A 57,671-nucleotide genomic window follows, 5' to 3' on the forward strand; every position below is an offset into this window, starting at 1 on the left:
GTTTGTGCGCTTTCTGGTATTCCTGGTGGTCTTTTTTTCAATTCTCCTTAGCTCCACAGAACGAGGAAGCGGGCCACCCGGTGAGGGTGGCCCGCTTCCTCGTGTTCGGCATGTCCGCCGGGGTGCCCGCCGCCCCTTCGCGGGGTCGGCGGGCGGGCGCGTGCTCAACTCCGGCCGCTGCCCAGGGCCTTGCGGTTGCTGCTCGGCAGCGCGGGCCGGGACGGTGGCTCCGGCGCCCCCGCGGTCGCCACCTGCTCGATCCGCATCGCCAGCGCCGGGCAGCGGCGTACGGCCCGCTGCGCGCGGCCCCGCATATGCGTCGGAACCACGGCGTCCGCGACCGACGGGAAGCCGTCCGGGTTCAGCCGGATCAGCTCCGGGACGATGTCCGCGCAGAGGCCGTGCCCCTGGCAGAGGGTCCAGTCGATGAAGATCTTCTCCCCGCTGGGGATGGACTCCTCGGCCTCCTCGTAGCCCGGCAGCGGAAGCGGCAGCACACCGGTCGTGGGGCGTCCGCAGCCGCCGTGCAGGACATGCGCGGCGAGGTCGTCCGTGAAGGCGGAGAGGGTCGAGGAGAAGAAGCGGGCGCTGCCGTCCGGGTGCTTGCACGCGCCCCGGCCCTTCACCGCCTGCGTCACCTCGCGCAGCGCCTCCAGGGCCGCGGGGCCGCCGCCGTTGATGACGTCTGCCAGCCCGCCCGCGGCGGCCGGCAGGCCCAGCTTGCAGGGCCCGCACTGGCCGGCGGTCTCCGCCGCCAGCCAGTTCGCCACCCGCAGGGACTCGCCGAGCGGGCAGGTCTCCGGGCCGATCGGCAGGATCGCCCCGGCCCCCAGGGCGCCCCCCACGGACGCCAGGGAGGCCTTGGAGACCACCGCCTCGTGCACGGCCGCGGAGTCGATCCAGTTGCCGTGGTAGCCGCCGGTCAGCACCCCCTGGGGGAGCGGCGGCGCGCCCGCGAGCTGGAGGACGTAGCGCAGCGGGACACCGGTCGGGACCTCGACGACCATCGGCCGCGCGACCGCCCCGGAGATCGTCAGCATCACCGTGCCCGGCTCGGAGTCCAGGCCGGTGTGCGCGTAGCGCCGGGAGCCGACCCGGGCGGCGACGGCGAGCTGGGCGAAGGTCTCGGCGTTCGACAGCAGGGTCGGCGCGCCGCCGACGCCGGACTCGGCGGCGCGCACCCGGCGGCCGGGCGGCAGCGCGGGCCCGCCGTTGACCGCGCGGATCACGGAGGACGCCTCGCCGGAGACCATCCGCTCCGGGGTGCGCACCACACGCGCCCGCAACTGCTGGCCCCGGCGGTCGGAGAGCCCGCGCTCGGCGAGGGCCGCGCGCATGGAGATCTCGGTGGAGTTCCGCGTCACCGCGACCACCAGGGTGCGCGCGCCGAGCGCCTCGGCGGCCAGCAGCGCGCCGTCCAGGATCAGGTGCGGCGCCCGGTTGAGAAGGACGGTGTCCTTGCGGCAGGCGGGTTCCCCCTCGCTGCCGTTGACCACGACGACCGGCCGGACACCGCGCCGGATCGCCGACTTGGCGACCGCGCGCAGCTTCTTGCCGAACGGGAAGCCCGCCCCGCCCCGGCCGGTCAGGGATATCTCCTCGGCGAGCTGGGCGAGCCGCTCGCCGCTGACCGGCTCCAGCGGCCCGTGGACCTTCAGATGCATCTGGAGGTCGAGCCGCTCGACCAGGTCGAAACCCTGCGTCAGTTGCGGGAGGCCGACGACGCGGACCTCGGGGACGTCAGGGAGGGGGGCGTTCACGGTCGTTCTCCTGCGGGTGCGTTCCAGGGCTCCCCGGCCGGCGGCTGGTAGAGCGGTCCCGGCATGGCCGCCGTGTCGTCGACGGCCCCGGCCTCCGGGGCGGCGGGGTACGGGGAGTTGGGGTCGTAGGCGGGGCCGCCGCCGGGCTGGTACGGGGGCTGGGTGTCGGCGGCGGGGTTGTAGGGCGGGTAGCCGCCCGTGTCGCCGAGGTCGCCGGGCGTGCCGTAGGGGGCGAAGCCGTAGGCGGGCGGCGCGTCGTAGGACGGGGGAGCGTCGAAGAGCGGCGGGGGCGGGGTGTCGTACGGCGGGGCCTCGGGCCGCTGGGCCTGCGCGGGGGGCGGCGGGGACGGGGTGGGCCAGGAGCCCGGCGGCGGGCCGGATTCCGTGACCACGGGTATCTCCTCGGTCATCGGAACCCGCTCCGCGAGCGGGGCGGACGGGTCCCCGGCCAGCGACACCGCGCGGTACGCGGCAGCCATCCCCGGCGCCCGGCCGCCGCCCGGCAGCACGGAGGGGTCGGCCTCCGGAGGCGGGGGCACCTCGTAGAGCTGCGGCGAGGGCGCGGCGAGCCGGGGCGGCTGCGTGCGGCCGCCGCCCAGCGGAGGGGCCTCGTCCGCGTAGGGGCGCTGCTGGGGGATGCCGCCGCCCGGCGGGTCCCCACCCGGCCGGTCCATGCGGTCCATACGGTCCATGCCAGCGGGTACGCGCCCGCGGCGCCCAGCGTTCATCCCGGCCGCGGCGTTCATGCCGGCCGCCGTGCCCATGCCGGACGTGCCGGGGAGCGGGGAGAGGGCCATGTCGCGCTGCGCCTGCTCCTCCGCGGACGGCGGCCGGACGGCGCCGCCGCCGGTCAGGGCCAGGATCCGGCCGGCGATCTGGCGCTGCATCGGCCGGGGCAGCAGCCGTACCGCCACGGCGGCGGCGACTCCGGCGAGGGCCAGGCAGTACATCGCGACGACCCAGCCGGCGGCGGGGCGACCCGCGTAGAGTCCGTGCACCAGCGCGAAGCACCAGGCCGGATAGGCCAGCATATGGAGCGGCCGCCAGCGGCCGGCGACCTTGCTGTTGCCGGCGAGCGCGCTGCGCAGGGCGCCCGTGGTGGCCGCGACGACCATCAGCAGGCCGGCCAGCGAGCCGAAGCCGATCAGCGCCGAGGTGCCGGTGACCCCCAGGCTGAACGGGATCAGGGCGCCGACGAGCGCGACGTGCCCGAGCGAGACCTTCACGGTGGCGTGCAGCAGCAGGAAGCCGAGCGAGGCCACCGCCGTGGTCCGGTGGATGCCCTGGGCGAGCAGCCGGTGCCGCGGGGCGAGCAGCACCCGGTCGGTGGCGAGCAGCCCCCAGGCGACGGAGGCGGTCAGCGACACCAGGGACAGGACCCCGGTGGTGAAGTCGAGCGCGGCGCGGAAACCGTCGCTGCCGAGGACGGCCAGCAACGGGATGAGGACGAGTGCGGCCGCGTAGAGGCCGCCCTGGACGGGGCGGCTGAGTCCTGGCCCGGGGCCCGGCGACAAACGCTGTTTGAGACGAGGGTTCATGGGGCGACTCCGAATGGTGCGGGAAAGCGGTCCCGTTGACGCACTCTAGGTCGACCCATACCGCGTGGTAGCGGGTTTCGGCGTTATCTGAGGTGAAGGAGCGCCAACTGACCCGGGGGTTGCCCTGGATCCGGCCGATACGCGGAGTAAGGCCGTCCGCAGGGATCGGCCGGGTGCGGGCGGGGTGGGACGCGGCCCCGGCACAAGGCGTATGCGGCCCGTTCTCCGGCTGCGGTACCCTGACGCCATGCGTGCCGTACGCCTTCTGCTTAGCGAGCCGCGCTGACCACTCCCGACGGATGACGGAAAACGTCGGAACCAGCGCGGCGTCCCCTCCTGTGCGAGGGGATTTTTCATTTCACCGGATCACCGGACCACCGGCCGGAGCGGATGAATCGCGGCAGCCGGCAGAGACGATCGATGGAGCTTTCAAGGATCATGAGCGAGACGAACTCCGCTGCCGAGGCGGCAGCCCCGCATCGTTACACGGCCGCCATGGCGGCCGACATCGAGGCACGCTGGCAGGACTTCTGGGACGCGGACGGCACCTACGAGGCGCCCAACCCGAGCGGCGACCTGGCCGGGGACCCGGCCGTCGCGGCCCGGCCCGAGAAGTTCATCATGGACATGTTCCCGTACCCCTCGGGCGCGGGACTGCACGTCGGCCACCCCCTGGGCTACATCGCCACCGACGTCTTCGCCCGCCACCAGCGGATGACCGGCCACAACGTCCTGCACACCCTGGGATTCGACGCCTTCGGCCTGCCCGCCGAGCAGTACGCGGTGCAGACCGGCACCCACCCCCGGGTCTCCACCGAGGCCAACATCGTCAATATGAAGGCGCAGCTGCGCCGACTGGGCCTGGGCCACGACAAGCGCCGCTCCTTCGCCACGATCGACCCGGACTACTACCGCTGGACCCAGTGGATCTTCCTGCAGATCTTCAACTCCTGGTACGACACGGAGGCGGAGAAGGCCCGGCCGATCGCCGAGCTGGTCGCGCAGTTCGAGGACGGCTCCCGCGAGGTGCCCGGCGGGCGCGCCTGGGCCGAGCTGACCGCCGGTGAGCGCGCCGACGTCCTGGGCGAGTACCGCCTGGCGTACGCCTCCGACGCGCCCGTCAACTGGTGCCCGGGCCTGGGCACCGTGCTGGCGAACGAGGAGGTCACCGCCGACGGCCGCTCCGAGCGCGGCAACTTCCCCGTCTTCAAGGCGAAGCTGCGCCAGTGGAACATGCGCATCACCGCCTACGCGGACCGCCTGCTGGACGACCTGGACGCGCTGGACTGGCCCGAGGCCATCAAGCTGCAGCAGCGCAACTGGATCGGCCGCTCCGAGGGCGCCCGCGTCGACTTCCCCGTCGACGGCCGCCCGGACACGGCGATCACCGTCTTCACCACCCGCCCCGACACCCTGTTCGGCGCCACCTACATGGTGCTGGCCCCCGAGCACGGCCTGATCGACTCGATCCTGCCCGCCGCGTGGCCCGAGGGCGTCCCCGAGGCGTGGACCGGCGGCGCCGCGACCCCGGCCGAGGCCGTCGCCGCGTACCGCAAGCAGGCGCAGACCAAGTCCGACGTCGAGCGGCAGACCGAGCACAAGGACAAGACCGGCGTCTTCTCCGGCGCCCACGCGGTCAACCCGGTCACCGGCGAGCGTGTGCCCGTCTTCGTCGCCGACTACGTGCTGATGGGCTACGGCACCGGCGCGATCATGGCCGTCCCCGGACAGGACGAGCGGGACTGGGAGTTCGCCGAGGCATTCGGCCTGCCCGTGGTCCGCACCGTGCGGCCGCCCGAGGGCTGGGAGGGCGAGGCGTACACCGGCCAGGGCCCGGCGATCAACTCCGCCAACGACGAGATCTCGCTGAACGGCCTGGACGTGGCCGAGGCCAAGAGCCGCATCATCGAGTGGCTGGTCGCCAGGGGCGTCGGCGAGGGCACCATCAACTTCCGCCTGCGCGACTGGCTGTTCAGCCGCCAGCGCTACTGGGGCGAGCCCTTCCCGATCGTCTACGACGAGGACGGCATCGCCCACCCGCTGCCCGAGTCGATGCTGCCGCTGGAACTGCCCGAGGTCGACGACTACTCGCCGCGCACCTTCGAGCCGGACGACGCGGACACCCAGCCGGAGACGCCCCTGTCCCGCGACGAGGACTGGGTCAACGTCACCCTGGACCTGGGCGACGGGCCGAGGAAGTACCGCCGCGAGACCAACACCATGCCCAACTGGGCCGGTTCCTGCTGGTACGAGCTGCGCTACCTGGACCCGCACAACAGCGAGAAGCTGGTCGACCCCGAGACCGAGCGCTACTGGATGGGTCCGCGGGACGGCAAGCCGCACGGCGGCGTCGACCTGTACGTCGGCGGCGCCGAGCACGCCGTGCTGCACCTGCTGTACGCGCGCTTCTGGTCCAAGGTCCTCTTCGACCTGGGGCACGTCTCCTCCGCCGAGCCGTTCCACAAGCTGTACAACCAGGGCATGATCCAGGCGTACGTGTACCGGGACAGCCGCGGCTTCCCGGTGGCGGCGGCCGAGGTCGAGGAGCGGGACGGCGCGTTCTACTTCGAGGGCGAGCCGGTCAGGCGCGAGCTGGGCAAGATGGGCAAGTCCCTGAAGAACGCGGTCACGCCCGACGAGATCTGCGCCGAGTACGGCGCCGACACCCTGCGCCTGTACGAGATGGCGATGGGCCCGCTGGACGTCTCCCGCCCCTGGGACACCCGCGCGGTCGTCGGCCAGTACCGGCTGCTCCAGCGGCTGTGGCGCAACATCGTCGACGAGTCGACCGGCGAGGTCACCGTCGTCGACACCGAGCCGGACGAGGCCACCCTGCGCGCCCTGCACAAGGCGATCGACGGGGCCGGCCAGGACCTGGCCGCGATGCGGTTCAACACGGCGATCGCGAAGATCACCGAGCTGAACAACCACCTGACCAAGGGCGGCGCCCCGCTGCCCCGGTCGGTCGCCGAGCGCCTGGTGCTGCTGATCGCGCCGCTGGCCCCGCACATCGCGGAGGAGCTGTGGCACCGGCTGGGCCACACCGGCTCCGTGGTGCACGCGGACTTCCCGGTCGCCGACCCGGCGTACGTGGTCGACGAGACCGTGACCTGCGTCGTCCAGATCAAGGGCAAGATCAAGGCCCGCCTGGAGGTGCCGCCGTCGATCACGGACGAGGAGCTGGAGAAGCTGGCACTGGGTGACGAGGCGGTGGTGGCGGCGCTGGGCGGCGCCGGTATCCGCAAGGTGATCGTCAGGGCGCCGAAGCTGGTCAACATCGTGCCGGCGTAGGTTCCGGCGGGGGTTCGGGTCGGGGGCGCGCGGGCGGTCGGCGCGGCCACGGCCGGGGCGCGGGGGTCAACACGGCGCCCGCGCAACGGGCCAGGAGAGTGCCCCGAGACACCCCTTAAGGGCAGGTTGGGGGTTCCGCTGGAACCCTCGGCCTGCCCTTTCCGTTTACCGTGGGAGGAGAACAGCCGCGGGACTCCGTTGCGGGCGCCGCGGCGGGACCGTATTCGACGCCGGAGGGGCCCATGGAGAGTGTCATCGTGATTCTGGCGGTGCTCTTCCTCGCCATGGTGGCCCTCGGGGTCTACGCGGGCGTGAAGGCGGTGGGCGCCGCGAAGCGCGGGGTCGAGCGCACGGTGAACCAGGCCCGCCGCACGGTCGAGGACACCACCCTGCGCGCCCGCACCTACGGGCAGCCCGGCCCGGCGGGCGAGCTGGCCCGGTTGCGGCTGTCCCTGCGCACTTCGATGCGCGCCACCCAGGACGCGCTGGAGGCGGGCGTGGCGGAGGACGCCTCGCTGTCGGAGTCGCTGGACCTCTTCCGCCGCCTCAGCGCGCACGGACACGAACTCGACGCCGACCTCAAGCGCCTGGAGCGCGAACCCGACCGCGCGAAGGTCGCCTCGCTCCTGCCCGAGCTGCGCGAGCGCACCGAGCGGGTCACCCACTCCGCGGACGCGCTCCGCTGGGCCGCCCGGGACCGCGCGCAGCGCTTCGCCGCCGACGACCTGGACTCGCTGAGCGCGCAGATCGACATGGAGGCGGGCGCGCTGCGCCACTGGTCGCAGGAGGGGACGCAGGCGGACGCGGCCCCGGCGCAGGGCGCCGGGCGCACGGCGTCCTGGCCCGCTGCGGGGGCGGCCGGCGGGGCAGCGGGCGGGCCCGCGCGGTCCGCGGAGAGCGGTGAGGGGCCCGCCGAGGGGCAGCCCCAGGCGATCACGGCGCCCGACCCGCGGCTGAACACCTACTCCTGGCAGAAGTCCCCGCGTCCCGAGACCACGAACTGAGCCGAGGCCACGAACTGAGCCGCGACCGCCGGCCGAGCGGGGACCGCTTGCTGACCCGGGCCCGCGCGCCGAACGGGGATCGCGGGTTGAGCGGGGTGCCCGGCGGGGGCGGAGAGGGCCCTGGGCTGCCGTCCGGCGCGCCCGGAGGGTAACCTCCCGCTCATGTCCCGCCATGTCGCGATCGTCACCGATTCCACGGCCTACCTGCCGGCCCCGGCGATGGAGCGGCACGGCATCACCGCGGTGCCGCTGACTGTCGTCCTCGGCGACCAGGCGCTGGAGGAGGGCACCGAGATCTCGTCGCGCTCGCTGGCCGCGGCCCTCCAGAAGCGCCGCCCGGTGACCACCTCACGCCCGAGCCCGGAGACCTTCGCCCGCGCGTACCGCGCGAAGGCCGAGGCCGGGGCGAGCGCGATCGTCTCCCTGCACCTGTCGTCGGAGTTCTCCGGCACCTACGACGCCGCCGTCCTCGCGGCGAAGGACGCGCCCGTGCCGGTCCGTGTCGTGGACACCGGTATGGTCGCCATGGCCCTCGGGTTCTGCGCCCTGGCGGCGGCCGAGGTGGCCGAGGCGGGCGGCTCGCTGGACGAGGCGGTCGCGGCGGCGGAGAAGCGCGCCGAGGGCACCTCCGCCTACTTCTACGTCGACACCCTGGACTTCCTGCGGCGCGGCGGCCGGATCGGGGCGGCGCAGGCCCTGCTGGGGTCGGCGCTCGCGGTGAAACCGCTCCTGACCCTGGAGGACGGCCGGATCGGGCCGCTGGAACGCGTGCGCACCGCCTCGCGGGCCATCGCGCGGCTGGAGGAGATCGCGGCGGAGCGGGCGGGGACCGCGCCGGTGGACATCGCGGTACACCACCTGGCGGCCCCGGACCGGGCGGCGGTGCTCGCCGACCGGCTGCGGGACCGGGTCATCGGCCTGGCGGACCTGCATGTGAGCGAGGTGGGCGCGGTGATCGGCGCGCACACCGGGCCGGGACTGCTCGCGGTCGTGGTCTCCTCGCGTTGAGGCGTTGAGGCGTTGAGGCGTTGAGGCGTTGAGGTGCCTGAGGGGCTGGGCGGGCGGGCGGTTCGTTCACTCGTGTGAGTGGCCGGGATATCCACAAGGGCCTGGTTATCCACGGGATTTGACGCAGCTCAGCGGGGTTCGGGGGCGCTCCTTAGCGTTCTCGGCATGACCTTTCGCAGCTCTTTCGCAACCAGTGGTCCCGGCCGTCCGCACGCCTCCGACGGCCGTGCCCGTCACCGCCAAGGGCGCCTCGCCCCGCTGCGCAGGCCGACCGGCCGCCATCGCGCGGGCGCGGGCGGCGGCGGACCGGGCCTCGCGGCGGTCCCGGGGCGGGGCACGCCGTCGGATGAACTCGGCCCGGGCGGGCCTTTCGCGGGCTGGCCGCGCGGGGCCTCCCTGGGCATCGCCAACGACGATCCGGAAGGCGGCGGGGACGGGGTGCGTGGGGGCGGTGGGCGTGCGCGGAGCGCGTCGCAGGTGTCGGCTGGTCCGCGCCTCGGCCGGGCCGCCGCGCCGCCCGTGACCGCCTCGCGCCGCCGTGCCGAGGCGCTGTTCACGCCTTCGGCGGGCGGGGTGGCGCCGGTCTCGGGCGCAGGGCCCTCCGGGCCGCCGTCGTCCGTTCCTCGCCGGGGCGGGGCACATCCGGCGGAGGGGCGCGTCCCGGTGGACGAGCCACCACAGCCCGGCCTGCCCGAGCCGCCGGGCGGGGCCGGCCTGCCCGATGGTCCCCCTGCGCCGGGTGTGCCCGACGCAGCGGGCGCGGGGGCCGATAGTGGGCGGATCGCCTTGGGCGCGGCGGCGGGTCCGGGCGGGGGCTCGCGGTGGGCCGCGTTGCGGGAGCGGCTGCCGCTCTGGGTGCAGCTCCGCTGCGGGCTCGAACCGCGCACCCTCGCGGCGCTGGCCGTGGTCCTCGTGGCCGCCGGGCTCTTCGCCGTCCAGCACTTCTGGTCCGGCCGCCCGCAACCGGTGGCCGCGCCGGAGGTGGTCCGGCAGGGCGAGGTCCGGGCGCCGGACGGGGACCGCCCCGCCGACCCGCCCGGCGGGGCCCTCCCGGGGGCCGTCACCGCCGCGCCCTCGGCGCGGATCGTCGTGGACGTGAGCGGCAAGGTGCGCAAGCCGGGTGTGCTGCGGCTGCCCGCAGGGTCGCGGGTGGACGACGCCCTGGAGGCCGCCGGGGGAGTGGAGCGCGGCGCGGATCTGGCCGGGCTCAACCGGGCTCGCGTCTTGAACGACGGCGAACAGGTGGTGGTCGGACTGCCGATGGCCGTCGCCGCAGGACCTGGGGCCGGGGCTGCCCCGGGAGGCGGGGGCTCCGCTCCGGTCAGTCTGAACACCGCCACCGCCGAGCAGTTGGAGACACTGCCGGGCGTCGGCCCCGTGCTCGCCCAGCACATCATCGACCACCGCACCCGCAACGGCGGCTTCCGCTCGGTCGAGGAGCTGCGTGACGTCAACGGGATCGGCGAACGGCGGTTCGCCGATCTGCAGAGCAAGGTGCGGCCATGAACCGGGCCGTCCCGGGGGCCGCGCTGCGGCCGCCGCCCGCCGTCACCGGCGCTCGCCGCGCGGACGACGGTCCGCACCCGCCCCGGTGGGGCGGGGAGGGCCCGGCCGACCTCCGGCTCGTACCGCTCGCCCTCGCGGCCTGGGGCGCGGCCGCCCTGGCCCTCGGAGCATCGGGCCGGGCGACCGCGGTAGGGGTGGTCGTCTCCGTGTCGGCGGCCGGTGCGCTGCTGCTCGCGGGGTGCGCGGGCGGCGGCCACCGGGCCGGGCGGGACGCGCCTGCCCGAGCCCTGCGAGACCCCGGTGCCGGACCCCGGCTGCGGGCCACGGCCGTCGCGGGCGTCCTGCTGTGCGCCGCCGCCGGTGCGACCGTCGCGGGCCTGCATATGGCGGACCTGCGGCGCGGCCCGCTGCCGGAACTGGCCCGCCAGGGCGCGGTCGTCACCGCCGAGGTGGCGGTGCGTTCCGACCCGCGCCCGCTCCTGCCCAAGGCCGTCGGCGACCGCACGGCACCGGAGACGATCGTCTTCGACGCGGAGGCGGTTCATGTCCGGGGGCCGCACGGCGAGACCACCGGCCTCCGCACACCGGTGCTGGTCCTGGTCGCGGCCGCCGGGCGGGACAGCGACTGGCGGAGTCTGCTGCCCTCGACCCGCCTGCGGCTGTCCGGGAGCCTCGCGCCCCCGAAGCGTCCGGACGACCGCTTCGCCGCCGTGCTGCGGGTCCGGGCGGGATCGGGCCCACGGGTCACCGGCCCGCCGACCACTGCCCAGCGCTTCGCCGGGGACCTGCGCGCCGGTCTGCGCGAGGCGACCGACGAACTGCCGCCGGACGCCCGGGCTCTGCTCCCCGGGCTGGTCGTCGGCGACACCTCCCGGATGCCCGCCGACCTCCAGGAGGCGTTCGAAGCGACGGACCTGACCCACCTCACCGCCGTCAGCGGCAGCAACCTCACGATCGTGCTCCTGCTGCTCATCGGTCCGCCCGGGCGGGCGCTGCTCGCCGAACGAGGGGGTCTGGCAGCGCGCCTGGGCATCACCCTGCGGAACACGGCGCTCCTCGGCGGCGGTCTGGTGCTGGCGTTCGTCGTGGTCTGCCGCCCCGAGCCGAGCGTGCTGCGGGCGGCCGCCTGCGGGCTCGTCACGCTGCTCGCCATCGCCACCGGGCGCCGCCGGTCCCTGCTGCCCGCCCTGGCGGCGGCCGTCCTGCTGCTGGTGCTCTACGACCCCTGGCTCGCGCGCAGTTACGGCTTTCTGCTCTCCGTGCTGGCGACCGGTGCCCTGCTGACGCTGGCGCCTCGCTGGAGTGCCCCCCTCCAGAGCCGAGGCGTCCCGCCGCGGATCGCGGAGGCCCTGGCCGCTGCCGCCGCCGCGCAGGCGGTCTGCGGACCCGTGGTCGCGGTGTTCGCGGCCCGGGTCAGCCTGGTGGCCATCCCGTGCAACCTGGCCGCGGAGCTCGCCGTCGCACCCGCCACCGTCCTCGGGTTCGCCGCGCTGGCCGCCGCACCCGTGGCCATGCCCGTCGCGGCGGTGATCGCCTGGTGCGCCGGGTGGCCCGCGGGCTGGATCGCCGCCGTCGCGCGGACCGGGGCGGAGCTGCCCGGTGCGGGGTTGCACTGGCCCGGCGGCTGGGTCGGGGGGCTTTTGCTCGCGGTCGTCACCCTCACGGTCGTCGCCGTCGTCCGGCGGCTGCCACGGCATCCGCTGGCCGGGGCGGTCTGCGTCCTGCTGCTCCTGCTGGTGGTCGCCCGCCCGGCACCGCTCACCCGGGTCGTCACGGGCTGGCCGCCGCCCGACTGGGACTACGTGATGTGCGATGTCGGGCAGGGAGACAGCACGGTCGTCTCGGTGGGGGAGGGCACGGCCGTGGTCGTCGACGCGGGGCCGGACCCGGAGCCGGCCGACCGCTGCCTGAGTGAACTGGGCGTGACCAGCGTGCCCCTGCTGGTTGTGACCCACTTCCACGCCGACCATGTCGCCGGTCTTCCCGGCGTGCTCGACGGGCGGAGCGTGGGCGCGATCCAGACCACGCACCTGGAGGAACCCGCCGCACAGGCCGAGTTCGTCGACCGGACCGCGGCCCGGGCCGGGGTGGAGGTGGTCCGGGCCGCCCCCGGTGAGCGCCGGCGGGCCGGGGGCGTCGAGTGGGAGGTCCTGTGGCCGGATCACCGGCCCGGGGCGGTGGCCGGCGGCGCGAACGACGCCAGTGTGACGCTGCTGGTCCGTGTCGACGACGGCCCGACGCTGCTGCTCCTGGGCGACCTGGAGCCGCCCGCGCAGCAGGCACTGCTGCGGGCCCGCCCGGTGCTGCCCCGGGTGGATGTGCTCAAGGTGGCCCACCACGGCTCGGCCCACCAGCACGCGGCGCTCGCCGCAGTGGTCCGGCCGAGGCTGGCGCTCGTGAGCTGCGGCCGGGACAACCCGTACGGGCACCCCTCGCCGCGCACGGTCGGGCTGCTGAGGTCGCTGGGCGCCCTCGTCCTGCGGACCGACCGCGACGGCTCGATCGCCGTGACCGGCACGGGCTCCCGGCTGCGCGCGGTCACGAGCCGCGGGCCGCCGCGCGGGGAGGGCCCGTGACCGGCCGCCGCCGGCCCGGGTGCGCGTTTCCCGCGAGCGCCGCCGGCCCGGGTGCGCGCGCCTTTGGCGGGGGCCGCCGCTCCTGGCCCCGGGTGCATGCCTCCGAGCGGGGCCGCTGGTTGCGGCCGGCGTGCAGCCCCCGGCGAGGCGAGCCAGCGGCCGTGCGGTACCGAAACACGGCCGACCGTCGGAGGAGGCGGTCTCCGCCGCACGACCCAGGACGGTCCCGGATGGCGCCCCGCGGGTCCGCCTCGGAAGACTGTCCGCATGGGAACCATCGAGGAACGGCGGGGCCGGGCGGACGGGTTGTCCGCGGAGGCCGTCGACGCCTATCTGCGGCGTATCGGAGCCGCCCGGCCGGAGCGCGCGGACGGCGCCGCCCTGCGGGAGCTCCAGGTACGGCACCTGCTGTCCGTGCCCTTCGAGAATCTGTCGGTGCACCGGCGTGAGGAGGTGGTGCTGGAGGAGGAACGGCTCGTCGCGAAGATCGTCGAGCGGCACCGGGGCGGCTTCTGCTACGAACTCAACGGCGCCTTCGCCGCGTTGCTGCGGGCGCTGGGCTTCGGGGTCACCCTCCACCAGGCCCGGGTGTTCGGCAGGGACGGCGCTCTCGGTGTCCCGTACGACCATCTGGCGCTCCGGGTGGAGACGGCGGACGGTACGGGGCCGTGGCTGGCGGACGTGGGGTTCGGCGACCACAGCCGGTGGCCGCTGCTGCTGGACGCTAGGTCGGACCAGGAGGACCCGGCCGGGGTGTTCCGGGTGGTGGACGGTCCGGGGCACGGGGACCTCGATCTGCTCCGGGGTGGGGTGCCGCAGTTCCGGCTGGACACCAGGCCGCGGGCGCTCGCCGAGTTCGAGGTCGGCAGCTGGTACCACCGCACCTGCCCCGCCTCGCACTTCACCGCCTCGCTGGTCTGCTCGCGGCTCACCGAGGAGGGCCGGATCACCCTGTCGGGGCGGAAGCTGGTGACGACCGTGCGCGGGGAGCGCTCGGAGCGTCTTCTGGAGAGCGACCGGGAGGTGCTGGACGCCTACCGCGAGCACTTCGGGCTGGAACCGGGCACGGTGCCGGAGGTCGCGGAGTTCGCCCTGACCGGGCCGGTGGCCGTCTGACCGGGCACGGCACAATGCGGGGGTGAGCGAAGTGAGACATGTGCTGGTGCTGCCCGACCGCGACGCCGCCGAGGAGGTCGCCGAGTCCCTCGGCGACCGCTTCGGGGTGGCCGAGGAGCCCCAGTTGGTGCGGGACGCCCTCGCGGGGGAGGACGACGCCGAGGACGCGCAGTGGCTGGTGGTCGTCGAGGACCCGGACGGCCGGCTGGACGCGCTCGCGCTGGACGAGTTCGTCGCGGGCTGGGACGGGTGGCGCGAGGCGCCCTGACCGCGCCCAGGGGCGCCGGGCCGGGCACCGGTCCCTGACCCTGCCCCCTACGCCCGGGCGCCCCCGGGCTGTCGGTGGCGCGTGGGATGCTTACCGCGATGGCCAGGAACAGTTCGACCGACGACCCGCTCGCCCCCGTGACCCTCGCCGTGGGCCAGGAGGACCTGCTGCTGGACCGCGCGGTCCAGCAGGTGGTCGCCGCCGCCCGGGCGGCCGACGCCGACACGGATGTGCGCGACCTCACCGCCGACCAGGTGCAGCCCGGCACCCTCGACGAGTTGACCAGCCCCTCGCTCTTCGCCGAGCGCAAGGTCGTGATCGTCCGCAACGCGCAGGACCTCTCCGCCGACACGATCAAGGACGTGAAGGCGTATCTCGGCGCCCCGGCCGAGGAGATCACCCTCGTGCTGCTGCACCCGGGCGGCGCGAAGGGGAAGGGCGTCCTCGACGCGGCCCGCAAGGCCGGAGCGCGTGAGGTCGCCTGCCCGAAGACCACCAAGCCCGCCGAGCGGCTGACCTTCGTGCGCCAGGAGTTCAGGTCCCTCGGCCGGTCCGCGACCCCCGAGGCCTGCCAGGCCCTGGTGGACGCGATCGGCAGCGATCTGCGGGAGCTCGCCTCCGCCGTGTCCCAGCTCACGGCGGATGTGGAGGGCACCATCGACGAGGCCGTGGTCGCGCGCTACTACACGGGCCGCGCCGAGGCGTCGAGCTTCACCATCGCGGACCGGGCGGTGGAGGGCAGGGCGGCGGAGGCGCTGGAGGCGCTGCGCTGGTCCCTGTCCACGGGCGTCGCCCCGGTCCTGATCACCAGCGCGCTGGCGCAGGGCGTGCGGGCGATCGGGAAGCTGCTGACCGCGCGCGGGGGCCGCCCCGCCGACCTCGCCCGTGAGCTGGGCATGCCGCCCTGGAAGATCGACCGCGTCCGCCAGCAGATGCGCGGCTGGACCCCGGAGGGCGTCGCCGTCGCCCTGCGCGCGGTCGCCGAGGCCGACGCGGGCGTGAAGGGCGGGGGCGACGACCCGGAGTACGCCTTGGAGAAGGCGGTCGTCACCATCGCCCGCGCCGCCCGCCCCCGTCGCGCCTGACCCACCGGACCGGGCCCCGGCCGGGGCCGTCGCGCCTGAGGGGCACGTCCGGCCCCTCGCCCGGCCCGGTCCCACCGCGCCCGGCCCGGTCCCACCGCGCCCGGCCCGCCTGCCCGGCGCACGGGAGCGGGGCGGCAATGACAAGGGCCCCGGTGACCGTCCTGGGGAAGGACGGCCATCGGGGCCCTGTCTCATGCTCGGTGCGCCGCACCCGCGTGGCGAACGCAGGCCGCGTGCGGCGCGGAGGGTGCTGTCCGGGAGCGGAAGAGAGGGCCCGCTGGGTCCCCGACAGCGATCAGTTCAGATGCGGTGCTCAGCCCTGGAGGGAGGCAACCTTGGAAGCCAGCGCCGACTTCTTGTTGGCGGCGGCGTTCTTGTGGATGACACCCTTGGAGACGGCCTTGTCGAGCTGACGGGAAGCGGCACGGGCCGCCACGGTCGCCTTCTCGGCGTCGCCGGCGGCGACGGCCTCGCGGGCCTTGCGGATCGCGGTCTTGAGCGACGACTTGACGGCCTTGTTGCGCAGGCGCGCCTTCTCGTTCGTCTTGTTCCGCTTGATCTGGGACTTGATGTTCGCCACGAAAAGAGCCTTCTCAGGTTCGATGATCTGTGATCTTGAGGTTGCGTCCCGCACATGAGAGGGCACGAGACACAGCTCGTCAGGCTACCAGCAGGCACTCGGGTGGCCCAAACCGGGCGCAGTCCCGCGCGCATGGGACCATAGGAGCCTGCGTATCGATCCGACACCGTCCCGAGGCGAGCCTCACCGACCCGGCGTCTGCTAAAGAATCAGGACCCTGCGTGCCCGCGACTCCTCCCTCCGTGCCCGAGCCGAGCCGTACCGACCCGGCGCTGATCCGCAACTTCTGCATCATCGCGCACATCGACCACGGCAAGTCCACGCTTGCCGACCGGATGCTCCAGCTCACCGGTGTCGTCGAACAGCGGCAGATGCGCGCGCAGTACCTCGACCGGATGGACATCGAGCGCGAGCGCGGCATCACGATCAAGTCCCAGGCCGTCCGCCTGCCGTGGAGCCCCACCGAGGGCGAGGGCCAGGGCCGGACGCACATCCTCAACATGATCGACACCCCCGGCCACGTGGACTTCACCTATGAGGTGTCCCGGTCCCTGGCCGCCTGCGAGGGCACGATCCTGCTGGTCGACGCCGCCCAGGGCATCGAGGCGCAGACGCTCGCCAACCTCTATCTCGCGATGGAGAACGACCTGGCGATCGTCCCCGTCCTCAACAAGATCGACCTGCCGGCCGCCCAGCCGGAGAAGTTCGCCGAGGAACTGGCCAACCTGGTCGGCTGCGACCCCGACGACGTGCTGCGGGTCTCCGCGAAGACCGGCGTCGGCGTCGAGGCGCTGCTCGACCGGGTCGTCCGGGAGGTCCCGGCCCCCGTGGGCGTGGCCGACGCCCCGGCCCGCGCCATGATCTTCGACTCGGTCTACGACTCGTACCGCGGTGTCGTGACCTACGTCCGGGTCGTCGACGGCAAGCTCGGCAAGCGCGAGCGCATCCGGATGATGTCGACCGGCGCCACCCACGAGCTGCTGGAGATCGGCACCAACTCGCCCGAGATGCTCCCGGCCGACGGCCTGGGCGTCGGCGAGGTGGGCTATCTGATCACCGGTGTGAAGGACGTCCGCCAGTCCAAGGTCGGCGACACGATCACCCAGCTCACCAAGGGCGCCACCGAGGCCCTCGGCGGCTACAAGGACCCGAAGCCCATGGTCTTCTCGGGCCTCTACCCGCTGGACGGCTCGGACTACCCGGAGCTGCGCGACGCCCTGGACAAGCTGCTCCTCAACGACGCCGCCCTGGTCTACGAGCCGGAGACCTCCGCGGCCCTCGGCTTCGGCTTCCGCGTCGGCTTCCTCGGCCTGCTCCACCTGGACGTCATCCGGGAGCGCCTGGAGCGGGAGTTCGGCCTCGACCTGATCGCGACCGCCCCGAACGTGGTCTACCGGGTGGTCATGGAGGACGGCAGCGAGCACACCGTCACCAACCCGAGCGAGTTCCCCGAGGGCAAGATCGACGAGGTGTACGAGCCGGTCGTGCGCGCCACGATCCTCGCGCCCAGCGAGTTCATCGGTTCGATCATGGAGCTGTGCCAGAACCGGCGCGGCACCCTGCTCGGCATGGACTACCTCTCCGAGGACCGCGTCGAGATCCGCTACACCCTCCCCCTCGCGGAGATCGTCTTCGACTTCTTCGACCAGCTGAAGTCCAAGACCCGCGGCTACGCCTCGCTCGACTACGAGCCCACCGGCGAGCAGTCGTCCAGCCTGGTCAAGGTCGACATCCTGCTGCACGGCGACAAGGTCGACGCCTTCTCCGCGATCACCCACAAGGACCAGGCGTACGCCTATGGTGTGCGGCTCGTCGCCAAGCTGCGCGAGCTGATCCCGCGGCAGGCCTTCGAGGTGCCCGTCCAGGCGGCCATCGGCTCGCGGGTCATCGCCCGCGAGACCATCCGCGCCATCCGCAAGGACGTCCTCGCCAAGTGCTACGGCGGCGACATCTCCCGTAAGCGGAAGCTGCTGGAGAAGCAGAAGGAGGGCAAGAAGCGGATGAAGATGGTCGGCTCCGTGGAGGTCCCGCAGGAGGCGTTCATCGCGGTGCTCTCCAGCGACGAGAGCGGCAAGCCGAAGAAGTAGCGCCCACCCCCGGCCCGAAAAGGCCACGGCCCGGCCCGGCTCCGGCCGCCCCCGCCATGGCCCGGCCCGCAGCCGGCTCGCCCCGGCCGGCCCGGCTCCGGTCGCCCCCGCCCCGGCCGCCCGCGCCGCCCCCGCAGAAGCGCCCGTCCACCCCGGACGGGCGCTTCTCGGCCATCCGGCCCCCCGCCGCTCTCATCAAAAGTGCGCATGGCCATGGCAAAGATTCAGTACTCCGAAGGGCGTAGCCGCGCTCCGTTCGTTATGAAGCGGCGCCCCGCAGGCACTTACGCGCCGATCGAACGGGCTCTACCCTGATCACGGCTCGATGGTTACTCGCCAGTTAAACAACCAGCCAGTCGTGCAACGCTGCCCGCAGGCCCGGAGGACGTCGTGAGCGAAACCCAGACCCAGATCGAGAACCGGCCGCCCTCGGTGGCGACCCTCTTCGCCGAGCGGGTGGCGGCGACACCCGACAGCGAGGCATACCGCTACCCGGTACCGCCCGCCTCGGGAACCGGGCCGGACGACTGGAAGTCGCTGAGCTGGGCCCAGGCCGCCGAGCGCGTGTACGGCATCGCGGCCGGACTGATCGACCTCGGGATCAACGCCGAGGACCGGGTCGCCCTCGCCTCCGCCACCCGGGTCGAGTGGATCCTCGCCGACCTCGGCGTGATGTGCGCGGGCGGCGCGACCACCACGGTCTACCCGTCCACCAACGCCGAGGAGTCGGCCTACATCCTCTCCGACTCCGAGAGCCGGGTGCTCATCGCGGAGGACGCGACCCAGCTCGCCAAGGCCCGTGAGCGCCGCGCCGAGCTGCCCGCCCTCGCGCACGTCGTCGTGATCGACGCGGACGGCGTCGAGGCCGACCCCGCCGACCCCGAGGGCTGGGTGCTGAGCCTCGCCGAGCTGGAGGCCCGCGGCGCCGCGTACCTGGAGAAGCACCCCGAGGCGGTCAAGGAGCGGGTCGCGGCCATCACCGCCGACCAGCTCGCCACCCTCATCTACACCTCCGGCACCACCGGCCGCCCCAAGGGCGTGCGCCTGCCGCACGACAACTGGTCCTACATGGCGAAGGCCATCGCCTCCACCGGCCTGGTCACCCAGGACGACGTGCAGTACCTGTGGCTGCCGCTCGCCCATGTCTTCGGCAAGGTGCTGACCTCCGGCCAGATCGAGGTCGGCCATGTCACGGCGGTCGACGGCCGGGTCGACAAGATCATCGAGAACCTGCCGGTCGTCCAGCCGACCTATATGGCCGCCGTGCCCCGCATCTTCGAGAAGGTCTACAACGGTGTCGCCGCCAAGGCCCGCGCGGGCGGTGGCGCCAAGTACAAGATCTTCCAGTGGGCCGCCGGCGTGGCCCGCGAGTACGCCAAGGTCACCCAGGACAACTTCCAGCGCACCGGCAACGCCACCGCGCCCTTCGGCCTGACCACCAAGCACAAGGTCGCCGACGCCCTCGTCTACTCCAAGCTCCGCGAGGCCTTCGGCGGCCGGCTGCGCGCCGCCGTCTCCGGCTCCGCCGCGCTCGCCCCCGAGATCGGCTTCTTCTTCGCCGGCGCGGGCATCCACATCCTGGAGGGCTACGGCCTCACCGAGTCCAGCGCCGCCTCCTTCGTCAACCCGGGCGAGGCGTACCGCACCGGCACCGTCGGCAAGCCGGTGCCCGGCTGCGAGGTGCGCATCGCGGACGACGGCGAGATCCTGCTCCGCGGCCCCGGCATCATGGAGGGCTACCACAAGCTCCCCGAGAAGACGGCCGAGGTCCTGGAGCCGGACGGCTGGTTCCACACCGGTGACATCGGCGAGCTGTCCGCCGACGGCTACCTGCGCATCACCGACCGCAAGAAGGACCTGATCAAGACCTCCGGCGGCAAGTACATCGCGCCCGCCGAGGTCGAGGGCCAGTTCAAGGCCGTCTGCCCGTTCGTCTCCAACATCCTGGTGCACGGCGCGGACCGGAACTTCTGCACCGCGCTGATCGCCCTGGACGAGGCCGCCATCCTCGGCTGGGCCGGGGAGAACGGCCTCGGCGGCAAGAGCTACGCGGAGGTCGTCGCGGCCCCGCAGACCGAGCAGCTCATCGACGGCTACGTGCAGCGGCTCAACGAGGGCCTCCAGCGCTGGCAGACCATCAAGAAGTTCCGCCTGCTGCCGCGCGACCTGGACATCGAGCACGGTGAGCTGACGCCGAGCCTCAAGCTGAAGCGCCCGGTCGTGGAGAAGGAGTACAAGCACCTGATCGACGACATGTACGCGGGGACCCGCGAGGGCTGACCGCGCCGGGACGCCCCCGGGAAGGCACGACACGCCGCACGCCCCATGACACGGGGCGTGCGGCGTCGTCGTGCACCGGCCGCGCGACCAGCCACAATACGAAAGACCTCGCCCAGTTCGGTGACTCCGCGCACATGTGCGGGATCGTTCTGTCACCCTGTCGGTGTCATAAGCGGCGCACACAGCACCGACCAGGAGCCGCAGGTGGGGTCCATTCCGTTGCAGCGAGACACCGGCAACCGCACGGCACCCACGGCACCGGGATGGTCCGATCCCGGCGCCGACGGGGTGCGCGTCAGCCTGCCCGGGAGCCTGCTGGCCCCCGGCGCCGCCCGCCGTCTGGTGCGCGCCGCCGTGGCCGACTGGGTCGACGTCGGGCTCCTCGACGCCTGCGCCTGCCGGGTCGCCGGGGCGGACGGCTGCCCCGTCGGCGTCCCCTGCCCCGAGCGCCTCGCGGACGACGCGGCGCTCGTCGCCGGCGAGCTCGTCACCAACGCGGTCGTGCACGCGGGGACCGCCGCCGAACTGAGGTGCCGCTACGCCGAGGCCCGGGACGAGGAGTGCGCGGCCCTCGTCGTGGAGGTGTCCGACCACCACCCGGACCGGCCCGTGCACAGCCACCCGCACGGCTCCGAGCAGTCCGGCACCCCGGACTACGGGCGCGGTCTGCATCTGGTGGCCGCCCTCGCCGACTGCTGGGGGATCAGCTACCGGGCCGCCGTCAAGACGGTCTGGGCCCGGGTACCGCTCGACGGGCGCGGTATCCGTCCGAGGCCCGACGCCGACCACGCCGCGCACCAGGCCCTCGCCCTCGCCGGGGACGTCGTCCCCGACACCCCGCCCGGCCGGGACGAGTGGGACTGGCTGGCGCGCGGCGGCGCGGCGTCCTTCCTCGCGGAGGCGTCCGATCTGCTGGCCGGACAGCTGGACGAGGACCTGGTCGCGGCGCTGGCCGGGCAGATGCTGGTGCCCCGGCTCGCCGACTGGTGCGCCGTGTGGCTGGACGCGGAGACGGGCCACCACGGGCCCGCGGCCGGCGGGCGGGCGGCGCCCGCGCCCCGGCTCTCGGGCGTCTGGCACCGGGACGAGGCGGCGGTCCAGCCGCTGCGGGCGGTGCTGGCGGCGCGGCCGCCCCTCGCCCCGGAACCGGGCGGGGCCGGGCCCCTGCCGTTCCCGTGGCCCACCCCGGCCCCCGACACGGCGCCCGCGCCCGCCGGGCCGGCCGGGTCCCGTGCGGACGCGGCCCACACCCCCGGCGCGGACGAGCCCGCCTCCCGGGCGTCCCGCCCGGGCGTGGCCGGCGCGGACGGGGTTCACGCGCTCGGCGGAGACGTGCCCCCCGCCCCCGGCCCGGACAGGCTCGGCGCGCCCGCCCCCGGCGTCAACGGTGCCCACGACCCCGGCGCGCCCGCCGCCCCCGCGCCCGGCGCCGCGCTCGCGTACCGGCTGGCCGTCGGGACGCGCGGGCTCGGGGTCCTCGTCGTCGGGCGGGAGGGCGGGAGCCGGCTCCCCGACGAGGTCACCGCGCTCGTCGAGGACTTCACGCGCCGGGTCGCCCTCGCGGTCAGCGCCGCCCGGGAGTACACCCGCCAGGCCACCATCAGCCGGGTCCTCCAGCGCGGTCTGCTGCCCAGCAAGGTCGGCCGCATCCCCGGTGTGGAGACCTGCCTCGTCTACGAGCCGAGCGGGGACGGCGTGGTCGGCGGCGACTTCTACGACGTGTTCCAGGCCGGGACCGGCGGGCGCTGGTGCTTCGTCCTCGGGGACGTCCAGGGCAGCGGCCCGGAGGCCGCCGTCGTCACCGGCCTCGCCCGCCCCTGGCTGCGCCTCCTCGCCCGGGAGGGCTACCAGGTCGGACAGGTCCTCGACCGGCTCAACGGGCTCCTCCTCGACGACGCCGTGGAGGCCGCCGAGGCCGCCGCGCTGTACGCCACCGGCGGCCACGGCGCGGGGCTGCCCGACGACCGGCACTCCTCCCGCTTCCTCTCCCTGCTGCACGGCGAGGTGGTGCCCGCGCCCGACGGCTCCGGTGTGCGCTGCACCCTCGCCAGCGCCGGGCACCCCCTGCCGCTGCTCCTGCGGCCGGACGGGACGGTGACGGTCGTCGGCGAACCGCAGGTGCTGCTCGGGGTCGTGGAGGACGTGGCGTACGAGAGCTCGACCTTCGACCTGCGGCCCGGCGAGACGCTGCTGTGCGTCACGGACGGAGTGACCGAGCGCCGCTCGGGGCCCCGGATGTTTGACGACGGCGACGGCCTCGCGGCGGTCCTCGCCCAGTGCGCGGGCCTGCCCGCCCAGGGCGTCGCGGACCGGATCCGCTCGGCGGTCCACGCCTTCGCGCAGACCCCGCCCGGGGACGACCTGGCCCTGCTGGTCCTCCAGGCGGCCACCCCCGAGTAGCCCCCGGGGCGGTGCCCGGCGTCCGTCCCGGCCACCGCCCCGGGTGACGGACAATGGAGCAATGCCTTCCGTACTGCCCGACGGCGAGCCCGTGCCCGACGACGGCCGGCTGCCCGCCTCCGCGCTCCACGGCGCGGGCGAGCGGCCGCTCGCCTTCTATCTGCACGTGCCCTACTGCGCGACCCGCTGCGGGTACTGCGACTTCAACACCTACACCGCCACCGAGCTGCGCGGCTCCGGCGGTGTCCTCGCCTCCCGGGACAACTACGCGGAGACCCTCGCCGACGAGGTCCGCCTCGCCCGCAAGGTGCTGGGCGACGACCCGCGGGCGGTGCGGACCGTCTTCGTCGGCGGCGGCACCCCGACTCTGCTCGCCGCGGACGACCTGGTGCGGATGCTGGACGTGGTCCGCCAGGAGTTCTCCCTCGCCGAGGACGCCGAGATCACCACCGAGGCCAACCCCGAGTCCGTCGACCCGGCCTATCTGGCCGCGCTGCGGGCGGGCGGCTTCAACCGGATCTCCTTCGGGATGCAGAGCGCTCGGCAGCACGTCCTCAAGGTCCTCGACCGCACCCACACCCCCGGCCGCCCCGAGGCCTGCGTCGCCGAGGCCCGGGCCGCGGGCTTCGAGCACGTCAACCTCGACCTGATCTACGGCACCCCCGGCGAGAGCGACGAGGACTGGCGGGCCACCCTGGACGCGGCGATCGGCGCGGGCCCCGACCATGTCTCGGCGTACGCGCTGATCGTGGAGGAGGGCACCCAGCTCGCCCGCCGCATCCGGCGCGGCGAGGTCCCGATGACCGACGACGATGTGCACGCCGACCGCTACCTCATCGCGGACGAACTCCTCGGCGCGGCGGGCTACGACTGGTACGAGGTCTCCAACTGGGCCACCACCGAGGCCGCCCGCTGCCTCCACAACGAGCTGTACTGGCGCGGCGCCGACTGGTGGGGCGCGGGCCCCGGCGCGCACAGCCATGTCGGCGGTGTGCGCTGGTGGAACGTGAAGCACCCCGGCGCGTACGCCGCCGCCCTGGCCGAGGGCCGCTCGCCGGGCGCGGGCCGCGAACTCCTCTCCGAGGAGGACCGGCGGGTGGAGCGCGTCCTGCTGGAACTGCGCCTGCGTGAGGGCGTCCCCCTGGACCTCCTGCGCGAGGCGGGCCGGGCCGCCGCCGCCCGCGCCCTCGCGGACGGCCTCCTCGACCCCGGCCCCTACGCCGAGGGCCGCGCCGCCCTCACCCTCCGCGGCCGCCTCCTCGCGGACGCGGTCGTCCGCGACCTGGTGGACTGACCGCCCTCCCTGAAAAGGGGAGCACGGGGTCAGGGGCGGAGGCCGGTCCGGGCGAGGGCGACCGCGCTGAGGTCCGCGATGACCTCCGGGTCGCCCCGGCGCCAGGCGTCGGCGAAACCGCCGGGCGGGACCGGCAGCCCGGCGAGGGCGGCCGGGGGCCCGGTCAGGGCGCGCAGGGCCAGCAGGTCGGCGCCGCCCGGGGCGTCGGCGAGACGGCGGACGATCGCGCTGCGGCGGATCCAGAGCAGACGCGGCGGGAGCCACAGCAGCAGGATCAGCAGCACCGGGACGACGATCAGCACCGCGGTCGTCACATCGGCGACCTGGGTGACGGTCTCCTGGAAGGACGCCCCGGCGTCCGCGAACCCGGCACTCGCGTCGGCGGCGGACCGCAGGGGTCTCTCCAGGACGCCGCCGACGAAGGGGACGTCCGAGGCGGCGTCCCCGGCGTTGCCGAGTTCCTCGGCGAGGCCGTCGCCGGAGTCCTCGACCTTCCGTCCCGGCTCGGCCAGCCGCAGGATCGTGTCGCGGACGAGCAGGGCCGCCCACACCGTGAGGGCGATCAGGGCCAGTGCGGTCAGGTCCACCAGCAGCTGGCGGTTCCGGCGCGCGGGGGTCTGTGCGTAGAGGCGCAACGGAGGGCTCCCGTTCGGGTCGGAAGGAGCGTGGCCCGCCGCGTCGCCGCGCCGGGCCCGGTCCGGCCTCAGACGTAGACGAGCAGGTAGTCGCAGGTGCTGGTGCCGTCGTGGAGCGAGGTGTCGCTGCTGAGGACGTAGAAGCTGCCGGCGAAGGCGCCCGCCGCCGTGGTCTTCGGGACGACGACCAGCGTCTGGTCCGCCATGTCCAGCCCGAACCGCACCACCACGTTCCGGTACAGCAGGGTGAAGAGGTTCTGGTCGAGGCTGTTGAGGCGGAGCACCCGGTAGGTGCGGTCCCCGGCGCCCGGCGGCCCGGAGACTGCGGCCTGGAACTGCGGGTCGCCCCACTGCGCGGGCGTGGGGGCCACCCGGCCGGTCGCCTCCAGTTCCTGGAGCCGCCGCTGGGCGCTCGGCCGGATACCGGCCATATGGATATGCAGCTGGTTCAGTCGGCGCGCGGCCCGCGAATTGATGCCCAGCCCGATGTTCGCGTACTGCACGGGGACACTGCCGCCGCTCCGCGCGTTCTCCCAGGCTTCGTGCCAGTAATGCGGAGCATCGCTGGTGACGATGAACGGGCATTCGATACCCGTCACCCGGCAGCTCGGCAGCAGCAGGTAATTGTGCGTCGAAACCGGCTGGCCGTGCAGAATCACGTAGTTCGGTGTGACCTTGAGGCAGTCGGGCCGCTGCTGGGGCGGCGGCGGGGCGATGCCCTGGGTGCAGTAACGGACGTCGTACCAGAGCGGGTCGTTGTCGGCGGGGCTGCCGCACAGGGCCTGCATATGCGCGGGCGGACACGGGTTCTGGCCTCCGCCGGGCGGGGGCGGGTCCGTGGGGCACGGACAGGGACAGGGTGCCGGTTTCCCGGGCCCGGCCGCCGCGGCCGCGCCGCCGGAGCCGGCCAGCAGGGCCGCGGCGCCGAACGCGCCGGAAAGCGCCACGAATTGGCGCCGGGGGACGTCCCGCTGCTTGTCGAGGTCGTTCATGCGTGAGCTCCGTCGGTCGAATGGGGGTGTTCGACTGCTGGCCACGGGCGAGAGAGAAGGGTCCCGCCCGCACGTTCTCTCGCCTGTCCGCTCACAAAGTAGAGGGTGTGAATCCCTTTTCCTAAGAGGTGAATGACGGGACGTCAGGAATGCGGCTCCTCCGGGGCCGTCACGAAGTCGATCAGCTCCTCGACGCGGCCCAGGAGTTCCGGTTCCAGATCCTTGTAGCTGCGGACGCGGGAGAGGATGTGCTGCCAGGCCGCGCCCGTGTTCTCCGGCCAGCCGAGGGCGCGGCAGACGCCCGTCTTCCAGTCCTGGCCGCGCGGGACGGCGGGCCAGGCGGGGATGCCGACGGAGGCGGGCTTCACCGCCTCCCAGACGTCGATGTAGGGGTGGCCCACCACCAGGACGTGCGGGTCCCTCACCGAGGCCGCGATCCGGGACTCCTTGGAGCCCGCGACCAGATGGTCCACCAGGACGCCCAGGCGGGCGTCCGGCCCGGGGCCGAACCCGGCGACGATCGCGGGGAGGTCGTCGACGCCCTCCAGGTACTCCACGACCACGCCCTCGATGCGCAGGTCGTCGCCCCAGACGCGTTCCACCAGCTCGGCGTCGTGGCGGCCCTCGACGTAGATACGGCCCGCGCGGGCGACCCGGGCGCGGGCGCCGGGGACCGCGACGGAGCCGGAGGCGGTCCGCGTGGGGCGGGCCGGGCCGGCGGCGGGGCGGACCAGGGTGACGGCCTTCCCCTCCAGCAGGAAGCCGCGCGGCTCCATCGGGAAGACCCGGTGCTTGCCGAACCGGTCCTCCAGGGTGACCGTGCCCGCCTCGCAGCGGATCACCGCCCCGCAGAAGCCCGTGCCCACCTCCTCCACGACCAGGCCGGGCTCCGCGGGGACCTCGGGGACGGGGGCCGAACGCTTCCAAGGCGGCGTCAGATCAGGGCTGTAGCTGCGCATTCGCCCGACAATACGGCCGGGCGCCCTACGACACGCCGAAGCGCGCGGCCAGCTCCTCGCGCTGCCGGCGCACGAACGCGGCGTCCACCACGGCCCCGTGGCCCGGTACGTACAGCGCGTCCTCGCCGCCCAGGGCGAGCAGCCGGTCGAGGGCGGCGGGCCAGCGGGAGGCGATGGCGTCGGGGCCCGCCTGCGGCTCCCCGGACTCCTCGACCAGGTCGCCGCAGAAGACGACCTCCCGCTCACCGGGCACCAGCAGCGCCAGGTCGTGGCCGCTGTGGCCGGGGCCCACATTGGCGAGCAGCACCTGCCGGCCGCCCAGGTCGAGGGTGCACTCCCCGGTGACCGTGTGCCCGGGCAGCACCAGGGCGCCGACTGCCTCGGCCGCCTCCTCGGGCGGGACGCCCTGGCGCACCGCGTCCGCGCGGAGCGCGTCCCGCTCCCGGGCCATCAGGGCGTCCGCGCCCACCGCCGCGTGCACGGCGGCCCCGGGGAAGGCCGGGGTGCCGAGGACATGATCGAAGTGGGGGTGGCTCAGTGCGATGTGCGTCACGTGCGGCACGGGCGCGGCGGGGGAGTCCGGGGCCTCGCCGAGCAGGGCCGCGACCTGGGCGCGCAGCGCCGCCCCCTCGCGGAGCGAGGAGCCCGTGTCGTAGAGCAGTGCCGCGTCCCGCCCGACGACCAGGCCGACGGTCGCGTCCCAGACCGGGAGTCTGCGCCGCCCCACCCCGTCCGCCAGCCGCTCCCAGCCCGCCGCTTCCCAGGCGATGTCCCGTGCCGCGCCGATACCCGTAGCCATGCCCCGACGCTATCCGTCCCGCGCACCGGCGGGTGCGGGGGCGGGCGGTGTGACGAGTCGCGCGCCGCCGCCCTTGCTAGGGGTGTACCCGGCAGCCGTACACTGGCCGGGGCACCGCTGGCACTCGGACGCAACGAGTGCCAGCCGACCCGGAGGCGCCCCGGAGACGGCCCGGACGGCACGCGGACGCCCCCGGGAAGCCGGGAAGCACGACGAACGAACCTCGGACCCCGAGGCCGCCACGAACCACCGCTGGAGGTGCGCGATGCTCAGCGAACGCAGGCTGGAGGTGCTGCGCGCCATCGTCCAGGACTACGTGGGCACCGAGGAGCCGGTCGGCTCCAAGGCGCTGACCGAGCGGCACCGGCTCGGTGTCTCCCCGGCCACCGTGCGCAACGACATGGCGGTGCTGGAGGAGGAGGGCTTCATCGCCCAGCCCCACACCAGCGCCGGCCGCATCCCCACGGACAAGGGCTACCGCCTCTTCGTCGACAAGCTCGCCGGGGTGAAGCCGCTGTCCGCGCCCGAGCGCCGGGCCATCCAGAACTTCCTCGACGGCGCGGTCGACCTCGACGACGTCGTCGGCCGCACGGTGCGGCTGCTCGCGCAGCTCACCCGGCAGGTCGCGGTCGTGCAGTACCCCTCGCTGACCCGGTCCACCGTCCGGCACGTGGAGCTGCTGTCCCTGGCGCCCGCCCGGCTGATGCTGGTGCTGATCACCGACACCGGCCGGGTCGAGCAGCGGATGGTCGACTGCCCGGCCCCGTTCGGCGAGAGCGCGCTCGCGGACCTGCGCGCCCGGCTCAACAGCCGTGTGGTGGGCCGCCGTTTCGCGGATGTGCCGCAGCTCGTGCAGGATCTGCCGGAGTCCTTCGAGGCGGAGGACCGCGGCACGGTCTCCACGGTGCTGGCGACGCTGCTGGAGACCCTGGTCGAGGAGACCGAGGAGCGGCTGATGATCGGCGGCACCGCCAATCTGACCCGCTTCGGACACGACTTCCCCCTGACGATCAGGCCGGTGCTGGAGGCGCTGGAGGAGCACGTGGTGCTGCTCAAGCTCCTCGGCGAGGCCCCGGAATCGGGCGTGACCGTGAGAATCGGGCATGAGAATGCCCACGAGGGACTGAACTCCACGTCCGTCGTCTCGGTCGGTTACGGTTCGGGCGGCGAAGCAGTCGCCAAACTCGGCGTGGTCGGACCGACCCGCATGGACTACCCCGGAACGATGGGAGCGGTACGCGCAGTGGCACGTTACGTCGGACAGATCCTGGCGGAGTCGTAAGTGGCCACGGACTACTACGCCGTACTCGGCGTACGCCGCGACGCATCGCAGGACGAGATCAAGAAGGCGTTCCGCCGTCTCGCCCGTGAGCTCCACCCGGACGTGAACCCGGACCCGAAGACGCAGGAGCGCTTCAAGGAGATCAACGCCGCGTACGAGGTGCTCTCGGACCCGCAGAAGAAGCAGGTCTACGACCTCGGCGGGGACCCGCTCTCCCAGGCCGGGGGCCCCGGTGCGGGCGGCTTCGGCGCGGGCGGTTTCGGGAACTTCTCCGACATCATGGACGCCTTCTTCGGCACGGCCTCGCAGCGCGGACCGCGCTCGCGCACCCGCCGGGGGCAGGACGCCATGATCCGTCTGGAGGTCGAGCTCAACGAGGCGGCCTTCGGCACCACCAAGGACATCCAGGTCGACACGGCGGTCGTCTGCAACGGCTGCTCCGGCGAGGGCGCGGCCCCCGGCACCTCGGCGCAGACCTGCGACATGTGCCGCGGGCGCGGCGAGGTCTCGCAGGTGACGCGGTCGTTCCTGGGCCAGGTCATGACCTCCCGGCCCTGCCCGCAGTGCCAGGGCTTCGGCACGGTCGTGCCGACCCCGTGCCCGGAGTGCGCGGGCGACGGGCGGGTCCGCTCCCGCCGCACGCTGACGGTGAAGATCCCGGCGGGCGTCGACAACGGCACCCGCATCCAGCTCGCGGGTGAGGGCGAGGTCGGCCCGGGCGGCGGCCCGGCCGGCGACCTGTACGTGGAGATCCACGAGCTGCCTCACCCGGTCTTCCAGCGGCGCGGCGACGACCTGCACTGCACGGTCACCATCCCGATGACGGCGGCGGCCCTGGGCACCAAGTGCCCGCTGGAGACCCTCGACGGCCTGGAGGAGGTCGACATCCGGCCGGGCACCCAGTCCGGCCAGTCGATCCCGCTGCACGGGCGCGGCATCACGCACCTGCGCGGCGGCGGCCGGGGCGACCTGATCGTGCACGTCGAGGTCATGACCCCGTCCAAGCTCGACCCGGAGCAGGAGCGCCTCCTGCGCGACCTGGCGAAGCTCCGCGGCGAGGAACGCCCGCAGGGCCAGTTCCAGCCGGGCCAGCAGGGCCTCTTCTCCCGCCTCAAGGACGCGTTCAACGGGCGCTAGCCCGTACGCCTCTCCGGGCCCGGAGAGGTACCCGTCTTGATGAGCCGCCCCCGCCGACCGGCGGGGGCGGCTCATCGCTGCGCGGCGGGCGCAGGCGCCCGCCTTCCCGCCCGCGCCGCGCGGGGCCCGGGGCCCGGACCGGGCTGTCGCCGGGACTCCCCGCCCGGCCCCGGCCGATTGCCTTCCTGGCGCAGGAGCGCCCGCCGCTCCTCGGCGGCGCGGGCCCGGGGCCGGCCGATCCGGGGTCGGCCGGCTTCCCCGCCCCCGCCACCCCTCGGCGGCGACGCGTGCGCCGGGCGGGCCGGGCACGGGCAGGCGCAGCCGCGACGGCGCGCGGACGAGCCGGCTTCCCCGCACGGAGCCGCCCCCCGCCACAAGCCGGGGCGGCTCTGCGCTGCGCGGGCGGCCCGCGCAGCTCCGCAGCGGACGAGCCCGGCGCCGGCTCGGCAGTCGGGGACGGGGTCGGCCACCCGGCTCCCGCCGACGGCGGGGCGGCTCATCGCCGCGCGGGCATGAGCCGGCCCACCCGCCCCGCGTACCGCGGCCCCGGTCGCGGCGGCGGGGGCACGAGCCCGCCTTCCCCTTCGCGCAGCGCGCCGAGGCACGGGACGGGCCCGGTCCCCGCAGGCCCGGGGCAGCCCGGTCGCGGCGGGCGGGGCGCACGCGCCGGGGCACGGGACGGGCCCGGCTCCTGTCGGCCAGGCCACGCCGACCCGGTCCCCGCGGGCCCCGGCCCGTGTACGGGGCACGCCCCGTGCGGGCGCGCCGCGCCCGCGTGGGACGATGGCCCGCATGTCCTCCGCGTTCACCGAACTCTGCCGGTATCCGATCGTGCAGGCCCCGATGGCGGGCGGGGCGTCCTGCCCCGGGCTTGCCGCCGCTGTGGCCGAGGCCGGGGGGCTCGGGTTTCTCGCCGCCGGGTACAAGAGCGCGGACGGGATGCGCCAGGAGATCGCCGGGCTGCGGGACCTCACCTCCCGGCCCTTCGGGGTGAACCTCTTCCTGCCGCAGCCCGGCGCCGCCGACCAGGCTGCCGTGAGTGTGTACCGGCAGCAGCTCGCCGGGGAGTCCGCCTGGTACGAGACCGCCCTCGGCGACCCGGACGCGGGCCGGGACGACGCCTACGCGGCCAAGCTGGCGCTGCTGCTCGACGACCCGGTGCCCGTGGTCTCGTTCACCTTCGGCTGCCCGTCCGGCGACGACCTCGCCGCCCTCGCCGGGGTGGGCACCACCACGGTCGTCACCGTGACCACGCCCGAGGAGGCCATGGCCGCCCAGTGGGCGGGGGCCGACGCCGTGTGCGTGCAGGGCGTGGAGGCGGGTGGCCACCAGGGCACCCACCGCGACGACCCGGACGCGGACGGGCACGGGCTCGGTCTGCTCTCCCTCGTCCAGCTGGTCCGCGAGGCCGTCGACGTGCCGATCGTCGCCGCCGGCGGCCTGATGCGCGGGTCCCAGATCGCCGCCGTGCTCGCCGCCGGGGCGAGCGCCGCCCAGCTCGGCACCGCCTTCCTGATGTGCCCGGAGTCCGGCGCCAACGCCCTCCACAAGGAGGCGATGACCAACCCCCTGTTCCACCGGACCGAGTTGACCCGGGCCTTCTCCGGGCGGCCCGCCCGCGGCCTGGTGAACCGGTTCATGCGCGAGCACGGCCGGTACGCCCCGGCCGCCTACCCCGAGGTGCACCACCTCACCAGCCCGCTGCGCAAGGCCGCCGCGGCGGCCGGGGACCCGCAGGGGATGGCCCTGTGGGCCGGGCAGGGCCACCGGCTCGCCCGCGACCTGCCCGCCGGGCGCCTGGTGGAGGTCCTCGCCGCCGAACTCGACGCGGCCGGCGCCGCCCTCGTCCCCGGCGGTGCCCGGTGACCGCGGCCGTCTTCGTCACCGACAGCCTCGACGGCGTCGCCCCGGGCTCCGTCGTCGTCCTGGACGGGCCGGAGGGCCGGCACGCCGTGTCGGTGCGGCGGCTCGCGCCGGGTGAGGAGGTCGTGCTCACGGACGGCCTCGGACGCGGCGCGGCCGGCACCGTGCTGGCCACCGAGGGCAAGGACCGGCTCACCGTGGAGGTGCGGGAGTGCCCCGTCGAGCCCGAGCCCGCGCCCCGGATCACCGTGGTGCAGGCGCTGCCCAAGGGCGACCGCGGCGAACTCGCCGTGGAGACCATGACGGAGACCGGGGTGGACGCCGTGGTGCCGTGGGCGGCGGCGCGGTGCATCACCCAGTGGAAGGGCGAGCGCGGCGCCAAGTCCCTGGCCAAATGGCGCTCCACGGCCCGCGAGGCGGGCAAGCAGGCCCGCCGGCTGCGCTTCCCCGAGGTCGCCGGGGCGGCGACGACCAAGCAGGTGGCCGCCCTGCTGGCGGCGGCCGACTTCGCCGCCGTGCTGCACGAGGAGGGCTCGGAACCGCTGGCGACCGCCGAACTCCCCGCGTCCGGCTCGATCGTGCTGGTCGTCGGCCCCGAAGGGGGCGTCGCTCCCCAGGAGTTGGACCTCTTCGCCGAGGCCGGCGCCCGCCCCTACCGGCTGGGCCGCACCGTGCTGCGCACCTCGACCGCCGGCACGGCGGCGACGGCCCTGCTGCTGGGGCGCACCGGCCGCTGGTCCTGACCACCCGGCCGGCGCGCCCCCGCGCGGGTCAGCACATCTTGTAGTCGACCCGGGTCGAGTTGTACGAGCAGGTGTCCGCCGTGGACCCGTTCGCCTTCTTCAGCGTCGCCGTGTCCTTGTCGTTGTTCCACACGTACGCGGCGCGGTTCTGGTAGCGCGTGGCCGCGGTGTCCTTGCCCTTGCCGGTGCGCACCGTGACGGTCTTGCCCTTGCCCAGGCTGTAGTTGCCGAAGGTGTACTTGTGGTTCGCCTTGTCCACCAGCACCCAGCCCTTGAGGTTCACCGCCCGGGAGGTGGTGTTGCGGATCTGGACGTACTCGGCGTTGAGGCTGGCGTTGGTGCGCCGGTCGGTGCCGGGGCTGTCGTAGTAGATCTTGTGGAGGTGGACCGAGCCGGCGGCGTGGGCCGGGGCGGGCAGGGCGACGAGACCGGCGAAGGCCGCCACCGTGGCGGCGGCGGCCGTCGTGCGGATACGGAGCATCAACGTTCCTTTGCGATGAGAGAACGCCGGGCACCCCCCAAGACTTCGGGCCCGGCGTAGCGCAGATAATAGGCAGATATGGCGGCATGAGGGTCGTTTACCGAAAACCCGGAAATCCGAGGAGTGGGAAATCCGAAGAGCCGGAGATCGTAAGGTCCTTGCGCGCCCGGGACCCGGACCGGGCCCGCACCCCGTCCCGCGCCCGCCCGGGCGCCCCCCGCCGCAGAACTGGCCGCAACCGCCCTTCTCCCGCGTGCCCGCCGGTGGGACCCTGCCCTCCATGAACGTGCTCAGAGGCGCGGCGGGCCCCGCCGTGTGCGCACTGGTGGCCGTCGGCGCGACGGCCTGCGAACCCGCGGGCGGCGGACTCAGCGCCTCCGCCGTGGCGTTCACCACCGACCGCACCGCGACCAGCACCCTGGAACGGCTGACCTTCGAGGTCGCCTGGCTCACCTGCACCGCCGAGACGGACGGGCAGACCGCCGCCGCCACCGCCTCGCCCGGCACCGGCCGGGCCCGCGTCGACTGCGAGGGGGAGACCGAATCCGGCCAGGACATCACCCTGGACGGAACGGTCACCGAGGAGCGCGACGGGACGTGCGTCCGCGGGGACATGACCGCCCGCATCGACCGGAAGGTGGTCTTCGAGGCCACCATGCTCGGCGACTGCTCGGCCGCCGCCTCCCCGAGCGCCCGCCCCACCCGGACCGCCCCCGGCGACGGCGGCTCCCGGCCGGGCCCTGAGCCCACCGTGACGGTGACGGTCACCGAGACCGTCACCGTCACCGCCGTTCCGGCCAAGTGATCCAAAGCCCTCCGCACGGCAGCCCGCCGCACCTAGGGTGAGCAGGGTGACGCACCCTGCCTACCTCCGGTTTCCGCATCTGCACGGCGAGTTGATCGCCTTCACGGCCGAGGACGACGTCTGGGTCGCCCCGCTCGACGGCGGCCGTGCGTGGCGCGTCAGCGCCGACAACATGCCCGTGAACCACCCCCGCTTCTCGCCCGACGGCACCCGCATCGCCTGGACCTCCACCCGCGACGGCGCCCCCGAGGTCCATGTCGCCCCCGTCGACGGCGGCCCGGCCGACCGGCTGACCCACTGGGGCAGCCACCGCACCTCGGTCCGCGGCTGGACGCCCGACGGGCGGGTCCTCGCGCTGACCACCCACGGCCAGGCGTCGCTGCGCCGCTCCTGGGCCCGTGCCGTCCCGCTGGACGGCGGCCCGGCCGAGACCCTGCCGTACGGGCCCGTCGGCCATGTCGCCCCCGGGCCGCGGACCCTGCTGCTCTCCGCGACGATGGGCCGCGAGGCCGCCGCCTGGAAGCGCTACCGGGGCGGTACCGCGGGCAAGCTGTGGATCGAGACGGGCGAGGGCACCGGGGAGTTCGCCCGGGTCCACGAGGACCTGGACGGCAACATCGAGTACCCGCTCCGGGTCGGCGAGCGGATCGCCTTCCTCAGCGACCACGAGGGCACCGGCGCCCTCTACTCCTCCCTGCCCGACGGCTCCGGCCTGCGCCGCCACAGCCCCCTGGACGGCTTCTGGGCCCGGCACGCGGCCACCGACGGCACCCGGGTGATCTGGTCGAGCGCCGGTGAACTCTGGCTCCTGGACGGCCTCGACGAGGGAACCGAACCCCGCCGCCTGGACATCCGCCTCGGCGGCCAGCGCACCGACCAGCGCCCCCGGCCCGTCTCCGCCGAGCACTGGCTCGGCTCCGCGTCCCCCGACCACACCGGCCGCGGCAGCGCGGCCGAGATCCGCGGCGCGGTCCACTGGATCACCCACCGGGGCGGCCCCGCCCGCGAACTCGCCGCCGAGCCGGGCGTCCGCGCCCGCACCCCCCGCACCTTCCGGGTGGACGGCGAGGAGCACGTCGTCTGGGTGACCGACGCGGAGGGCGACGACGCCCTGGAGTTCGCCCCCGCGACCGGCGCCCCCGCGGGCGCCCCGCCCCGCCGGCTCGCCGCCGGACGCCTCGGCCGCGTCGTGGAACTCGCCGTCGCCCCCGACGGCAGCCGCGCCGCGGTCGCCTCCCACGACGGGCGCGTCCTGCTGGTGGAACGCGAGACGGGCGAGGTCCGCGAGGTCGACCGCAGCCCCCACGGGGACGCCGAGGGGCTCGCCTTCTCGCCCGACTCCGCGTGGCTCGCCTGGTCCCACCCCGGGCCCGACCCGCTGCGCCAGATCAAGCTGGCGAACACCGGGGACCTGACCGTCAGCGAGGCCACCCCGCTGCGGTTCGCCGACTACCAGCCGGTGTTCACCCTCGACGGCAAGCATCTGGCGTTCCTCTCCGAGCGCGCCTTCGACCCGGTCTACGACACCCATGTCTTCGACCTCGCCTTCGTCGGCGGCTGCCGCCCGCACCTGATCACCCTGGCCGCCGCCACCCCCTCCCCGTTCGGCCCGCAGCGCCACGGCCGCCCCTTCGAACCCGACGGCGAGGACTCCGAGTCCGACGCCGAGGCCACCGCGCCGCCCGCCACCCGGATCGACCTCGACGGCCTGGCCGACCGGATCGTCCCCTTCCCCGTCGAGGCCGCCCGCTACTCGGCCCTGCGCGCCGCCAAGGACGGGCTGCTGTGGCTGCGCCACCCCCTGCACGGCGTCCTCGGCGCCACCCGGGCCACCCCCGAGGACCCCGCCCCGGACACCTCCCTGGAGCGCTACGACCTGGCCCAGCAGCGGGTCGAGGAACTCGCGCGCGACGCCGGCTGGTTCGAGGTCAGCGGCGACGGCAAGCGGGTCCTGCTGCGCACCGACGGCAAGCTCAAGGTCGTCCCCAGCGACCGGCGCGCCTCCCGCGACGAGGACAGCGACGGCAACATCACCGTCGACCTCTCCCGGGTCCGCAGGACCGTCGACCCGGCCGCCGAGTGGCGCCAGATGTACGCGGAGACCGGCCGCCTGATGCGCGACCACTTCTGGCGCGAGGACCTGGGCGGGGTCGACTGGGACGGCGTCCTGGAGCGCTACCGCCCGGTCCTGGACCGGGTCGCCACCCATGACGACCTGGTCGACCTGCTCTGGGAGGTGCACGGCGAACTCGGCACCTCGCACGCCTATGTGATGCCCACGGGCTGGGGCGGGTCGCGGTCCACCCGGCTGGGGCTGCTCGGCGCGGACATCTCCCGCGCCGAGGACGGCTCCTGGCGCATCGACCGCATCCTGCCGTCCGAGACCTCCGACCCGCACGCCCGCTCCCCGCTCGCCGCGCCCGGGGTCGCGCTGCGCGCCGGGGACGCCCTGGTCGCCGTCGACGGCCGCCCGGTCGACCCGGTGCGCGGGCCCTGGCCGCTGCTCGTCGGCACGGCCGGCCAGCCCGTCGAGCTGACCGTCTCCCCCGCGGGCGGCGGGGAGCAGCGGCACGCCGTGGTGGTGCCGATCGCCGACGAGGAGCCGCTGCGCTACCACGCCTGGGTCGCCGACCGCCGCCGCCATGTGCACGAGCAGTCCGGCGGGCGGCTCGGCTATCTGCACGTCCCCGACATGCAGGCCCCCGGCTGGGCGCAGATCCACCGGGACCTGCGGATCGAGGTGGCCCGCGAGGGCCTGGTGGTGGACGTGCGGGAGAACCGCGGCGGCCACACCTCGCAGCTCGTCGTCGAGAAGCTGGCCCGCCGGATCGTGGGCTGGGACCTGCCGCGCGGTCAGGAGCCGTACAGCTACCCGCTGGACGCGCCGCGCGGCCCGGTGGTCGCCGTCGCCAACGAGTTCTCCGGCTCGGACGGCGACATCGTCAACGCGGCCATCAAGGCACTGGGCATCGGCCCGGTGGTCGGCACCCGCACCTGGGGCGGGGTCGTCGGCATCGACAGCCGCTACTCGCTGGTCGACGGCACCCTGGTCACCCAGCCCAAGTACGCCTTCTGGTTCGAGGGTTACGGCTGGGACGTGGAGAACCGGGGCGTGGAGCCGGACGTGGAGGTCGTGCCCACCCCGCAGGACCACGCGGCCGGCCGGGACCCGCAGCTCGACGAGGCGATCCGGATGGCCCTCGCGGTCCTCGCGGAGAACCCGGCCAAGACCCCGCCGCCCCGGCTCTGAACCGCGCCGCCCCGCCGGACACCTCCTGGACCTCCCGGCGGGGCGGCTAGCATGACGTCACCTGTGATCGACACCGCGAGGAGGCGGCCCGCGCATGGCCGGAGAACCGCAGGCGGACTGCCTGTTCTGCAAGATCGTCGCCGGGGACGTGCCCGCCACCGTGGTGCGCGAGACGGAGACCACCGTCGCCTTCCGGGACATCAACCCCCAGGCCCCCACCCATGTCCTGGTGATCCCCAAGGCCCACTACCCGGACGCCGCCTCGCTGGCCGCCGGGGCGCCGGAACTCGCCGCCGACGTGCTGCGCGAGGCCGGAGCCGTCGCGGAGGACGAGAAGGTGACCGGCTCCGGCTACCGGATCGTCCTCAACACCGGCGCGGGCGCGGGCCAGACCGTCTTCCACGCCCACGCCCATGTGCTCGCCGGCCGCGGGCTCGAATGGCCTCCCGGGTAACGAGACGTGTCCGTACGCGAGTTGGTGGTGCTGGGCACCGCGAGCCAGGTCCCGACCCGGCACCGCAACCACAACGGCTACCTCCTGCGCTGGGACGGCGGGGGCATCCTCTTCGACCCCGGTGAGGGCACCCAGCGGCAGATGCTGCGCGCCGGGGTGTCCGCGCACGACATCGACCGGATCTGTATCACGCACTTCCACGGCGACCACTCGCTCGGCCTGGCCGGGGTGATCCAGCGGATCAACCTCGACCAGGTCCCGCACCCGGTCACCGCGCACTACCCGGCCAGCGGGCAGCGCTTCTTCGACCGGCTGCGCTACGCCACCGCCTACCGCGAGACCGTCGCCCTGCGCGAGGAGCCCGTCTCTGCCGACGGACCGCTCGCCGAGGCGGCCACGTACACCCTGCACGCCCACCGGCTCTCCCACCCCGTCGAGTCCTACGGCTACCGGCTGGTGGAGCCCGACGGGCGTCGGATGCTGCCCGAACGCCTCGCCGCGCACGGCATCTCCGGCCCGGACGTGGGCCGCCTCCAGCGGGAGGGTGAACTGCGCGGGGTCACCCTGGACGAGGTCAGCGAAGTGCGGCGCGGCCGGCGGTTCGCGTTCATCATGGACACCCGGCTCTGCGAGGGCGTGCATGTGCTCGCCGAGGGCTGCGACCTGCTGGTCATCGAGTCCACCTTCCTCGACGAGGACGAGCACCTGGCGAAGGACCACGGCCATCTCACCGCCGGGCAGGCGGGCCGGGCCGCCCACGAGGCCGGGGTGCGGCACCTCGTCCTCACCCACTTCTCCCAGCGCTACACCGACGCGGAGGAGACCTTCGAGGCACAGGCCCGGGCCGCCGGGTTCACCGGCGAGATCACCGTCGCCCGCGATCTGCAACGCGTCCCGATGCCCACCGGACGGGAGCGGGGTTCGGGCAGACTGGCCTGAAACGCACCACCCACGGGAGCGCCACGGTGACCACACACGACGGAGAGCCGCAGCACCACCACCACACGGCCCGCCTGGACCCGCTGGCGGCCCTGCGGACCCCGGCCGATCCGGCCTGCGACGTGTACCTCACCGGCAGTGTGTTCCTGGACATCGTCTTCACCGGCCTGGACAGCGCCCCCGTGCGCGGCACCGAGTCCTGGGCGCGCGGCATGGGCTCCAGCCCGGGCGGGGTCGCCAACATGGCCACCGCGCTGGCCCGGCTCGGCCTGCGCACCTCCCTCGCCGCCGCCTTCGGCGACGACCACTACGGCGAGTACTGCTGGGACGCCCTCGAACAGGGCGAGGGCATCGACCTCTCGCTCTCCCGCACGGTCGCCGGCTGGCACTCGCCCGTCACCGTCTCCATGGCCTACGAGGGCGAGCGCACCATGGTCTCCCACGGCCACGAGGCACCGGTCCACGAGTCCGCGCCGGACAGCCCCCCGCCCGCCCGGGCCGCCGTCGCCTCCCTCACCCAGGGCGTGCACGCCGGCTGGATCGCCCGCGCGGCCCGCTCCGGCACCCGGGTCTTCGCCGACGTCGGCTGGGACGAGACCGGTCGCTGGGACCCGGCCGACCTCGCGGACCTGGAGCACTGCGAGGCGTTCCTGCCGAACGCCGAGGAGGCCATGCGCTACACCCGCACCGACTGCCCCCGCGCCGCCGCCCACGCCCTCGCCGAACGCGTCCGCCTCGCGGTCGTCACCCTCGGCGCGGAGGGCGCCTACGCGGTGGACGCGGCGACCGGGGAGAGCGCCCAGGTGCCCGCCATCGCGGTGGAGGCCCTGGACCCGACCGGGGCGGGGGACGTGTTCGTGGCCGGATTCGTCACCGGCACCCTCGCCGGCTGGCCGCTCGCCGACCGGCTCGCCTTCGCGGGGCTGACCGCCGCCCTCTCCGTGCAGGAGTTCGGCGGCTCGCTCTCCGCGCCCGGCTGGTGGGAGGTGGCCGCCTGGTGGCAGTCCGTGCAGAGCCTGCCCGACCAGGACCCGGCCGCCCTGCGGCGCTACGCCTTCCTGGAGCGCCTGCTGCCCGCGCCGGTCCGCCCGTGGCCGCTGCGGCGCGCGGTCCCGACGATCGGCTTCGGCCGCACCGGCTGAGGCACCGGGGCCGCACCGGCTGAGATACCGGCGTCGCACCGGCTGAGGTACCGGCGCCGCGCCCCCGGCGCGCCGGGGCCGGGCGCAGGGCACCCGGGCCGCTCGCGGCGCGCCGGGCCTCACTTCTTGCGCGGCGACCCCAGAGGAGCGCGGACCAGGGTGTCGTCCACGAAGCAGAACCGCCAGTCCTCGCCCGGCTGCGCCGACTGGATGATCGGGTGGTGGGCCTCGGCGGCGTGGCCGCGGGCGTGCCGGTGCGGGGAGTCGTCGCAGCAGCCGACGTATCCGCAGGTCACGCAGAGCCGGAGCTGTACCCAGTCCGACCCGAGCCGCCGGCACTGGGCGCACTCCCGCGTGTCGGTGTCGGTGACCCGGATCTGGTCCAGGTGCGTGCAGGAGGTGCTGATCGTCTCCTCGCGCACATACGTCCAGTTCGACCGCAGCAGCCGGTCCGGCATGATCCGCGCCAGATGCCGCGACTGCGCCGCCAGGACCGGGCTGACCACCGCCAGCACCAGCACGTACAGGGCGACGAACGGGCCGATCCGCCCGTCCAGACCGGCGTCCAGCGCGAGGGTGGCGAGGATCAGCGAGAACTCGCCCCGGCCCAGCACCGTGAGCCCGATGTTCGCCGCCCCGCGCTGGTTGAAGCCGAACAGCCGGGCGGCCACGATCCCCGCCGCGATGTTCCCCACCAGCGTCACCAGCACCGCGAGCGCCACCGGGACGATCACCTCGCCCATCGCGCCGACCTCGATGTTCAGGCCGAAGGCCACGAAGAACACCGTCGCCAGCACGTCCCGCAGCGGCAGCACCAGCCGTTCCAGCCGCTCCTTGTAGCTGGTCCGCGAGATCACCAGGCCGATCATCAGGGCGCCGATCGCGTCCGAGACGCCGACCTCCTCCGAGAGCCCCGCCACCAGCACGACCAGGCCGATGGTCACCACGATCAGCAGCTCGTCCTCCCGGCTGCCGACCAGCTTGGCGACCGCCTTCGCGCCGTAGCGGGCGATCGCGAAGAGGAGGACCAGGAAGCCGAAGCTGACCCCGATCTCACGGACCAGCTCCAGCGGGGAGTCCGCGTCGGAGAGCACCGGCGAGAGCAGGGCCAGATAGAAGGCGAGGAACAGGTCCTCGATCACGATGATCCCGAGGATCACCGGGGTCTCCGCGTTCGCCAGTCTGCGCAGCTCGATCAGGAGCTTGGTGACGATCGCGGACGAGGACACCCCGAGCGCGCCCGCGATCACCAGCGCCTCCGGCACGCCCCAGCCCAGCGCGAAGCCGAAGAGCAGTCCGGCGCTGATGTTGATCAGGATGTAGCAGCCGGCGGCCAGGAAGAGGCGCCGTCCGCCGCCGACGACCTGCTCCAGCGGGAACTCCACGCCGAGATGGAACAGCAGCAGCACCAGGCCGAGGGCGGCCAGCAGCGACAGGTCCTCCGGGTGCGCGACCACCACCGGGCCGGGCGTCCCCGGCCCCAGCAGGATGCCGACGAGCATGTAGCAGGGCACCGACGGCAGTCCCACCCTGCGGGCCAGCCGCGCGACCAGCCCCGCGACCAGGACCGCCAGCCCCAGCCCGATCAGGTCGGCGTGCACCGCGCGGCCTCAGTCCTCGTAGTACGTGGACGACAGCACCGCGCCCACCTTCCGGGCCTGCTCGTCGCTCAGCTCGATCACCGCCGCCGGATCGGAGGAGCGGTCGGTGAACACATACAGATCCCGCACGTTCCCCGACCGCACCACGACCGAGATCCGCTGGTCGGCCCGGCCGAGGTCGATGTCGTAGCGCTTGCCCACCCCGGGCAGCTCCTGGACGTGCACTCCGTGGCCCATGACTCCTCCTCGCACCGCGCGTGGCCGGGACCGTTCGTCCCCACCCGGACAGAATGTCAGCGTCTGGGGCGATATGCGCCCGCTGGAGCCGGGCCCGCTCCCGGTGGCGGGCCGGGGCCCGTACCCCCGTGCCGGGCCCGGGAAAAGCCCTCGGCCTCGGCCGGGAGGGAGTCGTACCCTTGGTGGTCCGGAGGCTGTCGATCGGCGACACCCCTGCAACGGGAGGTATGCGCAGGCCACAGGGCCGGCCCATGAATCGGACATCCACAGCCCAGAACCCGGCGCCGGGGCAGGCGCGAGCCCAGTTCACCGTCCCCGCGAAGCACCCGATGGTGACCGTCCTGGGTTCGGGTGACGCCCTCCTGCGCGTGATCGAAGAGGCCTTCCCGGCGGCCGACATCCATGTCCGGGGCAACGAGGTGAGCGCGGTCGGCGACCCGGCGGAAGTCGCCCTGGTCCAGCGCCTGTTCGACGAGATGATGCTGGTGCTCCGCACCGGGCAGCCGATGACGGAGGACGCAGTGGAACGCTCGATCGCCATGCTCAAGGCGAGCGAGGCCGGCGACGGCCCCGAGGAGACCCCCGCCGAGGTCCTCACCCAGAACATCCTCTCCAGCCGGGGCCGCACCATCCGCCCCAAGACCCTCAACCAGAAGCGCTATGTCGACGCCATCGACAAGCACACGGTCGTCTTCGGCATCGGCCCCGCGGGCACCGGGAAGACCTACCTGGCCATGGCCAAGGCGGTCCAGGCGCTCCAGTCCAAGCAGGTCAACCGCATCATCCTGACCCGCCCCGCGGTCGAGGCGGGCGAGCGGCTCGGCTTCCTGCCGGGCACCCTCTACGAGAAGATCGACCCCTATCTGCGCCCGCTCTACGACGCGCTGCACGACATGCTCGACCCCGACTCGATCCCCCGCCTGATGGCCGCGGGCACGATCGAGGTCGCGCCCCTCGCGTACATGAGGGGCAGGACCCTGAATGACGCGTTCATCATCCTCGACGAGGCGCAGAACACGAACCCCGAGCAGATGAAGATGTTCCTCACCCGGCTCGGCTTCGAGTCGAAGATCGTGATCACGGGTGACGTGACGCAGGTCGACCTGCCGAACGGCACCAAGAGCGGTCTGCGCCAGGTCCAGGAGATCCTGGACGGGGTGGAGGACGTGCACTTCTCCCGGCTCACGAGCCAGGATGTCGTACGGCACAAGCTCGTCGGCCGTATCGTCGACGCCTACGAGAAGTACGACAACGGGAAGTAGTCACAGCGCGCCATGTCGATCGACGTCAACAACGAGTCCGGAACCGAGGTCGACGAGCAGGCGATCCTCGATGTCGCCCGCTACGCGCTCGCGCGCATGCGCATCCACCCGCTCTCCGAGCTGTCGGTGATCGTGGTGGACGCGGAGGCGATGGAGCAGCTCCACATCCAGTGGATGGACCTCCCCGGACCGACCGATGTCATGTCCTTCCCCATGGACGAGCTGCGCCCGCCGGTGAAGGACGACGAGGAGCCCCCGCAGGGGCTCCTCGGGGACATCGTGCTCTGCCCCGAGGTCGCCGAGAAGCAGGGCGCGGAGGCGCCGACGCAGCACTCCATGGACGAGGAGCTCCAGCTCCTGACCGTCCACGGGGTGCTGCATCTGCTCGGCTACGACCACGAGGAGCCGGACGAGAAGGCGGAGATGTTCGGCCTCCAGGCGGCGATCGTCGACGGCTGGCGCGGTGAGCGGGGCCTGACCGGCCCGTCGCCGGCGCCGACCGTCTCATGAGCGCCACCCTGGTCGCCGGCGCGGTCGCGCTGGTCGTCGTCGCCTGGCTGGCCGCCTGCGCGGAGGCGGGTCTCGCGCGGGTGTCCGCCTTCCGGGCCGCCGAGGCCGTCCGTTCGGGCCGGCGCGGGGCGGCGAAGCTGGAGCAGGTGGCCGCCGATCCCACCCGCTATCTGAACGTGGCCCTGCTGGTGCGGGTCGCCTGCGAGATGGCCGCGGGCGTCCTCGTCACCTACGCCTGCCTGGAGGAGTTCGACGAGACCTGGGCGGCGCTGCTGGTCGCGATGGCCGTGATGGTGCTGGTCAGTTATGTGGCCGTCGGCGTCTCCCCGCGCACCATCGGCCGCCAGCACCCGCTGAACACGGCGACGGCCGCGGCCTATGTACTGGTGCCGCTGGCCCGGGTGATGGGTCCGATCCCTCAGCTCCTGATCCTCATCGGCAACGCCCTCACGCCCGGAAAGGGCTTCCGCAAGGGCCCGTTCGCCTCCGAGGCGGAGCTGCGGGCCATGGTCGACCTGGCCGAACGGGAGTCCCTGATCGAGGACGACGAGCGGCGCATGGTGCACTCGGTCTTCGAGCTGGGGGACACCCTGGTGCGCGAGGTCATGGTGCCGCGCACCGATCTGGTGAGCATCGAGCGCTTCAAGACGGTCCGTCAGGCCCTCACCCTGGCACTGCGGTCCGGCTTCTCCCGTATCCCCGTCACCGGGGAGAACGAGGACGACATCGTGGGCGTGGTCTACCTCAAGGACCTGGTCCGCAAGACGCACATCAACCGCGAGGCCGAGTCCGACCTGGTGTCGACGGCGATGCGGCCCGCGGTCTTCGTCCCCGACACCAAGAACGCGGGCGACCTGCTCCGCGAGATGCAGCAGAAGCGCAACCATGTCGCCGTCGTCATCGACGAGTACGGCGGCACGGCCGGCATCGTCACCATCGAGGACATCCTGGAGGAGATCGTCGGGGAGATCACCGACGAGTACGACCGGGAGCTGCCGCCGGTGGAGGAGCTGGGCGAGGGCCGCTTCCGGGTCACCGCCCGACTCGACATCGGCGACCTCGGCGAGCTGTACGGGCTGGGCGCGGACGAGCTGGACGACGAGGACGTGGAGACCGTCGGCGGGCTGCTCGCCAAGGCGCTCGGCCGGGTGCCGATCGCGGGCGCGGGCGCGGTGGTCGACCTCCCGGACGGGCGGGCGCTGCGGCTGACCGCGGAGTCGCCCGCGGGCCGCCGGAACCGGATCGTCACGGTCCTGGCCGAGCCGGTGGAGAAGCTCGCGGACGACGAGGCCCGGGGGTGAGGGCGGCGGCGCTGCGGGCGCTCTGCCTGGAGTTCGGCGGGGCCGTCGAGGAGTTCCCGTTCGGGCCGGAGACCTCGGTGTTCAAGGTGGGCGGGAAGATGTTCGCGCTGAGCGCGCTGGGCGCCTCGCCCCTGAAGGCGAACCTCAAGTGCGAGCCGGAGAACGCGATCCGGCTGCGCGCCCAGTACCCGGACGCGGTGGTGCCGGGCTGGCACATGAACAAGCGGCACTGGAACACGGTGACGGTCTCCGCGCTGCCCGCCCGCACCGTCCGCGAGCTGGTGGAGGACTCCTACGACCTGGTGGTGGCGGGCCTGCCGAGGGCGGAGCGGCTGCGGCTGGACCGGCCGTAGCATCAAGCTCGCCGGCCCCGGGGGCAGGGGTGAACGGGTGTTCGGGGTTTCTGTGTATTCTCTGTGATCACCTGAGGGGAGGGGGGGGGGATCTCCCCATGAATCACCTTGTATCGGGAGAACCCTGAATGTCTGTTCGTATGCGCCGTGCCGCCGCGGCCGTGCTCACCGCCTCCGCGCTCTGTCTCACCGCCGCGTGCGGTGGGGGCGGGGACGAGGAGAAGAAGCCCGCCGCCGCCGAGAAGGCCGCCGAGAAGGCCGGCGAGAAGTCCTCGGCCCCGGCCGAGGACAAGCCCGCGTCCACCGAGCCGCTGACGGCCGCGCAGCTCAAGGCCGCGACCCTGGTCGCCGCCGACCTGGGCGGGGACTGGAAGACCGCCGCGACGCCGGCCGCCGACGAGTCGGCTCCGAAGGCCGACAAGCCCGAGTGCCAGCCCATCGCCGACCTGATGACCGATGTGCCCGCGGGCGCCAGCGGCAAGGGTGGGGAGGCCGAGTTCGAGAAGGGTGCGAAGGCCGACAGCGCCCTCAGCCAGCGGGCCTTCACCTTCGAGGGCACCGGCGCGGCGGACCTCACCAGCAAGCTCGGCGCCGCCCTGGACGCCTGCCCGAAGCTGACGTTCACCGACGACGGCGAGAAGGTCGAGATGGTGGTCCAGAAGCTCCCGGCCGCGCCGAAGACCGCCGAGGAGTCGCACGCCTTCCTCATGGAGATGCCCATCCCGAGCCTGGACGTGTCGATCAAGGTTCACCTGCTGGTCGCCCGTCAGGGAACCGGGATCACCCGCGCCGCGTACATCCCCGGTGAGGACCCGGCCGCGGCGAAGGCGTTCGACGAGCTGGTCCCCAAGATCGGTGACAAGCTCGTCAAGGCTGTCCAGGGCTGACGACCGGCCCCGGGGCGGCTCCGTGCCCGCCCCGGGGCCGCTCTATGCTCGCCGGTATGACGCAGAGTGCCGACCTCGGCCCCGAGGACCGCAAGATCATCACGCTGGCGCGCAGCGCCCGGGCCCGCAACGGCGTCCCCGAGGGCGCGGCCGTGCGCGACGAGACCGGCCGCACCTATGTCGCCGGGACCGTCGCCCTCCCGTCGCTGGAGCTCAGCGCCCTGCGGACCGCCGTGGCGATGGCGGTCGCCAGCGGGGCGACCTCCCTGGAGGCCGCGGCCGTGGTCTCCGAGGCCGATGCGCCCTCCGACGCGGACCGGGCCGCCGTGCGCGACCTCGGCGGCGCCGGGACGCCGGTGCTCCTGGCGGGCCCGGACGGGCAGCTCAAGTCCTCGGTCGCGGCGGGCTGAGGAGCCCCCGGGCGGCCCGCCCGCCCGGGGCCCGGCCGCCTGGGCCCGGCCGCGTACCGGGGGGCGTCCGGGATCAGGGACAATGGGCGCCATGAGCGCTCGTACCCAGTCCTCCGAAGCCCCCCACCGGGCGGGCTTCGCCTGCTTCGTCGGCCGCCCCAACGCGGGCAAGTCCACCCTCACGAACGCTCTGGTCGGCCAGAAGGTGGCGATCACCTCCAACCGGCCGCAGACCACCCGGCACACGGTGCGCGGCATCGTCCACCGGCCCGACGCGCAGCTGATCCTGGTGGACACCCCCGGGCTCCACAAGCCGCGCACCCTGCTCGGCGAGCGGCTCAACGACGTGGTCCGCACCACCTGGGCCGAGGTCGACGTGATCGGCTTCTGCCTGCCCGCCGACCAGAAGCTCGGCCCCGGCGACCGGTACATCGCCAAGGAGCTGGCGGAGATCAGGAAGACGCCGAAGGTCGCCATCGTCACCAAGACCGACCTGGTGGACTCCAAGACCCTCGCCGAGCAGCTCATCGCCGTCGATCAACTCGGCAAGGAGCTGGGTTTCGAGTGGGCGGAGATCGTGCCGGTGTCCGCCGTGGGTGACAGTCAGGTGCAGCTCGTCGCCGATCTGCTGACCCCGCTGCTGCCCGAGAGCCCGCCGCTCTACCCGGAGGGCGACCTCACCGACGAGCCCGAGCAGGTCATGGTCGCGGAGCTGATCCGCGAGGCCGCGCTGGAGGGTGTCCGGGACGAACTCCCGCACTCCATCGCGGTGGTGGTCGAGGAGATGATCCCGCGCGAGGACCGCCCGGCGGACCGGCCCCTCCTCGACATCCACGCGAACGTCTACATCGAGCGGCCCAGCCAGAAGGGCATCATCATCGGCCCGAAGGGCAAGCGGCTCAAGGAGGTCGGGATCAAGTCCCGCAAGCACATCGAGGCGCTGCTCGGCACGCCCGTCTACCTCGATCTGCACGTCAAGGTCGCCAAGGACTGGCAGCGCGACCCCAAGCAGCTCCGCAAGCTCGGCTTCTGACGGCTCCGGTCCGCGCCCCTGACCCGGCCGCGCGGCCGGGTCAGGCGCCTTCCTTCAGCACCAGCGAGATCAGGTCGCGCTGCGCCTCGGTGAGCCGGGGGTCGGCGCAGTGCACCGTCCGCCCGTCGACGGTGAGCTGGTAGGAGAAGCCGTCCGGGACCCCGACCGGCGGGGTCTCGTGCGCCTCGGCGACGGCGCGTTCGGCGAGCGCCCGCACCTCCTCCGCGTCGGTCCGGGCGGTGGTGTCGACCTCGGAGACCTTCTCGATCCCGGCGAAGCCGCCGGTACGCCTTACCTGGATTCGCATGGTTCCCGTTCTAGTACGGATGCGGCCGGACCGACACCGGACAGCACACCGGAGGCGTCAGCGGCCGGTGGTGTCCACGCCGACCTGGGACCACGCCTTCAGCACCGCGTCGTGCTCCTCGCCCTCGCCGTACCGCTCGGCGGCCGCGGCCACCGTGAGGCGGGCGAAGCTCGCGAAGTCCGCGTCCACCGCGAGTTCGCCGCCGGTCAGCACGTCGAACCAGATCTGCCCGGCCCGCTCCCAGGCCGGGCCGCCGAGGCGGACGGCCAGCAGGTGGAAGGCGTGGTTGGGGATGCCGGAGTTGATGTGCACACCACCGTTGTCCCGGCCGGTGTGCACATAGTCCGCCATCGTCGCCGGCTGCGGGTCCCTGCCGAGGACGTCGTCGTCGTACGCCGTGCCCGGGGCCTTCATCGAGCGCAGCGCCGAGCCGGTGACCCGGGGCGCCAGGAGGCCGGCGCCGATCAGCCAGTCCGCCTCGTCCGCGTTCTGCCCGAGGGTGTGCTGCTTGACGAGGGAGCCGAGCACGTCCGAGACGGACTCGTTCAGCGCGCCCGGCTGGCCGAAGTAGCTGAGGTTCGCCGTGTACTGGGTGAGGCCGTGGGCGAGTTCGTGCGCGATCACGTCGACGGCGACCGTGAAGTCGAGGAAGATCTCGCCGTCCCCGTCGCCGAACACCATCTGCTCGCCGTTCCAGAAGGCGTTGCCGTACTTCTCGTCGTAGTGGACGGTCGCGTCCAGCGGGAGGCCCGCGCCGTCGACGGACTCGTGCCCGTACGCCTCGCGCAGCAGGGTGAGGGTGGCGCCGAGGCCCGCGTAGGCGCGGTTCACGGTGGCGTCGGCGACCGGCTCCCCGCCCTCGGCGCGGACCTCGGTGCCGGGCAGCGCGGTGCGGTTCCCCGCGTCGTACACCGTGCGGCGCGAGCGGGCGCCCGCGGCGGAGCGGGCGCCGGCGGGGCCGGCCACCGTGGTCAGCCGGCGGGCGGTGCGCTGGGCCGCGTCCGCCTGGAGGGTGCGCCGGGCCGGGCCGGCGAGCGCCGGGTCGCCGGAGCGGGCGAGCCGGTCGAGGAGGTGCGGCGGCACGATGCCGCAGAAGACCGGGGCGGCGGACGGGGCGGGCAGCGGGGTGCGAAAGTCCATACCGGCAAATGTGTCAGCGGGTACCCTCTCCGTCACTCCCCGTCAGGGGTGACGGGAGGAATGGAGGGATTGACCACATCTGCCCGTTGCCGATCGGTCGTCCCGCATACTGAAACAGGGACCACGCTCACGCCGAAGCTCGGTTAGGCTGCTCCGCATCATGCGTTTCGGGCTGCTTCTCCTTAGCTGCCGCGGCGAGGGCCTGTAGTCGTAGGCCGACCCCCTCCCCGCGGAGTCTGGTGCTGCTTCGACCCAGTCGGCCCCCATCCCCGCAGGATCCCGAGGAGCCCTACGCCATGACGCAGTCGCAGTGGATCGGCCGCCCCACCCCGATCACCAATACGACGCACACGCAGAAGCCGTCCGGCATGCCGGTCCACAAGTACGGCCGCTACGAGGCCGTCGCCATCCCGGACCGCACCTGGCCGGAGCAGCGCATCACCAAGGCTCCCCGCTGGCTCTCCACCGACCTGCGCGACGGCAACCAGGCGCTGATCGACCCGATGAGCCCGGCCCGCAAGCGGGAGATGTTCGACCTGCTGGTACGCATGGGCTACAAGGAGATCGAGGTCGGCTTCCCCTCCTCCGGCGACACCGACTTCGCCTTCGTCCGCTCCATCATCGACGAGGGCGCGATCCCGGACGACGTCACCATCTCCGTGCTGACCCAGGCCCGCGAGGACCTGATCGAGCGGACCGTGGAGTCCCTGGTCGGCGCCAAGCGGGCCACCGTCCACCTGTACAACGCCACCGCGCCCGTCTTCCGCCGGGTCGTCTTCCGCGGCTCCAAGGAGGACATCAAGCAGATCGCCGTCGACGGCACCCGGCTGGTCATGGAGTACGCCGAGAAGCTGCTGGGCGAGGAGACGGTCTTCGGCTACCAGTACAGCCCCGAGATCTTCACCGACACCGAGCTGGACTTCGCCCTGGAGGTCTGCGAGGCCGTCTGCGACGTCTGGCAGCCCGGCCCCGGCCGCGAGATCATCCTCAACCTGCCCGCCACGGTGGAGCGTTCGACGCCGTCCACGCACGCGGACCGCTTCGAGTGGATGTCCCGCAACCTGACCCGCCGCGAGCACGTCTGCCTGTCCGTCCACCCGCACAACGACCGCGGGACCGCCGTCGCCGCCGCCGAACTGGCGATCATGGCGGGCGCGGACCGCATCGAGGGCTGCCTGTTCGGCCAGGGCGAGCGCACCGGCAACGTCGACCTGGTCACCCTGGGGATGAACCTGTTCTCCCAGGGCGTCGACCCGCAGATCGACTTCTCGCAGATCGACGACATCCGCCGCACCAGCGAGTACTGCAACCAGATGGAGGTCCACCCGCGCCACCCCTACGCGGGCGACCTGGTCTACACGGCCTTCTCCGGCTCCCACCAGGACGCCATCAAGAAGGGCTTCGACGCGATGGAGGCGGACGCGGCCGCCGCCGGGAAGACGGTCGACGAGATCGAGTGGGCGGTGCCGTACCTGCCCATCGACCCCAAGGACGTCGGCCGGTCCTACGAGGCGGTCATCCGGGTCAACTCCCAGTCCGGCAAGGGCGGGATCGCGTACGTCCTGAAGAACGACCACAAGCTGGACCTGCCGCGCCGGATGCAGATCGAGTTCTCCCGGATCATCCAGGCCAAGACCGACACGGAGGGCGGCGAGGTCACGCCGGCCGCGATCTGGTCCGTCTTCCAGGACGAGTACCTGCCCAACCCGCAGGACGGGGCGGAGCGCTGGGGCCGCATCCAGATCCGCTCCGGCCAGACCACCACCGACAAGGACGGGGTCGACACCCTGACCGTCGAGGCGGTCGTGGACGGCGTCGACACGGTCCTGAGCGGCACCGGCAACGGTCCGATCTCCGCCTTCTTCGCCGCGCTGAACGCCATCGGGGTGGATGTGCGCCTGCTGGACTACCAGGAGCACACCATGAGCGAGGGCGCGTCCGCGCAGGCCGCCTCGTACATCGAGTGCGCGATCGACGGCAAGGCGCTGTGGGGCATCGGCATCGACGCGAACACCACCCGGGCCTCGCTGAAGGCGGTCGTCTCGGCGGTCAACCGCGCGGCGCGCTGACCACCGGCCCCCGGTCCGCCGCGCGCCCCGCCGGGTCAACCGGCGGGGCGCCGGTCACCCGGGGCGCGTCCGTGCCACCGGGTGCCCGAACCGGGCGGTATCCGGCGGTTCCACGCGTCCGGCACCCCCTCGGCGGATCGCGCGGATCCGGCCATGTGCCGGGCCTCCTGTCGACAGGGTGCTGACGCGGCCCGGCCGGTGTGGCTAACATCACGTCCACGCGGCAATGTTGCCGCAGCATGACGGAGGTGTGACGTGCTGCAGGACCGGGGACTGTTCGGCCGGAATGCGCGGGTCTGCGGCATCCGCACGTCATGGAGCACCGTCGGGGACGGCGAGTTCTTCTGCGCCGGCTGCGGGGGCGACCGCAACTACCGCCGCCGGACCGGGCGCCGCCGCTTCACCCTGCTCGGGGTGCCGCTGCTGGGGCGCGGAGTCACCGGCCCGATCGTCGAATGCGCCGCCTGCCACGCCCACTTCGGCCCCGACGCCCTCGACCACCCCACCACCGCGCGCTTCTCGGCCATGCTCCGGGACGCGGTGCACACCGTCGCGCTCGCGGTCCTCGCCTCGGGCGGCACCTCCTCGGGCGCGGTGCGCGCGACGGCGGTGCAGGCGGTCCGGGCGGGCGGCCTCGCGGACTGCACCGAGGACTCCCTCGTCGCCCTGATCGAGGCCCTCGCCGCCGACACCGGGCGCTATATGACGGACGACACCACGCCCTACGGCGCCGCCCTCGCCATCGAACTCCACGAGGCTCTGGAGCCCCTCGCCCCGCACCTCGCTCCCTCCGGCCGCGAGTCCCTCCTCCTCCAGGGCGCCCGCATCGCCCTCGCCGACGGCCCCTACACCCAGGCCGAGCGCGACGTCCTGACGATCGTGGGCGCGGCGCTGCGGTTGGCCGACGCGGACACGGCCCGCCTGATGGAGACGGCCCGCGCGCCGTTCTGACCCACCCACCGCCCTTCGTCCGGGGCAGCGCCCCCGCGCCCGCCCCGCCCTCCACCGGGCCCGGGCCGGCTCCCGGTAGGGGCCGCGCCCCGGGGCCGTCGTGCTGCTGCGCCTGCTGAGGCCCTACCGGGCCGCCCCCGGGCCCCGCCCCGTCCACGTCCCGTTGCAGGGCCGCGCCCGCCCCGGCGGACCGGGGCGCGGCCCCGGGCCCCTGTCGGCCCGGTACCCGCGTGGGCTGCCGGGCTCCGCCCGGGCCCGGGGTCTTTTCGAGCCCGCTTCCGGACGGGCCGGGCCTGCCCGCCGGGTTGCTGCCGCTGCCGTAGGGCTGCGCCGCCGCCCGGCGAGGCGGGCGCGGCCGGCTGGTGCCGCCCGCACCCCCGCCTCCGGCGGGCCGGGCTCCGCCCGAGCCCCGCCCCGCCCCCCGGGTGGCCACCCCCGCTACTCCCCGGGGAGTAGCGGCCCCCTTCCGCCACCCACCGGAGTACCCGGGATCTCGGGCTCGGGGGCGAGGAAAGGCGGCGCGGGCGGCGGGAGGGTGAGGGGGACCGGGTGTCGTGGGACGCCCGAGGGAGGGGGAGCCCATGGCGCCCGTATCGACCGTCGACACCGTTGCCGAGGCGGGGCCTCGGGAGCCGGGGGTGCCCACGGCGCGGCGGAGGGCCGTGCCCTGGGCCGTGGTGGTGCTGTGGGCCGTCGTCGTCGTGCTCGCGCTGCCGTTCGCGAGCCGGCTCGCCGACGCGCAGCGGGACAACATCGTCGACTATCTGCCCGCGAGCGCCGACTCCACCGCCGTCGCCCGGATCCAGCAGGCCATGCCCGGCGGGGAGGCGACCGAACTGCTCGTCGTCGTGCACCGGGACGGCGGGCTGAGCGACGCCGACCGTGCGCACGCCGAGGAGCGCCTCGCCGAGGTCGCCGGGGCGCACCGGTTCACGAGCGGGCCGCCCCGAGGGGTGCCGTCCGCCGACGGGACCACGCTGATGTACCCCCTGTCGTCCACCGAGCCCGGTACCGACAACGCGGCCCGTACCGCGCTCGTCGAGGACGTGCGGGAGCGGATCGGGCAGGGCACGCCAGCGGGTCTGGACGTCGAACTCGGCGGCCCCGGCGCCCTCCAGAGCGACATGGAGAAGGTCTTCGAGACCATCGACGGCACCCTGATGCTCGCGACCGCGCTGGTCGTCGCCGTGCTGCTGGTGGTCACCTACCGCAGCCCCTTCCTGTGGCTGGTGCCCCTCGTCGTGGTCGGCGTCGCCGCCGTCGCCTCGCAGGCGGTCGTATACGGCCTGATCCAGGGCTTCGACCTGACCGTCACCAGCCAGAGCGCCGCCCTGATGACCGTGCTCGTCTTCGGCGCGGGCACCGACTACGCCCTGCTGCTCGTCGCCCGCTACCGGGAGGAGTTGCGCCGCGTCCCCGACCCCTACGACGCGATGGTCACCGCCCTGCGCGGCTGCGGCCCCGCCGTCCTGGCCTCCTCCGGGACCGTCGCCGCCGGTCTGCTCTGCCTGCTCGCCGCCGACCTCAACAGCGCCAGCGGCCTCGGACCGGTCGGCGCCGTCGGCGTGGTGTGCGCCCTCGCCGCGATGACGACCCTCCTCCCGGCCCTGCTGGTGCTGCTCGGCCGCCGGGTGTTCTGGCCGCTGGTGCCCCGCCACGGCGCCGAAGTGCCCACCCGGCGCTCGGTGTTCGCCACCATGGGCGGTGCGGCCGGCCGTCGACCCGGCGCCGTCCTCGTCCTCGGCGCCGCCCTGCTCGGCGCCCTCGCCCTCGGCGGCCTCAACCTGCCCGGGGGCCTCGCCCAGGAGGACACCTTCACCGACCGGCCCGAGTCCGTCACCGCCATGACCCGGCTCACCGACGCCTACCCGGAGCGCAGCGCCCAGCCGATCAGCGTGGTCGCGCCCGCCGACCGGGCGGCCGAGGCGCTCGCGGGGGCCCGCGCCGCGGACGGCGTGGCCGAGGTGCGCCAGGGCCGCACGGCGGACGGCTGGACCGAGATCGCCGTCTTCGCGAAGGACGCCCCCGAGACCGCCGGCGAGACCGCGACCATCCGCGCCCTGCGCGCCTCGCCCGCGCTCGACGGCAGCCGGGTGGGCGGCCCGAGCGCCCAGCAGCTCGACCTGGCGGACACCAACTCCCGGGACCGGAAGGTCGTGGTGCCCCTGGTCCTCGGCGCGGTGCTGCTCGTCCTCGTCGTCCTGCTGCGCAGCCTGGTCGCACCGCTGGTCCTCACCGCCGCCGTCGTCGCCGTCTGGGGCGCGGTCCTCGGCCTCGGCGGGCTGCTCTTCGAGCCGGTCTTCGGCTTCGCGGGCCTCGACCCGAGCCTGCCGCTGCTGTCCTTCGTCTTCCTCGTCGCCCTCGGCGTCGACTACGGCATCTTCCTGGTGCACCGGATGCGGGAGGAGTGCCTGGCGGGCGGGGACCCGAGGGACGCGGCGCTCACGGCGCTGCGCACCACGGGCGGGGTGATCGCCTCGGCGGGCGTGGTCCTCGCGGCCACCTTCGCGGTCCTGGCGGCGCTGCCGATGGTGCCGCTGGTGGAGATGGGCTTCCTGGTCGCGGTGGGCGTCCTGCTGGACACCTTCCTGGTGCGGACGTACCTGGTGACCTCGGTGAGCCTGCTGCTGGGCCGCCGGATCTGGTGGCCCGGCCCGCTCAGCCGGAAGCCGGCCGTCCGGAAGGCGGCGGCCGGGGAGCCCGCCGGGCGCTGAGGGCCGGCACCCCGGTGGCCCCGCCCTGCCGCCACCCGCATCCGATACCCCAGGATGGAGCCCGTGGAAGAGTCGTCGCCGCCGAGCACGCCAACGACCGGGCCCCGCCTGGGGGAACGGGTGCTGCACGCGGTCAGCCGGGACCCGCTGACCGTCCCGCACCGGGCCCGCAACGACGCGATCCTGGCCGCCGTCGTCGGGGCCCTGGCCGTCGCGCTCGCCCTGCTGGTGGACCCGGCCCGCCGCCCCGACCCGCTCGGGTGGCTGCTGCTGGCCGGGTCCGTCGTCCCCCTGGCCTGGCGGCGGGCCCGGCCCGGGGCGGTGCTGTTCACGGTGGTGGCGTGCGTCGGGCCGTACCACCTGCTGGACCACGCGCACGCCGCTCCCGTGCCCGCCTCCCTCCTCGCGCTCTACACCTACGCGATGGTCGCGCGCCCCCTGCGCACCGTCCTGGTGGGCGGGGCCGTCATCGGCGTCAGCCTGCTCGCCATGTTCAGCGTCGGCACCAGCGAGGGGCTGGAGGCCCTGCGCACCACCGGCTGGGTGCTCGCCGCCCTCGTCTTCGGCATCGACGTACGGGTCTACCGGCTCTACATCGCCTCCGTCCTCGGCCGGGCGGAGCGCGCCGAGCGCACCCGCGAGGAGGAGGCCGCCCGCCGGGTCGCGGAGGAGCGGCTGCGGATCGCCCGCGATCTGCACGATCTGCTCGCCCACTCGATCACCCTCATCGGGGTGCGGACCTCCGTCGCCTCACACGTCCTGACCGTCGACCCGGACCGGCTCGACCGGGCCGCCGTCGCCGCCGCGCTGGACGAGATCGCGGACACCTGCCGTACCGCGCGCGGCGAACTGCGCACCACCCTGGAGGTGCTGCGCGCCGGCACGGGCGGGGGGCCCGCGGGCGGCGACGGCCCGCTGCCCGGCCTGGCCGCGCTCCCCGCCCTCGTCCGCACGGCGGCGACGGGCGCGCGGCTGGAGTTGCGCACGGGGGAGGGGAGCGTCCCGCCCGCGGTGGAGGCGGCGGCCTACCGGATCGTGCAGGAGTCCCTGACCAACGCGGTCCGGCACGCGGGGCGCGGGGTGTGCGTCCACGTCGTGGTGGAACGGGCCGGCGACGCGCTCCGGGTCACCGTCACCGACGACGGTCCCGCCCCCGGCCCGGACGCCGGTACCGGAGGCGCGGCCCGTGCCGACGGCTTCGGCATCCTGGGTATGCGTGAGCGCGCCCGCAGCGTGGGCGGCACCCTGACGGCGGGCCCGCGCCCCGGCCGGCCCGGGTTCCGGGTCGCGGCCGTCCTCCCGTTCCAGCCCTCGGAGGCCCCCGTATGATCCGCGTCCTGCTCGCCGACGACCAGACCCTGGTGCGCGCCGCCTTCGCGATGCTGCTGGAGTCCGCCCCGGACATGGCGGTCGTCGGCGAGGCGGGCACCGGCGCGGAGGCGGTCGCCCTGGCGCGTTCCGCGCGGGCGGACGTGGTCGTCATGGACATCCGGATGCCGGAGCTGGACGGTATCGGCGCCACCCGGCTGATCGCGGCGGACGAGGATCTGGCCGGGGTGAAGGTCCTGGTGCTGACCACGTACGACACGGACCAGCACATCGTCGACGCCCTGCGCGCGGGCGCCTCCGGCTTCCTGGTGAAGGACACCCGGCCCGCCGAGCTGCTGACCGCGATCCGCACGGTCGCGGCGGGCGAGTCCTTGCTGTCGCCCGGCCCGACCTCCCGGCTGATCGCCCGCTTCCTGAGCACTCCCGGCCTCCCGGGCGGCGCCCACGGCCTGGGCCCCGGCGGCGGACCGGACCACCTCACCGACCGCGAACGCCAGGTCCTGACCCTGGTGGCGCGCGGTCTGAACAACACCGAGATCGCGGAGGCCCTGGGGCTGAGCCCGCTCACGGCGAAGACCCACGTCAGCCGCATCATGGGCAAGCTCTCCGCCCGGGACCGCGCCCAACTGGTCATTGTGGCCTACGAGTCGGGCCTGGTCGTCCCGGGCGGCGACGGCCCCTGACGGCCGCGCCGGGCAACGCCGGAGGGCCCGGCGGCGTCGGCACCACCCGAGGGCCTGGCAGCGTCCGCCCACGGCACCGGGCCGCGCCCGGTTCCCCGTAACGCCCGAGGCGCCCCGGCCGCACCCCCGGTGCCCCGCAAGCCCGAGGGCCCGGTGGCAGCAGCCACCGGGCCCTCGGGACCACTCCTGCGCGCCGCAGGCGTCAGGCGCCGCTCTCGCGGAGCATGTCCTCGCGCTCGACGATCTTCACGCGCTCACGCCCCTGGGGCTCGCCCAGCGCCTTCTCGGCGGCGTCGAGCTTGTACCAGCCCTCCCAGGTGGTCCAGCGGACGTTCCGGCCGGACAGGAAGCCCTCGACCGCGTCCGGCTCCGGCGAGGCCGGGCTCTGGAGGCGGCCGTTGGCGAAGTCGTCCAAAAGGTTGGAGATCGTCTCGTTGGCGTCGCCCTTGGTGTGGCCGATGAGGCCGACCGGGCCGCGGCGGATCCAGCCCGTGACGTACGTGGAGTCCAGGTGCTCGCCGGACTCCTGGATCACCCGGCCGCCCTCGTCCGGGACGGTGCCCGTCTCGACGTCCCAGGGGAGCTTGACCAGTTCGTCGGAGAGGTAGCCGACCGCGCGGTAGACGGCGGTGACGTCCCAGTCCTTGAACTCGCCGGTGCCCTTGACGTTGCCCGTGCCGTCCAGGGCGGTGCGCTCGGTGCGCAGGCCGACGACCTCGCCGTCCTCGCCGAGGATCTCGGAGGGGGACTCGAAGAAGTGCAGGAAGAGCTTGTGCGGGCGCTCGCCGATGTCGCGGATCGCCCAGTTCTCCAGGGTCTTGGCGACCATGTCCGCCTGCTTGTTGCCGCGGCGGGTCTCGATCGAGCCCTCGTCGTAGTCGATGTCCTCGGGGTCGACGATGACCTCGATGTTCGGGGAGTGGTCCAGCTCGCGCAGCTCCAGCGGGCTGAACTTCGCCTGGGCCGGGCCGCGGCGGCCGAAGACGTGGATCTCCTTGGCCCGGTTGAGCTTCAGCCCCTCGTGGACGTTCGGCGGGATCTCCGTCGGCAGCAGCTCCTCGGCCGTCTTGGCGAGGACGCGCGCGATGTCGAGGGCCACGTTGCCGACGCCGAGGACCGCGACCTTCTCGGCCGTGAGCGGCCAGGTACGGGGCCAGTCCGGGTGGCCGTCGTACCAGGCGACGAAGTCGGCCGCGCCGTAGGAGCCGTCCAGCTCGATGCCCGGGATGTCGAGCGCGCGGTCGGCGGTCGCGCCGGTGGAGAAGACCACGGCGTCGTAGAAGGTGCGCAGGTCGTCCAGGGAGATGTCGGTCCCGTAGTCGACGTTGCCGAAGAGGCGGATCTGCGGCTTGTCGAGCACCTGGTGCAGGGCGGTGATGATGCCCTTGATCCGGGGGTGGTCGGGGGCGACGCCGTAACGGATCAGACCGAAGGGCGCGGGCATCCGCTCGAAGAGGTCGATCGAGACGCCGGGGTCGGCGGCAACCTCGGACTTCAGCAGCGCATCGGCGGCGTAGATACCGGCGGGGCCGGCTCCGACGATGGCTACCCGCAGGGGGCGGGTCATGACAGGGTCCCTTCGGGCGGCGACAAGAAGCTCGAAGGGAATC

The 57,671-nt window shown here is 74.1% G+C and carries 46 protein-coding genes; 33 read left to right on the forward strand and 13 right to left on the reverse strand.

The features are described 5' to 3' along the window. Positions 1–164 precede the first annotated feature (164 nt). Entirely contained in the window at positions 165–1,760 is a 1,596-nt protein-coding gene (locus tag ABZ457_RS21215; protein ID WP_359159411.1) for a ferredoxin, read from the reverse strand. Further along, on the reverse strand, positions 1,757–3,298 hold the full coding sequence (locus tag ABZ457_RS21220) for a hypothetical protein (RefSeq protein WP_359159413.1): 1,542 nt from the start codon (positions 3,296–3,298) through the stop codon (positions 1,757–1,759). The genes ABZ457_RS21215 and ABZ457_RS21220 overlap by 4 nt, the downstream gene beginning before the upstream one ends. 438 nt (positions 3,299–3,736) lie before the next feature. Here ABZ457_RS21220 and leuS point away from each other — a divergent pair, with 438 nt between their 5' ends. The 8 genes from leuS (at position 3,737) to holA (ending at position 15,152) form a co-directional block, all read left to right on the forward strand. Continuing rightward, positions 3,737–6,589: a leucine--tRNA ligase gene (gene leuS / locus ABZ457_RS21225; RefSeq protein ID WP_359159415.1), complete on the forward strand. Its 2,853-nt coding sequence runs from the start codon at positions 3,737–3,739 to the stop codon at positions 6,587–6,589. Positions 6,590–6,831: 242 nt separating this feature from the next. Beyond that, positions 6,832–7,593 carry a hypothetical protein gene (locus ABZ457_RS21230; RefSeq protein ID WP_359159417.1) on the forward strand — a complete coding sequence of 254 codons (762 nt, stop codon included), beginning with the start codon at positions 6,832–6,834 and terminating at the stop codon, positions 7,591–7,593. 162 nt (positions 7,594–7,755) lie between these two features. After that, complete coding sequence (locus ABZ457_RS21235) at positions 7,756–8,601, forward strand: DegV family protein (protein ID WP_359159419.1); 846 nt, start codon at positions 7,756–7,758, stop codon at positions 8,599–8,601. A gap of 663 nt (positions 8,602–9,264) precedes the next feature. After that, positions 9,265–10,107, forward strand: coding sequence for a ComEA family DNA-binding protein (locus ABZ457_RS21240; RefSeq protein ID WP_359159421.1), 843 nt, complete (start codon positions 9,265–9,267; stop codon positions 10,105–10,107). Further along, positions 10,104–12,683 (forward strand): ComEC/Rec2 family competence protein, encoded by a 2,580-nt coding sequence (locus ABZ457_RS21245; RefSeq protein WP_359159423.1) that lies wholly within the window; start codon positions 10,104–10,106, stop codon positions 12,681–12,683. Before ABZ457_RS21240 ends, ABZ457_RS21245 begins: the two co-directional genes overlap by 4 nt. A gap of 267 nt (positions 12,684–12,950) precedes the next feature. After that, entirely contained in the window at positions 12,951–13,799 is an 849-nt protein-coding gene (locus ABZ457_RS21250) for an arylamine N-acetyltransferase (protein WP_359159426.1), read from the forward strand. 22 nt (positions 13,800–13,821) lie between these two features. Then, positions 13,822–14,067, forward strand: coding sequence for a hypothetical protein (locus tag ABZ457_RS21255; RefSeq protein ID WP_359159428.1), 246 nt, complete (start codon positions 13,822–13,824; stop codon positions 14,065–14,067). Between the two features lie 98 nt (positions 14,068–14,165). Then, positions 14,166–15,152, forward strand: a complete 987-nt coding sequence (gene holA, locus ABZ457_RS21260; protein WP_359159430.1) for a DNA polymerase III subunit delta — start codon at positions 14,166–14,168, stop codon at positions 15,150–15,152. A gap of 313 nt (positions 15,153–15,465) precedes the next feature. On the opposite strand, the gene rpsT is transcribed toward holA, so the two are convergent. Further along, positions 15,466–15,732: a 30S ribosomal protein S20 gene (gene rpsT / locus ABZ457_RS21265; protein WP_018846685.1), complete on the reverse strand. Its 267-nt coding sequence runs from the start codon at positions 15,730–15,732 to the stop codon at positions 15,466–15,468. Between the two features lie 221 nt (positions 15,733–15,953). Here rpsT and lepA point away from each other — a divergent pair, with 221 nt between their 5' ends. The 4 genes from lepA (at position 15,954) to hemW (ending at position 23,793) form a co-directional block, all read left to right on the forward strand. After that, positions 15,954–17,819, forward strand: a complete 1,866-nt coding sequence (gene lepA / locus ABZ457_RS21270; RefSeq protein WP_359159433.1) for a translation elongation factor 4 — start codon at positions 15,954–15,956, stop codon at positions 17,817–17,819. A gap of 390 nt (positions 17,820–18,209) precedes the next feature. Next, positions 18,210–20,099 (forward strand): AMP-dependent synthetase/ligase, encoded by a 1,890-nt coding sequence (locus ABZ457_RS21275; protein WP_359159435.1) that lies wholly within the window; start codon positions 18,210–18,212, stop codon positions 20,097–20,099. Between the two features lie 204 nt (positions 20,100–20,303). Beyond that, positions 20,304–22,499, forward strand: coding sequence for an ATP-binding SpoIIE family protein phosphatase (locus tag ABZ457_RS21280; protein WP_359159437.1), 2,196 nt, complete (start codon positions 20,304–20,306; stop codon positions 22,497–22,499). A 61-nt stretch (positions 22,500–22,560) separates the two neighbouring features. Beyond that, complete coding sequence (gene hemW / locus ABZ457_RS21285; protein ID WP_359159439.1) at positions 22,561–23,793, forward strand: radical SAM family heme chaperone HemW; 1,233 nt, start codon at positions 22,561–22,563, stop codon at positions 23,791–23,793. A 29-nt stretch (positions 23,794–23,822) separates the two neighbouring features. On the opposite strand, the gene ABZ457_RS21290 is transcribed toward hemW, so the two are convergent. From ABZ457_RS21290 to ABZ457_RS21305, 4 genes are all read right to left on the reverse strand, one after another. After that, on the reverse strand, positions 23,823–24,428 hold the full coding sequence (locus tag ABZ457_RS21290; RefSeq protein ID WP_359159441.1) for a hypothetical protein: 606 nt from the start codon (positions 24,426–24,428) through the stop codon (positions 23,823–23,825). Between the two features lie 68 nt (positions 24,429–24,496). Continuing rightward, the gene (locus tag ABZ457_RS21295; RefSeq protein ID WP_359159443.1) at positions 24,497–25,420 is read right to left on the reverse strand and encodes a CDP-diacylglycerol diphosphatase; all 924 of its coding nucleotides are present in this window, start codon (positions 25,418–25,420) and stop codon (positions 24,497–24,499) included. Between the two features lie 143 nt (positions 25,421–25,563). Continuing rightward, positions 25,564–26,379: a DUF3097 domain-containing protein gene (locus ABZ457_RS21300; RefSeq protein ID WP_359159445.1), complete on the reverse strand. Its 816-nt coding sequence runs from the start codon at positions 26,377–26,379 to the stop codon at positions 25,564–25,566. A gap of 25 nt (positions 26,380–26,404) precedes the next feature. Continuing rightward, entirely contained in the window at positions 26,405–27,178 is a 774-nt protein-coding gene (locus ABZ457_RS21305) for an MBL fold metallo-hydrolase (protein WP_359159447.1), read from the reverse strand. Between the two features lie 265 nt (positions 27,179–27,443). Here ABZ457_RS21305 and hrcA point away from each other — a divergent pair, with 265 nt between their 5' ends. The 4 genes from hrcA (at position 27,444) to ABZ457_RS21325 (ending at position 32,203) form a co-directional block, all read left to right on the forward strand. Next, positions 27,444–28,460, forward strand: coding sequence for a heat-inducible transcriptional repressor HrcA (hrcA, locus tag ABZ457_RS21310; protein WP_359159449.1), 1,017 nt, complete (start codon positions 27,444–27,446; stop codon positions 28,458–28,460). After that, complete coding sequence (dnaJ, locus tag ABZ457_RS21315; RefSeq protein WP_359159451.1) at positions 28,461–29,597, forward strand: molecular chaperone DnaJ; 1,137 nt, start codon at positions 28,461–28,463, stop codon at positions 29,595–29,597. A gap of 792 nt (positions 29,598–30,389) precedes the next feature. Next, positions 30,390–31,463 (forward strand): nitronate monooxygenase, encoded by a 1,074-nt coding sequence (locus ABZ457_RS21320; RefSeq protein WP_359159453.1) that lies wholly within the window; start codon positions 30,390–30,392, stop codon positions 31,461–31,463. Next, positions 31,460–32,203, forward strand: coding sequence for a 16S rRNA (uracil(1498)-N(3))-methyltransferase (locus ABZ457_RS21325; protein ID WP_359159455.1), 744 nt, complete (start codon positions 31,460–31,462; stop codon positions 32,201–32,203). Before ABZ457_RS21320 ends, ABZ457_RS21325 begins: the two co-directional genes overlap by 4 nt. A gap of 28 nt (positions 32,204–32,231) precedes the next feature. Here the strand turns inward: ABZ457_RS21325 and ABZ457_RS21330 are convergent, their stop codons facing one another. Then, positions 32,232–32,684, reverse strand: coding sequence for a lamin tail domain-containing protein (locus ABZ457_RS21330; protein ID WP_359159457.1), 453 nt, complete (start codon positions 32,682–32,684; stop codon positions 32,232–32,234). A 280-nt stretch (positions 32,685–32,964) separates the two neighbouring features. Between ABZ457_RS21330 and ABZ457_RS21335 the strand changes: the two genes are divergently transcribed. From ABZ457_RS21335 to ABZ457_RS21355, 5 genes are all read left to right on the forward strand, one after another. Continuing rightward, the gene (locus ABZ457_RS21335) at positions 32,965–33,489 is read left to right on the forward strand and encodes a hypothetical protein (RefSeq protein WP_359159459.1); all 525 of its coding nucleotides are present in this window, start codon (positions 32,965–32,967) and stop codon (positions 33,487–33,489) included. Between the two features lie 46 nt (positions 33,490–33,535). Continuing rightward, positions 33,536–36,739, forward strand: a complete 3,204-nt coding sequence (locus tag ABZ457_RS21340; protein WP_359159461.1) for a S41 family peptidase — start codon at positions 33,536–33,538, stop codon at positions 36,737–36,739. Between the two features lie 94 nt (positions 36,740–36,833). Further along, entirely contained in the window at positions 36,834–37,193 is a 360-nt protein-coding gene (locus ABZ457_RS21345) for a histidine triad nucleotide-binding protein (RefSeq protein ID WP_359159463.1), read from the forward strand. 6 nt (positions 37,194–37,199) lie between these two features. Then, positions 37,200–38,132: a ribonuclease Z gene (locus ABZ457_RS21350; RefSeq protein WP_359159465.1), complete on the forward strand. Its 933-nt coding sequence runs from the start codon at positions 37,200–37,202 to the stop codon at positions 38,130–38,132. 26 nt (positions 38,133–38,158) lie between these two features. After that, entirely contained in the window at positions 38,159–39,274 is a 1,116-nt protein-coding gene (locus ABZ457_RS21355) for a PfkB family carbohydrate kinase (RefSeq protein WP_359159467.1), read from the forward strand. A gap of 119 nt (positions 39,275–39,393) precedes the next feature. Here ABZ457_RS21355 and ABZ457_RS21360 read toward each other — a convergent pair whose 3' ends face one another. Both ABZ457_RS21360 and ABZ457_RS21365 read right to left on the reverse strand, forming a co-directional pair. Then, entirely contained in the window at positions 39,394–40,875 is a 1,482-nt protein-coding gene (locus ABZ457_RS21360) for a cation:proton antiporter (protein WP_359159469.1), read from the reverse strand. Between the two features lie 9 nt (positions 40,876–40,884). Then, positions 40,885–41,112 (reverse strand): potassium transporter TrkA, encoded by a 228-nt coding sequence (locus ABZ457_RS21365; protein ID WP_359159471.1) that lies wholly within the window; start codon positions 41,110–41,112, stop codon positions 40,885–40,887. 251 nt (positions 41,113–41,363) lie between these two features. On the opposite strand from ABZ457_RS21365, the gene ABZ457_RS21370 reads away from it, so the two are divergent. The 7 genes from ABZ457_RS21370 (at position 41,364) to era (ending at position 46,868) form a co-directional block, all read left to right on the forward strand. Next, complete coding sequence (locus ABZ457_RS21370; protein WP_078521251.1) at positions 41,364–42,374, forward strand: PhoH family protein; 1,011 nt, start codon at positions 41,364–41,366, stop codon at positions 42,372–42,374. Positions 42,375–42,386: 12 nt separating this feature from the next. Then, complete coding sequence (gene ybeY, locus ABZ457_RS21375) at positions 42,387–42,884, forward strand: rRNA maturation RNase YbeY (RefSeq protein ID WP_359159474.1); 498 nt, start codon at positions 42,387–42,389, stop codon at positions 42,882–42,884. After that, positions 42,881–44,185: a hemolysin family protein gene (locus ABZ457_RS21380; protein ID WP_359159476.1), complete on the forward strand. Its 1,305-nt coding sequence runs from the start codon at positions 42,881–42,883 to the stop codon at positions 44,183–44,185. The genes ybeY and ABZ457_RS21380 overlap by 4 nt, the downstream gene beginning before the upstream one ends. Next, entirely contained in the window at positions 44,182–44,538 is a 357-nt protein-coding gene (locus tag ABZ457_RS21385) for an MmcQ/YjbR family DNA-binding protein (protein ID WP_359159478.1), read from the forward strand. The genes ABZ457_RS21380 and ABZ457_RS21385 overlap by 4 nt, the downstream gene beginning before the upstream one ends. Before the next feature lie 128 nt (positions 44,539–44,666). Beyond that, complete coding sequence (locus ABZ457_RS21390; protein ID WP_359159480.1) at positions 44,667–45,425, forward strand: hypothetical protein; 759 nt, start codon at positions 44,667–44,669, stop codon at positions 45,423–45,425. 56 nt (positions 45,426–45,481) lie between these two features. After that, positions 45,482–45,835: a cytidine deaminase gene (locus ABZ457_RS21395; RefSeq protein WP_359159482.1), complete on the forward strand. Its 354-nt coding sequence runs from the start codon at positions 45,482–45,484 to the stop codon at positions 45,833–45,835. A gap of 91 nt (positions 45,836–45,926) precedes the next feature. Beyond that, positions 45,927–46,868, forward strand: a complete 942-nt coding sequence (gene era / locus ABZ457_RS21400) for a GTPase Era (RefSeq protein WP_359159484.1) — start codon at positions 45,927–45,929, stop codon at positions 46,866–46,868. A gap of 40 nt (positions 46,869–46,908) precedes the next feature. Here era and ABZ457_RS21405 read toward each other — a convergent pair whose 3' ends face one another. Then, positions 46,909–47,175, reverse strand: a complete 267-nt coding sequence (locus tag ABZ457_RS21405; protein ID WP_359159486.1) for a protealysin inhibitor emfourin — start codon at positions 47,173–47,175, stop codon at positions 46,909–46,911. Between the two features lie 57 nt (positions 47,176–47,232). Next, positions 47,233–48,315 (reverse strand): M4 family metallopeptidase, encoded by a 1,083-nt coding sequence (locus ABZ457_RS21410; RefSeq protein WP_359159488.1) that lies wholly within the window; start codon positions 48,313–48,315, stop codon positions 47,233–47,235. Between the two features lie 296 nt (positions 48,316–48,611). Here ABZ457_RS21410 and leuA point away from each other — a divergent pair, with 296 nt between their 5' ends. From leuA to ABZ457_RS21435, 5 genes are all read left to right on the forward strand, one after another. After that, positions 48,612–50,384 (forward strand): 2-isopropylmalate synthase, encoded by a 1,773-nt coding sequence (leuA, locus tag ABZ457_RS21415; RefSeq protein ID WP_359159490.1) that lies wholly within the window; start codon positions 48,612–48,614, stop codon positions 50,382–50,384. 255 nt (positions 50,385–50,639) lie between these two features. After that, positions 50,640–51,335, forward strand: a complete 696-nt coding sequence (locus tag ABZ457_RS21420; RefSeq protein WP_359159492.1) for a TerB family tellurite resistance protein — start codon at positions 50,640–50,642, stop codon at positions 51,333–51,335. 662 nt (positions 51,336–51,997) lie between these two features. Next, entirely contained in the window at positions 51,998–54,049 is a 2,052-nt protein-coding gene (locus tag ABZ457_RS21425; protein ID WP_359159507.1) for an MMPL family transporter, read from the forward strand. A 54-nt stretch (positions 54,050–54,103) separates the two neighbouring features. Further along, positions 54,104–55,378, forward strand: a complete 1,275-nt coding sequence (locus ABZ457_RS21430) for a histidine kinase (RefSeq protein WP_359159494.1) — start codon at positions 54,104–54,106, stop codon at positions 55,376–55,378. Then, positions 55,375–56,061 (forward strand): response regulator transcription factor, encoded by a 687-nt coding sequence (locus ABZ457_RS21435; protein ID WP_359159496.1) that lies wholly within the window; start codon positions 55,375–55,377, stop codon positions 56,059–56,061. Before ABZ457_RS21430 ends, ABZ457_RS21435 begins: the two co-directional genes overlap by 4 nt. A 202-nt stretch (positions 56,062–56,263) precedes the next feature. On the opposite strand, the gene ABZ457_RS21440 is transcribed toward ABZ457_RS21435, so the two are convergent. Continuing rightward, positions 56,264–57,628 (reverse strand): FAD-dependent oxidoreductase, encoded by a 1,365-nt coding sequence (locus ABZ457_RS21440; RefSeq protein WP_359159498.1) that lies wholly within the window; start codon positions 57,626–57,628, stop codon positions 56,264–56,266. Positions 57,629–57,671 lie beyond the last annotated feature (43 nt).

Origin of the sequence: Streptomyces sp. NPDC005805, from assembly GCF_040630445.1 — a bacterium.
Lineage (GTDB): Bacteria > Actinomycetota > Actinomycetes > Streptomycetales > Streptomycetaceae > Streptomyces.

Coding starts and splice junctions, on each gene's coding strand:
- ABZ457_RS21220 (WP_359159413.1), bottom strand. CDS start 3,298: ATGAACCCTCGTCTCAAACAGCGTTTGTCGCCGGGCCCCGGGCCAGGA.
- leuS (WP_359159415.1), top strand. CDS start 3,737: ATGAGCGAGACGAACTCCGCTGCCGAGGCGGCAGCCCCGCATCGTTAC.
- ABZ457_RS21230 (WP_359159417.1), top strand. CDS start 6,832: ATGGAGAGTGTCATCGTGATTCTGGCGGTGCTCTTCCTCGCCATGGTG.
- ABZ457_RS21235 (WP_359159419.1), top strand. CDS start 7,756: ATGTCCCGCCATGTCGCGATCGTCACCGATTCCACGGCCTACCTGCCG.
- ABZ457_RS21245 (WP_359159423.1), top strand. CDS start 10,104: ATGAACCGGGCCGTCCCGGGGGCCGCGCTGCGGCCGCCGCCCGCCGTC.
- ABZ457_RS21250 (WP_359159426.1), top strand. CDS start 12,951: ATGGGAACCATCGAGGAACGGCGGGGCCGGGCGGACGGGTTGTCCGCG.
- holA (WP_359159430.1), top strand. CDS start 14,166: ATGGCCAGGAACAGTTCGACCGACGACCCGCTCGCCCCCGTGACCCTC.
- hemW (WP_359159439.1), top strand. CDS start 22,561: ATGCCTTCCGTACTGCCCGACGGCGAGCCCGTGCCCGACGACGGCCGG.
- ABZ457_RS21295 (WP_359159443.1), bottom strand. CDS start 25,420: ATGAACGACCTCGACAAGCAGCGGGACGTCCCCCGGCGCCAATTCGTG.
- ABZ457_RS21300 (WP_359159445.1), bottom strand. CDS start 26,379: ATGCGCAGCTACAGCCCTGATCTGACGCCGCCTTGGAAGCGTTCGGCC.
- ABZ457_RS21305 (WP_359159447.1), bottom strand. CDS start 27,178: ATGGCTACGGGTATCGGCGCGGCACGGGACATCGCCTGGGAAGCGGCG.
- hrcA (WP_359159449.1), top strand. CDS start 27,444: ATGCTCAGCGAACGCAGGCTGGAGGTGCTGCGCGCCATCGTCCAGGAC.
- ABZ457_RS21320 (WP_359159453.1), top strand. CDS start 30,390: ATGTCCTCCGCGTTCACCGAACTCTGCCGGTATCCGATCGTGCAGGCC.
- ABZ457_RS21330 (WP_359159457.1), bottom strand. CDS start 32,684: ATGCTCCGTATCCGCACGACGGCCGCCGCCGCCACGGTGGCGGCCTTC.
- ABZ457_RS21335 (WP_359159459.1), top strand. CDS start 32,965: ATGAACGTGCTCAGAGGCGCGGCGGGCCCCGCCGTGTGCGCACTGGTG.
- ABZ457_RS21345 (WP_359159463.1), top strand. CDS start 36,834: ATGGCCGGAGAACCGCAGGCGGACTGCCTGTTCTGCAAGATCGTCGCC.
- ABZ457_RS21365 (WP_359159471.1), bottom strand. CDS start 41,112: ATGGGCCACGGAGTGCACGTCCAGGAGCTGCCCGGGGTGGGCAAGCGC.
- ABZ457_RS21370 (WP_078521251.1), top strand. CDS start 41,364: ATGAATCGGACATCCACAGCCCAGAACCCGGCGCCGGGGCAGGCGCGA.
- ybeY (WP_359159474.1), top strand. CDS start 42,387: ATGTCGATCGACGTCAACAACGAGTCCGGAACCGAGGTCGACGAGCAG.
- ABZ457_RS21380 (WP_359159476.1), top strand. CDS start 42,881: ATGAGCGCCACCCTGGTCGCCGGCGCGGTCGCGCTGGTCGTCGTCGCC.
- ABZ457_RS21390 (WP_359159480.1), top strand. CDS start 44,667: ATGTCTGTTCGTATGCGCCGTGCCGCCGCGGCCGTGCTCACCGCCTCC.
- ABZ457_RS21395 (WP_359159482.1), top strand. CDS start 45,482: ATGACGCAGAGTGCCGACCTCGGCCCCGAGGACCGCAAGATCATCACG.
- era (WP_359159484.1), top strand. CDS start 45,927: ATGAGCGCTCGTACCCAGTCCTCCGAAGCCCCCCACCGGGCGGGCTTC.
- ABZ457_RS21405 (WP_359159486.1), bottom strand. CDS start 47,175: ATGCGAATCCAGGTAAGGCGTACCGGCGGCTTCGCCGGGATCGAGAAG.
- ABZ457_RS21410 (WP_359159488.1), bottom strand. CDS start 48,315: ATGGACTTTCGCACCCCGCTGCCCGCCCCGTCCGCCGCCCCGGTCTTC.
- leuA (WP_359159490.1), top strand. CDS start 48,612: ATGACGCAGTCGCAGTGGATCGGCCGCCCCACCCCGATCACCAATACG.
- ABZ457_RS21430 (WP_359159494.1), top strand. CDS start 54,104: ATGGAGCCCGTGGAAGAGTCGTCGCCGCCGAGCACGCCAACGACCGGG.
- ABZ457_RS21435 (WP_359159496.1), top strand. CDS start 55,375: ATGATCCGCGTCCTGCTCGCCGACGACCAGACCCTGGTGCGCGCCGCC.
- ABZ457_RS21440 (WP_359159498.1), bottom strand. CDS start 57,628: ATGACCCGCCCCCTGCGGGTAGCCATCGTCGGAGCCGGCCCCGCCGGT.